Source organism: Methylomonas defluvii (assembly GCF_033949435.1).
Classification (GTDB): domain Bacteria; phylum Pseudomonadota; class Gammaproteobacteria; order Methylococcales; family Methylomonadaceae; genus Methylomonas; species Methylomonas defluvii.
Genome location: NZ_JAXARY010000027.1, coordinates 1 through 57671, shown reverse-complemented (window position 1 = coordinate 57671; position 57671 = coordinate 1). Strand labels below are relative to the sequence as shown.

At 53.0% G+C, this 57671-nt stretch carries 52 protein-coding genes, 3 tRNA genes and 1 pseudogene (1 of these 56 running past the window's edge); 31 read left to right on the top strand and 25 right to left on the bottom strand.

Features of this window, described 5'->3' with window-relative positions:
- Positions 1-927: the 5' portion of a sensor domain-containing diguanylate cyclase gene (locus QLH52_RS21590; RefSeq protein ID WP_319962916.1), read on the bottom strand. It extends 768 nt beyond the left edge of the window; the window shows 927 of its 1695 coding nt (coding positions 1-927); its start codon is at positions 925-927; its stop codon lies off the left edge, out of view.
- A gap of 851 nt (positions 928-1778) precedes the next feature.
- Between QLH52_RS21590 and QLH52_RS21585 the strand changes: the two genes are divergently transcribed.
- Complete coding sequence (locus QLH52_RS21585; protein WP_319962915.1) at positions 1779-2333, top strand: hypothetical protein; 555 nt, start codon at positions 1779-1781, stop codon at positions 2331-2333.
- An 11-nt stretch (positions 2334-2344) separates the two neighbouring features.
- Positions 2345-4120, top strand: a complete 1776-nt coding sequence (locus tag QLH52_RS21580; RefSeq protein ID WP_319962914.1) for a bifunctional metallophosphatase/5'-nucleotidase — start codon at positions 2345-2347, stop codon at positions 4118-4120.
- Positions 4121-4211: 91 nt separating this feature from the next.
- On the opposite strand, the gene QLH52_RS21575 is transcribed toward QLH52_RS21580, so the two are convergent.
- The 3 genes from QLH52_RS21575 to QLH52_RS21565 form a co-directional block, all read right to left on the bottom strand.
- Positions 4212-4955, bottom strand: coding sequence for a hypothetical protein (locus tag QLH52_RS21575; protein WP_319962913.1), 744 nt, complete (start codon positions 4953-4955; stop codon positions 4212-4214).
- Positions 4956-5035: 80 nt separating this feature from the next.
- Positions 5036-6649, bottom strand: coding sequence for an alkaline phosphatase family protein (locus QLH52_RS21570; RefSeq protein WP_319962912.1), 1614 nt, complete (start codon positions 6647-6649; stop codon positions 5036-5038).
- A gap of 128 nt (positions 6650-6777) precedes the next feature.
- The gene (locus tag QLH52_RS21565) at positions 6778-8418 is read right to left on the bottom strand and encodes a choice-of-anchor I family protein (protein WP_319962911.1); all 1641 of its coding nucleotides are present in this window, start codon (positions 8416-8418) and stop codon (positions 6778-6780) included.
- A gap of 189 nt (positions 8419-8607) precedes the next feature.
- Between QLH52_RS21565 and QLH52_RS21560 the strand changes: the two genes are divergently transcribed.
- The 13 genes from QLH52_RS21560 (at position 8608) to QLH52_RS21500 (ending at position 19449) form a co-directional block, all read left to right on the top strand.
- Entirely contained in the window at positions 8608-8967 is a 360-nt protein-coding gene (locus QLH52_RS21560) for an ArsR/SmtB family transcription factor (RefSeq protein ID WP_033157905.1), read from the top strand.
- Complete coding sequence (locus QLH52_RS21555) at positions 8964-9443, top strand: arsenate reductase ArsC (protein ID WP_101051724.1); 480 nt, start codon at positions 8964-8966, stop codon at positions 9441-9443. Before QLH52_RS21560 ends, QLH52_RS21555 begins: the two co-directional genes overlap by 4 nt.
- An 18-nt stretch (positions 9444-9461) precedes the next feature.
- Positions 9462-9818 carry an arsenite efflux transporter metallochaperone ArsD gene (gene arsD, locus QLH52_RS21550; protein ID WP_171696182.1) on the top strand — a complete coding sequence of 119 codons (357 nt, stop codon included), beginning with the start codon at positions 9462-9464 and terminating at the stop codon, positions 9816-9818.
- 17 nt (positions 9819-9835) lie between these two features.
- On the top strand, positions 9836-11647 hold the full coding sequence (gene arsA / locus QLH52_RS21545) for an arsenical pump-driving ATPase (RefSeq protein WP_319962910.1): 1812 nt from the start codon (positions 9836-9838) through the stop codon (positions 11645-11647).
- A gap of 138 nt (positions 11648-11785) precedes the next feature.
- Positions 11786-12232 (top strand): ArsI/CadI family heavy metal resistance metalloenzyme, encoded by a 447-nt coding sequence (locus QLH52_RS21540; RefSeq protein ID WP_319962909.1) that lies wholly within the window; start codon positions 11786-11788, stop codon positions 12230-12232.
- Positions 12233-12253: 21 nt separating this feature from the next.
- A complete protein-coding gene (gene arsB, locus QLH52_RS21535) occupies positions 12254-13306 on the top strand; it encodes an ACR3 family arsenite efflux transporter (protein WP_319962908.1) in 1053 nt (350 codons plus the stop codon).
- A 64-nt stretch (positions 13307-13370) separates the two neighbouring features.
- Positions 13371-13577 carry a hypothetical protein gene (locus tag QLH52_RS21530; protein ID WP_033157910.1) on the top strand — a complete coding sequence of 69 codons (207 nt, stop codon included), beginning with the start codon at positions 13371-13373 and terminating at the stop codon, positions 13575-13577.
- Between the two features lie 156 nt (positions 13578-13733).
- Positions 13734-13997, top strand: coding sequence for a hypothetical protein (locus tag QLH52_RS21525; RefSeq protein ID WP_033157911.1), 264 nt, complete (start codon positions 13734-13736; stop codon positions 13995-13997).
- A 331-nt stretch (positions 13998-14328) separates the two neighbouring features.
- Complete coding sequence (locus tag QLH52_RS21520; RefSeq protein ID WP_319962907.1) at positions 14329-16110, top strand: NAD(P)H-dependent oxidoreductase subunit E; 1782 nt, start codon at positions 14329-14331, stop codon at positions 16108-16110.
- A 1-nt stretch (position 16111) separates the two neighbouring features.
- Positions 16112-16951, top strand: coding sequence for a 2Fe-2S iron-sulfur cluster-binding protein (locus QLH52_RS21515; RefSeq protein WP_319962906.1), 840 nt, complete (start codon positions 16112-16114; stop codon positions 16949-16951).
- Complete coding sequence (locus QLH52_RS21510; protein WP_171696189.1) at positions 16941-17480, top strand: NADH-quinone oxidoreductase subunit B family protein; 540 nt, start codon at positions 16941-16943, stop codon at positions 17478-17480. The genes QLH52_RS21515 and QLH52_RS21510 overlap by 11 nt, the downstream gene beginning before the upstream one ends.
- Positions 17481-17491: 11 nt before the next feature.
- Positions 17492-19003, top strand: a complete 1512-nt coding sequence (locus tag QLH52_RS21505) for a Ni/Fe hydrogenase subunit alpha (protein ID WP_319962905.1) — start codon at positions 17492-17494, stop codon at positions 19001-19003.
- On the top strand, positions 19000-19449 hold the full coding sequence (locus QLH52_RS21500; protein WP_319962904.1) for a hydrogenase maturation protease: 450 nt from the start codon (positions 19000-19002) through the stop codon (positions 19447-19449). The genes QLH52_RS21505 and QLH52_RS21500 overlap by 4 nt, the downstream gene beginning before the upstream one ends.
- Positions 19450-19506: 57 nt before the next feature.
- Here QLH52_RS21500 and QLH52_RS21495 read toward each other — a convergent pair whose 3' ends face one another.
- The 3 genes from QLH52_RS21495 to QLH52_RS21485 form a co-directional block, all read right to left on the bottom strand.
- The gene (locus QLH52_RS21495; RefSeq protein ID WP_319962903.1) at positions 19507-20673 is read right to left on the bottom strand and encodes a hypothetical protein; all 1167 of its coding nucleotides are present in this window, start codon (positions 20671-20673) and stop codon (positions 19507-19509) included.
- Positions 20674-20784: 111 nt separating this feature from the next.
- Positions 20785-21693 carry a hypothetical protein gene (locus QLH52_RS21490; protein ID WP_319962902.1) on the bottom strand — a complete coding sequence of 303 codons (909 nt, stop codon included), beginning with the start codon at positions 21691-21693 and terminating at the stop codon, positions 20785-20787.
- 223 nt (positions 21694-21916) lie between these two features.
- On the bottom strand, positions 21917-23704 hold the full coding sequence (locus QLH52_RS21485; protein ID WP_319962901.1) for an alkaline phosphatase D family protein: 1788 nt from the start codon (positions 23702-23704) through the stop codon (positions 21917-21919).
- 350 nt (positions 23705-24054) lie between these two features.
- Between QLH52_RS21485 and QLH52_RS21480 the strand changes: the two genes are divergently transcribed.
- Positions 24055-24705: a hypothetical protein gene (locus tag QLH52_RS21480; RefSeq protein ID WP_319962900.1), complete on the top strand. Its 651-nt coding sequence runs from the start codon at positions 24055-24057 to the stop codon at positions 24703-24705.
- 314 nt (positions 24706-25019) lie between these two features.
- On the opposite strand, the gene eutC is transcribed toward QLH52_RS21480, so the two are convergent.
- Positions 25020-25796: an ethanolamine ammonia-lyase subunit EutC gene (gene eutC / locus QLH52_RS21475; RefSeq protein ID WP_319962899.1), complete on the bottom strand. Its 777-nt coding sequence runs from the start codon at positions 25794-25796 to the stop codon at positions 25020-25022.
- Positions 25797-25798: 2 nt separating this feature from the next.
- The gene (locus QLH52_RS21470; RefSeq protein ID WP_319962898.1) at positions 25799-27181 is read right to left on the bottom strand and encodes an ethanolamine ammonia-lyase subunit EutB; all 1383 of its coding nucleotides are present in this window, start codon (positions 27179-27181) and stop codon (positions 25799-25801) included.
- Between the two features lie 196 nt (positions 27182-27377).
- Between QLH52_RS21470 and QLH52_RS21465 the strand changes: the two genes are divergently transcribed.
- The 4 genes from QLH52_RS21465 to QLH52_RS21450 all read left to right on the top strand — a co-directional run bounded on the left by QLH52_RS21465 (position 27378) and on the right by QLH52_RS21450 (position 31003).
- Entirely contained in the window at positions 27378-28823 is a 1446-nt protein-coding gene (locus QLH52_RS21465; RefSeq protein WP_319962897.1) for a flavin monoamine oxidase family protein, read from the top strand.
- Between the two features lie 129 nt (positions 28824-28952).
- Complete coding sequence (locus tag QLH52_RS21460; RefSeq protein WP_319962896.1) at positions 28953-29582, top strand: DUF47 domain-containing protein; 630 nt, start codon at positions 28953-28955, stop codon at positions 29580-29582.
- 10 nt (positions 29583-29592) lie between these two features.
- Complete coding sequence (locus QLH52_RS21455; RefSeq protein ID WP_033157921.1) at positions 29593-30705, top strand: inorganic phosphate transporter; 1113 nt, start codon at positions 29593-29595, stop codon at positions 30703-30705.
- 169 nt (positions 30706-30874) lie between these two features.
- Positions 30875-31003, top strand: a complete 129-nt coding sequence (locus QLH52_RS21450) for a hypothetical protein (protein WP_256438968.1) — start codon at positions 30875-30877, stop codon at positions 31001-31003.
- 157 nt (positions 31004-31160) lie between these two features.
- On the opposite strand, the gene QLH52_RS21445 is transcribed toward QLH52_RS21450, so the two are convergent.
- From QLH52_RS21445 to QLH52_RS21380, 14 genes are all read right to left on the bottom strand, one after another.
- Complete coding sequence (locus QLH52_RS21445) at positions 31161-31745, bottom strand: DUF2799 domain-containing protein (protein ID WP_051670197.1); 585 nt, start codon at positions 31743-31745, stop codon at positions 31161-31163.
- Between the two features lie 619 nt (positions 31746-32364).
- A complete protein-coding gene (locus QLH52_RS21440) occupies positions 32365-32553 on the bottom strand; it encodes a hypothetical protein (protein ID WP_319962895.1) in 189 nt (62 codons plus the stop codon).
- A gap of 182 nt (positions 32554-32735) precedes the next feature.
- On the bottom strand, positions 32736-34667 hold the full coding sequence (locus tag QLH52_RS21435) for a class I SAM-dependent DNA methyltransferase (protein WP_319962894.1): 1932 nt from the start codon (positions 34665-34667) through the stop codon (positions 32736-32738).
- An 8-nt stretch (positions 34668-34675) separates the two neighbouring features.
- A complete protein-coding gene (locus QLH52_RS21430; RefSeq protein ID WP_319962893.1) occupies positions 34676-35062 on the bottom strand; it encodes a type II toxin-antitoxin system VapC family toxin in 387 nt (128 codons plus the stop codon).
- A complete protein-coding gene (locus tag QLH52_RS21425; protein WP_033157925.1) occupies positions 35063-35293 on the bottom strand; it encodes a hypothetical protein in 231 nt (76 codons plus the stop codon).
- A 24-nt stretch (positions 35294-35317) separates the two neighbouring features.
- On the bottom strand, positions 35318-36175 hold the full coding sequence (gene dinD, locus QLH52_RS21420; protein WP_319962892.1) for a DNA damage-inducible protein D: 858 nt from the start codon (positions 36173-36175) through the stop codon (positions 35318-35320).
- A complete protein-coding gene (locus tag QLH52_RS21415; RefSeq protein ID WP_319962891.1) occupies positions 36172-37323 on the bottom strand; it encodes a restriction endonuclease subunit S in 1152 nt (383 codons plus the stop codon). Before QLH52_RS21415 ends, dinD begins: the two co-directional genes overlap by 4 nt.
- A complete protein-coding gene (locus QLH52_RS21410) occupies positions 37320-39740 on the bottom strand; it encodes a DEAD/DEAH box helicase family protein (protein WP_319962890.1) in 2421 nt (806 codons plus the stop codon). Before QLH52_RS21410 ends, QLH52_RS21415 begins: the two co-directional genes overlap by 4 nt.
- 264 nt (positions 39741-40004) lie before the next feature.
- Positions 40005-40080 (bottom strand) — tRNA-Asn (locus QLH52_RS21405).
- Between the two features lie 23 nt (positions 40081-40103).
- Positions 40104-40180: transfer RNA gene (locus QLH52_RS21400), tRNA-Arg, on the bottom strand.
- 56 nt (positions 40181-40236) lie between these two features.
- Positions 40237-40327 (bottom strand) — tRNA-Ser (locus QLH52_RS21395).
- A 10-nt stretch (positions 40328-40337) separates the two neighbouring features.
- Complete coding sequence (gene csrA / locus QLH52_RS21390; protein ID WP_020482891.1) at positions 40338-40529, bottom strand: carbon storage regulator CsrA; 192 nt, start codon at positions 40527-40529, stop codon at positions 40338-40340.
- 161 nt (positions 40530-40690) lie between these two features.
- Positions 40691-40882 carry a hypothetical protein gene (locus tag QLH52_RS21385; RefSeq protein WP_033157950.1) on the bottom strand — a complete coding sequence of 64 codons (192 nt, stop codon included), beginning with the start codon at positions 40880-40882 and terminating at the stop codon, positions 40691-40693.
- Positions 40883-41159: 277 nt separating this feature from the next.
- Positions 41160-41309 (bottom strand): hypothetical protein, encoded by a 150-nt coding sequence (locus QLH52_RS21380; RefSeq protein WP_319962889.1) that lies wholly within the window; start codon positions 41307-41309, stop codon positions 41160-41162.
- Positions 41310-41741: 432 nt separating this feature from the next.
- On the opposite strand from QLH52_RS21380, the gene QLH52_RS21375 reads away from it, so the two are divergent.
- From QLH52_RS21375 to QLH52_RS21355, 5 genes are all read left to right on the top strand, one after another.
- Positions 41742-42083: a zinc ribbon domain-containing protein YjdM gene (locus tag QLH52_RS21375; RefSeq protein ID WP_319962888.1), complete on the top strand. Its 342-nt coding sequence runs from the start codon at positions 41742-41744 to the stop codon at positions 42081-42083.
- 602 nt (positions 42084-42685) lie between these two features.
- On the top strand, positions 42686-44161 hold the full coding sequence (locus QLH52_RS21370) for a NarK family nitrate/nitrite MFS transporter (protein WP_319962887.1): 1476 nt from the start codon (positions 42686-42688) through the stop codon (positions 44159-44161).
- A 78-nt stretch (positions 44162-44239) separates the two neighbouring features.
- Complete coding sequence (locus QLH52_RS21365; protein ID WP_319962886.1) at positions 44240-44539, top strand: hypothetical protein; 300 nt, start codon at positions 44240-44242, stop codon at positions 44537-44539.
- A gap of 28 nt (positions 44540-44567) precedes the next feature.
- Entirely contained in the window at positions 44568-46295 is a 1728-nt protein-coding gene (locus QLH52_RS21360) for a bifunctional protein-serine/threonine kinase/phosphatase (protein WP_319962885.1), read from the top strand.
- A 246-nt stretch (positions 46296-46541) separates the two neighbouring features.
- Positions 46542-47009, top strand: coding sequence for a hypothetical protein (locus tag QLH52_RS21355; RefSeq protein ID WP_205453599.1), 468 nt, complete (start codon positions 46542-46544; stop codon positions 47007-47009).
- Between the two features lie 469 nt (positions 47010-47478).
- Here the strand turns inward: QLH52_RS21355 and QLH52_RS21350 are convergent, their stop codons facing one another.
- A complete protein-coding gene (locus tag QLH52_RS21350) occupies positions 47479-49356 on the bottom strand; it encodes a proton-conducting transporter transmembrane domain-containing protein (RefSeq protein WP_319962884.1) in 1878 nt (625 codons plus the stop codon).
- Positions 49353-51926: a YbcC family protein gene (locus tag QLH52_RS21345; protein WP_319962883.1), complete on the bottom strand. Its 2574-nt coding sequence runs from the start codon at positions 51924-51926 to the stop codon at positions 49353-49355. Before QLH52_RS21345 ends, QLH52_RS21350 begins: the two co-directional genes overlap by 4 nt.
- A gap of 326 nt (positions 51927-52252) precedes the next feature.
- On the opposite strand from QLH52_RS21345, the gene QLH52_RS21340 reads away from it, so the two are divergent.
- From QLH52_RS21340 to QLH52_RS21315, 6 genes and pseudogenes are all read left to right on the top strand, one after another.
- Positions 52253-53899: a SulP family inorganic anion transporter gene (locus QLH52_RS21340; protein ID WP_319962882.1), complete on the top strand. Its 1647-nt coding sequence runs from the start codon at positions 52253-52255 to the stop codon at positions 53897-53899.
- A 150-nt stretch (positions 53900-54049) separates the two neighbouring features.
- Positions 54050-54763 carry a DUF2490 domain-containing protein gene (locus QLH52_RS21335; protein ID WP_319962881.1) on the top strand — a complete coding sequence of 238 codons (714 nt, stop codon included), beginning with the start codon at positions 54050-54052 and terminating at the stop codon, positions 54761-54763.
- Between the two features lie 50 nt (positions 54764-54813).
- Positions 54814-55032: pseudogene (locus tag QLH52_RS21330) on the top strand (cation-transporting P-type ATPase); the annotation flags it as partial.
- A gap of 28 nt (positions 55033-55060) precedes the next feature.
- On the top strand, positions 55061-55942 hold the full coding sequence (locus QLH52_RS21325; RefSeq protein ID WP_319962880.1) for an HAD-IC family P-type ATPase: 882 nt from the start codon (positions 55061-55063) through the stop codon (positions 55940-55942).
- A 26-nt stretch (positions 55943-55968) separates the two neighbouring features.
- Positions 55969-56274, top strand: a complete 306-nt coding sequence (locus QLH52_RS21320; protein WP_319962879.1) for a hypothetical protein — start codon at positions 55969-55971, stop codon at positions 56272-56274.
- A 138-nt stretch (positions 56275-56412) separates the two neighbouring features.
- Positions 56413-57114, top strand: coding sequence for a hypothetical protein (locus QLH52_RS21315; protein ID WP_319962878.1), 702 nt, complete (start codon positions 56413-56415; stop codon positions 57112-57114).
- The last annotated feature ends 557 nt before the right edge of the window (positions 57115-57671 follow it).

Here is a 57671-nt window from a genome sequence, read left to right as displayed (position 1 = left end):
TGCAATGCCGTCATCCGCCGATTGCGGCGCCAAACCCCAATTGCCTAACGAAGCGCTATCCAGGGGGCGAACCGTTTTGAACAGGAACATACCTTCTTCGTTAAAAATTGTCCCCCCCTCTTCTTGGCTAACATGAGGCCAAACACTGGGAAACTGATTACCAAAAACCTCGGCTGATTTGTCACGAGCAAACCCCCATTCTTTTTCCGGTGCATGGCCATTGCTGAGCCAATAACCGTCCTCATTCATCAGCATGACGACATGCAAAGCCTCCGCTAGCTCACTGCTACCGACAACCTTCAATTCATCGAGCATTTCTTGCGCGTCGTAATTGTAAATAATGATCCCTTTGCTGTTGCCATTATCGTCATAGACATGCCTGGCAAAACGCACCATGGGTTTGTATGGGACTTCAAGCTTGCCGTTTTCCATGTTCAGATCCAATGGCGAGACGTAGAGGCCTTTTTCGTCAAGCGCCATGGCTGCTTTGAAAAAGTAACGGTCCGCTTTATTTTGCAGCTCAGACTCAGGTGTAACGTAAGAAAGATTTTGCTGACGCGACACCCTGACAATTTCAATCCCGTCGTTGGCTATGAAACGAATTTTGTAATAGCGGCGGTAAGCCTTCGAAATCGCCAGAAAAGCGCGCGTCATGGCGGCGAGATTTTCCGGATTGGGGTTGTTTAAGTAATGTCTAACCACAGGTAATTGGGTCACGACATTTAAATCGGCAATCGGTTCGAACATGGCGCGCTTAATGATTTGCTCTGATACTGCCAAATATCCGCTTTCCCGAGCCCGAATCACATCCAGCCGGCGATCCTCGGTAAATCGATACGCGCTATACACCAATGCTGACAGCAGCGAGGCTAAACCCAAAAATAAGGAAATGCTGAGAATCAAAAATTTGGTACGAGGAATGTACATTCTAATCTCCCTGTACAGTTGAGCAACACGATGATCGCTAACGGTAAGGCCGTAAGACATCATTCGTAGACTTCAATAGCCACAGCCGCATTGAGCCGCATGGTGGCCTAGAGCATTCGGCGCATTACGCTATCGCTAATGCGCCCTACAAAACTGCACAAATATTAGCTGGATTTCAAACATCGCGGCGGGGTTTTGTCCCGTATGCCGCGCCGAGCACCGGAGGGTTTGAACGGATCAGCCCGTTAGGGGCGATGCAGGGATGCATCGCGTTTTACGCAGGGGCTGGGAAGCCCCTGCGGAAAACCCCGTTCGAACCCGAGGAGCGCAGGATCAAAGCGGCATCCGGGCCGCCTTTTCTTTGGATACTTTCTTTTGGCGGAGCAAAAGAAAGTATCTCGGTCGTCGGTCCGAGAACCGACTTCAAAACACTCGTCGCGATAGCGACACCAATCCTAATAACCCAGCTTCGATCCCGAGCAACCTGGAAGTTTTCTCCAACATTCATGCTCGGAACGACACGATTGGAATAATTTTGTTCAACAGCCAAGCTCTGTACTCAAACAGTCGAAAACCAGGCCGGACTAACGACATCCCGAAATACCTCATTCCGCGAATTTCATCGATTGCCTTCCAGCCACCCAAGCCAGAGTCAGCGCCCGAATAAAACCCGCAACACCCGTGTATTACATTTCACGAAATCTTCATTTAGCAATCACAAGTTCATCACAAAATTTCCTTAGGCTGTACTTGCTTTACCCATAGCGATGGAAATTTCTCAACCCCAAATGAACGAGCAGCCAGCGGCCTATAACAAAAACGCCCGCGCTGTCTTTATCGGAGCACTCTAAATGATCAAACAATCTGTTCTTGCCATGGCTTTGCTGTCGGCAATCTGCACGCAAGCCGAGGCGATTACCCTTAATGCCGACGGCGCTTGGCATGCGTTCGACGTAGACAATTCGGTGTCTAATTCCGGTGACTTGGAATGGATAGACCTGGATAACAGTGCTTTAAGCTTTGAATTCACCTTAACCGGCTCGGCGATTTTGCGCGTAGTGGACGCCGGCTTCGCTGGTGATAGATTCAAGATTTTTAACGCCACCAGCGTACTCGGCGAGACATCGACTGCCGTTAACAATTACCCCACTTCTGTATACAGCGATTTTGATTTGGCTTACGCCAACTCAGCCTACAGCCGCGGCGAATTTTTGCTGGGTGCCGGTAGTTATCAAATCAGCGGCCTGCTGATCCAATCCGCTCTGGATGATACCTCCACCGAGCTTAACGCCACCGTAGGCGCTGTCAGTCTGACCGCCGTGCCGCTGCCTGCCGCTGCCGGTTTATATGCCGCCGGGGCCGGCCTGCTGGGCTTGGTCTCTCGTCGCCGCAAATCCACTAAATAAGGGTTAAACCAATGAAATTAAACAAACTTGCCATCGGCATTGCCTTGGGTTTGGGCACACTGGGCGCGGCCAATGCCTTGACCACCATCCCCACCACCACGATTAAAATCGTCGCGTTCAACGACTTTCACGGCCAACTGGAATCGCCGGGTACCTTCCGGCAAACACCCACCAGCGCGGCAGCCACCAATATTCCGGTCGGCGGCGTGGACTGGATGGCCGGCTATATCAACGAATTGAAAAACCAAAACCCGAGCACTGTGGTGGTATCGGCAGGCGACATCATCGGCGCCACGCCGCTGGTTTCCGCGTTGTTTCACGACGAACCGACCATCGAAACCATGAATCGCCTGGGTCTGGAATTTAATGCGGTCGGCAATCACGAGTTCGACGAAGGCAAGAACGAACTGAAACGCATGCAAAACGGCGGCTGCCATCCGACCGATCCCAATTCCTGTCAAGGCGCATCCGTCGGCACGCCGGTGCCTTTTGAAGGCGCTGATTTCAAATTTCTGGCCGCCAACGTAGTCGAAACCGCCACCGGCAAAACCTTGTTTCCGCAATACGCGATCAAAGTGGTCGGCGGCGTGCGGGTCGGCTTTATCGGCATGACCTTAAAAGAAACCCCCACCATCGTCACCCCCACCGGCGTGGCCGGCCTGGAGTTCAAAGACGAAGCAGCAACCGTGAATGCCTTGATTCCGAAATTGCGGGCGCGCGGTGTGGAAGCGGTGGTGGTGTTGATTCACCAAGGCGGCACGATACCGGTCACCCAAAGCAAATCTACCATCAACAACTGCGATGGCGGTTTGGACGGTTCGCCGATTAAAACCATCGTCAACCAATTGGACGACGAAGTGGATTTGGTGATTTCCGGCCACACGCATCAAGCCTATAACTGCCAAATCGCCAACAAGGCCGGCCGCTTGATTTCGGTGACCAGCGCCAATTCGCAAGGCCGGGTATTAACCGACATCGACGTGGCCATCAATACCGCCAACGGTGAAGTCAGTAGCGTCAGCGCCGAAAACATCGTGGTTGATCGCAGCAACACCGCCATCACGCCCAACGCGGCGATTAAAACCATCGTCGATAATTACAAAGCCCTGTCTACTCCCATCGCTAATCGGGTGATCGGCAGCATCAGCGCGGCGATTACCCGAACCACCACCGCAGCCGGCGAATCGGCCTTGGGCGACGTGATTGCGGACGCGCAATTGCTGGCTACGCAAAACGTCGGTTTTGGCGAAGCCGTGGTGTCATTCATGAACCCCGGCGGCATCCGCGCCGATTTGACCTTCCCATCCAGCGCCGCTAACGAAGGCGACGGCAAGGTAACTTATGCGGAAGCCTTTACCGTGCAACCGTTCGGCAACACCTTGGTGACATTGACCTTGACCGGCGCGCAAATCCACACTTTGTTGGAGCAACAATTCACCGGTTGCACAGTCGGCTATCCAGCCGGCGCACCGGCTACCGGCCAAGCGTTCAACCGCATCATGCAAGTTTCCAACGGCTTCAGTTACGAGTGGAAGGAAAAAGGCACGGCTTGCGATAACGTCGATCCCGCCAGCATCAAAATCAACGGTGTAGTGGTAGACCCTGCCGCCAGCTACCGGGTTACCGTGAATAACTTCATGGCCGACGGCGGCGATCAATATTACGTGCTCACACAAGGCACTAACCGCCTGGGCGGCGCGTTGGATCTGGATGCATTGGAAAACTACTTTACCGTCAACGGCACTGTAGCTCCCGGCTTGCAAAATCGGATTTTGCCGGCTCCATAAGTTTTAGGGATTAGTTGTAAGCTCTGTAGTGGTACTCGGGCCCGCTGGTACGCGATACAGCGGGCTTTTTTTTGCCTGACGGATCTAGCGCTTAATGATGATGCTCATGCCCCATTTGCGCTTGCACCTTGATCACAAACGGGTCGGATTCCTTATCGCCCAAATCCGCAAAATCGATCACATCGTAGCCGTCGATGGGTGTAGGTTGCCAGGGCGCGGCGTTTAAAGAATAAGCCTGCAGCAGTTCGGTACGCTCTGAAAATTCGCCCTGTTGCCGTTCGATCAAGGCCGGTAACGCAAGGTCCAAACGCATCACCACATGCCATTCGGTATCCGCGACTTTGCCTTGATATTCGCGGGTCGGGATGCCGTCGGTCCATTCGATTTCTTCGGCAGTCAATTTTTCCAGCAGTTGGCTATCCAGCAGCAACGCCAATTTTTGCCAGGACGGCGTGATGTCCAGCATCCGCAAATCGCCGGCCTGAAATTCGATTGCCCTCCGGTCTTGGTGATACAGCTTGCGGTGAATCAGCTCCTGGCCGTCGCGTTGCCACAGTTCTCCCACGCCCAATTGCGGCCGTTCTATCGTGATCTGCCGGCTATCACGCCAGAAACGCCAACTCACTTCTGCCGGCAATGCCTGGTGTTCTTCGTGTTCGTGCGCTTCGCCCGCGCGGGTGGTAACAAACTCGGCGGCAACGGCGGGCAAGTTTGCCGAAGATAAATCGGTGATGTTAGCGGCATGCTTGGCCGGCGCATGACTGCAAGCCGCCAAAACGATCAACAAGCTGAGAGCCAGAAATTTGGATAAAAATTTGAAATGGGTGTTGAACATGAAATCTGCACATTACGGTATTCAAAAAAAATCAGGGACGGCTAGCGTCCCTGATTCGCTTTCGGGAAAAGGCTTCCGGACTATTTACGCATGCCTAGCGCATCCGCCATCACATGATAAATCACGTTTTGTTCCAGCGTACCGCGTACTAGATAAGCGCCAGGGCCGTCGGCATAGATAGCCACGTCTTCGCCGGCGTGGGTTTCCGCGCTCATCGGTACGGTGGCTTCCTGCATGTAGTTCGGATTGGCGGTATCGACCGCTGTCAAATCCGGACGCAGTTTACTACCCTCGTAGGCAGCAGCGACGGTACCTTCGTTGGCAGGATTAAATTCCTTGCGTTGCAAGCCACCGGTCCAGCCTGGGCCGTTAGCATAGGTCAGCGTGGTGTAAGGCAAACCTAAAGAATCTTTAGTAACAACGCCGTCTACAGCGGTTTTACCCAGGATAGGATTGCCGCGCGAGGGGTAACCGGCGATGGTGAACACATGGCTGTGATCAGCAGTGACCAGTATCAAGGTGTCTTCATCGCGGGTTAGTTGTTTGGCTTTTTTCACCGCGTCAGACAGCGCCACGGTATCGGTCAGCGCCCGGTAAGCATTACCAGCGTGGTGAGCGTGATCGATCCGGCCGGCTTCCACCATCAGGTAATAACCTTTGCGGTTTTTTTCCAGAATTTTGATGGCTTTTTCGGTCATCTCGGTCAGAGACGGTTCACCGGCGGCGTCTTGCGCGCGGTCGGCTTCATAGCGCATGTGCGAACGTTCGAACAAACCCAGTAAATGATCGGTGGACGCTGGATTTACCGCGTCGAACTGGGCTTTGTTCCAGACGTAGTCGGAATTATTGTATTGCGAAGTCCATTCCAAAGTCAGGTCGCGGCCATCGGCACGGCGGCCTTTTTGGGTTGGGTATTCAGGGTCGGCAACGTTATTAGGCATGAAATAGCTACGACCGCCGCCCAAAGCCACTTCCAGGCCGTCGCCGTAAGGAAATTCCAGCAACTGGCGAGCAATATCCTTCACGGTGGCGCCAGCAGGCAGGTTGCTGTCGGCTTCCCAATCGCGGTTGGAAATGTGGGCGTAATTCACGGCAGGCGTGGCGTGGGTAAAACGGGCGGTGGTGACGACACCGGTGGACATGCCGCGTTCCTCGGCGCGTTCCAGGATGGTTTTCACGCTTTTTGCGGCGGTGACTTCCGCGCTAGGTTCGGTACGGCTGATGCTTTGATCGACGGAAATAGCACCGTCGTTGGTTTTGACACCGGCCACCATCGCGGTAGCGGTAGGCGCGGAATCCGAGGTTTGTTGATTGGCGCTGGCAGTAACCGAAAACGCCAGATTATTAAATTTTTCAAAGCCCAAACGGTTGAACTCCCCATCGCGTCCGGCCATTTGGCCTTCCAAAATCCGCGCGGCGGTAACGGTGGATACGCCCATGCCGTCGCCCACAAACAAGATAACGTTTTTGGCTTTGCGCAGTTGTGCTACGTCGCGTTTATTGACCAACACCGCCGCTTCACCGGCCTTGAACCATTCAGCGCCGGATGTCGGTACTTGGCTGGTTTGCGCAGGTTTATGAGAATCGTGATGATCGCGGTCGGCATGGTCGTGGGCGACTGCGGCGACCGACAAGGTAAAACCGAAAGCGCCGACAGCGACTGCCGCCAGTTTTTTTGGATGTGTTTTTTTCATGTGTTGCCCCGAGAGCGGTTTATGGAGCGGCAACATTAGCGATTGAATATGACAAGCGCGTTACGGGATAAAACGGGAAAGCCAGCTTAGCCGATATAGCTCGGCCAAGCTGACTTCAAGTGCGGATATTAGTCTTTACGGCCGCGTTGCATCCCCATCAAGCCCGCCAGCGCTGAGCCGAACAGCCAAACCGCGCCCGGTACCGGCACGGCCGATACTTTGTACAGCGAAGTGGTTTCACTTACCTCGTTGGCCACCGCCAGGTAACTGCCCTGGGCATTGCTGAAGAAACTCAGACCCTCGGGACCGATGTCGCCGCCGGTAAACAACATGTCCAAAAATTTCGGACTGTTCAGGTCAGTCAAATCCCAGACCATCACCGCATTAGAACGCTCCAAACCCAGGAACAATAAATCCCGGCCATCCACTTTACCCACTACGGCACTTTCCGGCTCAGGACCTTTGTTGTCGCTACGGCCATCGTCCCACAAGGCCTCGTAAGCCGCATTACCGGGATTCGCCGCGATCAGCGCTTTGATGGTTTGTTCCAGTTTGTCACCGGAATCGAACACCATGGCACCATTGGCATCCAGAATCGAGAACGAGCGGGCGCCGAAGACTTGCAGTTGATCCAGGTCACCGTCGTTGTCCAAATCCCCGCTCCTGGAAACCGTTAGTCGATTCAGCTTGTCATTGTTCGTGGCCCAATCCGGTCCGTGCAAGGCTGTCATGGTGGCATTCAAGGCGGGATCGATAGTCGCTGCGCCCACCCGCACTTCTTCCGCACCGCCCGGCCAATCCTCGCGAGAGTCGCCTTCATTGGCGGTCACGTAATATTGATTGCCGTCTTTGCTAAAACTGGCGATGCCGTCGGGCATGTACATACCCATCACATTCCAGTTCTGGATATTGCCTTTCAAAGCCGCAGTGCCGGCACCGTCGCGATCCGAGACATCCAGACCGTTGCCGGCTAAATTGTGATCCTTCAAACCCAGGGCTTTAATGTCGGTGACTGTGGCGCTGGCGATGTCGATGACCGCAACCGAGTTGGCCTCTTGCAGCGTCGCAAAAGCTTTGCTGCCGTCTTGGCTAACCGCAATGTATTCCGGTTCCAGATCTTGCGCGACGCTGGCGTTCGGCCCGGTCAGACGCACGCCGCTGGCTTTCAAAGCCGCCGCCGCACCGTTGAAAGCAGTAAATCCGGCCGTTTGGACGGCAAAGCTGTTGGTGTTGATAATACTCACCGAGCCTTCCGGATCGCCGCTTGGCCCCACCAAATAGCTGCTGGGTTCGCCTTCATTCGCCACCAGCAAGCGGCTGCCGTCGGGCGTATATGTCACTGCGTCAGGGTTGGCACCGACGGTTACGCTGTGTTGCAATGTGTAGTCAGCCGCATTGTAAAAACGCACCAAACCCGGATCGGTTTTCGTCGGCGCCGTCAAAGCAATGGCCGCTTGGCCGTTTTTCACCGCCACGCTGTTGATTCCGCCGAACGCGCTCGTGGAAATGCTTTGCAGCAAATTGCCGTTCATATCCAACACGTCGATGCCGCCTTGGCCAATATTGGCCTGATTGGCATCGGTTCCCGCTACCCACAAGCGGTTGTTAACCGCATCGAAAGAGACGATTTCCGAGCCCATGGCACTGGAACCATTCGCTGCAGTGTGATTGAAGGTCCATTGATGCGACCATTGAAAATCCCCCGCAGCGCTGGCATTGGCAGAGGCCAGCACAGCAGCGACGGCGGCGGCGATTGAAGTGAGTTTCATAAAAATGCTCCTGAGGCACTATTCGTTTGGTGTTTGAAGAAAGGATGTGTAAGTACCAGCTCACCGACAGCGTCGGAACGGTAGTCTTGCGAATGGTAAATAGCCTTTATGACAGTAGCGTTACGCGACAGCCGCATCGCAAACGCCCGGAAAATTGACTTGTTTCCATATTTCAATTATTGTTGAAATATGGAAAATAAAACTGCTGTTATCGCACTGGCCGCATTGGCCCAAGAATCCCGTCTGGCAATTTACCGCGCGCTGGTGCAAGCCGGCCCGGCAGGTTTGGCCGCCGGAAAAATCAGTGAAGCCACCGGCATTGCCCCGTCTTCCCTATCGTTTCATTTGAAGGAATTGACTTACGCCAACCTGGTGAACTCGCGCAACGAAAGCCGCTTTGTGATTTATACGGCCAATTTTTCCGCGATGAACGATCTGTTGGCTTTCCTGACTGAGAACTGTTGCGACGGCCATCCCTGTCTATCGCTCTCTGCCTGTTCCACCAATAACGAATCTTTACCCTCAACCCCGACCGACACTCCATCATGAACGTATTGTTTTTGTGTACCGGCAACTCCTGCCGTTCCGTCCTTGGCGAAGCCACTTTCAATCATTTGGCTCCGGCCGGCTGGCGTGGCCTGAGCGCCGGCAGCAAACCCACCGGTAAAATTCATCCGCGTTCGCTGGCTTTGCTGGCCAGAGAAGGCATATCCACCGAGGGTTATTACAGCAAGTCCTGGAATGACCTGCCGGTGACGCCGGACATCGTGCTGAGTGTGTGCGGCAATGCCGCCAACGAAACCTGCCCCGCCTACCTGGGCCCGGTCATGCGCAGCCATTGGGGCGTTGAAGATCCGGCTCACGTCGAGGGTACCGACGAGGAAATCGACGCGGCCTTCATGGTCGCGTATCGGATTCTGCGCCATCGCATCGAGCAGTTTTTTGCTTTACCGTTGGAAGAGTTAAAAAACGATCCCGAGCGCCTGAAAGCCGAACTGGATCGCATCGGCACCTTGTTGCCTTAGTTGTTAAGGAGTTCTCCCATGACCAGTATTCAAATATTTGATCCTGCATTGTGTTGCAGCACCGGTGTTTGCGGTGTGGAAGTCGATCAGCAGTTAGTGGGTTTTGCCGCCGATGTCGATTGGGCCAAGCAAAACGGCGCCGCCATTGAGCGCTTCAATCTGGCGCAAACCCCGTTGGCGTTTGCCGAAAACCCGGTGGTTAAAGCGTTTCTGGAACGCTCCGGCGCCGATGCCTTGCCGTTGGTCTTGGTCGATGGCGAAGTCGCCTTAGCCGGTCGCTATCCGAATCGAACCGAATTGGCGCGTTGGGCAGCCATTAGCGTAGCGGAACAGCAAGCCCCGTCGGGCTGTTGTAGCGGCAGCAGCTGTTGTTAACTTCTGGTGATCGTGCCGTGAGCAGCGATTGCAAATTTCTCGATCAAGCGCCACGCTTTCTATTTTTTACCGGCAAAGGCGGTGTGGGCAAGACCTCCATCGCTTGCGCCTCGGCCGTAAAATTGGCGGATGCCGGCAGACGGGTGTTGTTGGTGAGCACCGATCCGGCCTCGAATGTCGGCCAGGTATTTGGTATCGCCATCGGTAATCAGATCACCGCGATTCCGGCCGTATCCGGCCTGGCGGCATTGGAAATCGATCCGCAAGCGGCGGCGCAAGCCTATCGCGACCGTATCGTCGGCCCGGTGCGGGGCGTGTTGCCGGACAGCATTGTCAAAGGTATAGAAGAACAGCTGTCCGGGGCCTGTACCACGGAAATTGCGGCGTTCGACGAATTTACCGCGCTATTAACCGACTCCGCTTTGACCGCCGGCTACGATCAAATCGTGTTCGACACCGCCCCGACCGGCCACACCATCCGCCTGTTGCAACTACCAGGTGCCTGGAGCGGCTTTTTGGAGCAAGGCAAAGGCGACGCCTCTTGCCTGGGCCCCTTGGCCGGTCTGGAAAAACAGCGTAGCCAATATAAAGCCGCCGTCGACGCCTTGGCCGATCCGCAACGCAGCCGTTTGATCCTGGTCGCCCGCGCCCAACCATCGACCTTGCGCGAAGTAGCCCGCACCCATGAAGAATTAGACGCCATCGGCTTAACGCAACAATATTTGGCCATCAATGGCATCTTGCCGGAAAGCGCCACCGCACAAGACCCGCTGGCGAATGCCATCTACCAACGCGAGCAACATGCTTTGGCCGACATGCCGGCAGCGTTAAATAGCCTACCGATGGACCGCATTGCATTAAAGCCCTTCAATCTGGTTGGACTGACGGCTCTCAGACAATTGCTTAGCAATGCCGCACCGCTAGCAATGCCTGACAGTGAAGTGATGCCAGCCCTACCCGCAGCCAATCTATCGACACTTGTGGACGAGATTGCCGCCGACGGTCATGGTCTGGTGATGCTGATGGGCAAAGGTGGCGTAGGCAAAACCACCCTGGCCGCCGGATTGGCGGTGGAACTGGCACGACGCGGTTTGCCGGTGCATCTGACCACCTCCGACCCAGCCGCCAATTTAACGGACACGCTAAACGGCGCTTTGCCGGACCTGACAGTCAGCAAAATCGATCCACATGCGGAAACCGAACGCTACCGTCAGCATGTGCTGTCCACAAAAGGCGCCAAATTGGACGAACAAGGTCGCGCCCTGCTGGAAGAAGACTTGCGCTCGCCATGTACCGAAGAAATCGCTGTGTTTCAGGCTTTTTCCCGCATCATCCGCGAAGCCGGGAAGAAATTCGTGGTGATGGATACCGCCCCTACCGGCCATACCTTACTGCTCTTGGACGCCACCGGCGCTTACCATCGCGAGGTGGCGCGGCAGATGGGCGATTCCAAAACGCATTTCACCACGCCGATGATGCAGTTGCAGGACCCGCGTCAAACCAAGGTGCTGATCGTCACTTTAGCGGAAACCACGCCGGTACTGGAAGCCGCTCATTTGCAAGACGATTTGCGCCGGGCCGGCATCCAACCTTGGGCCTGGGTGATTAATAACAGCGTGGCGGCGACCACCGTGCATTCGGCGCTGTTACGCCAACGCGCGGCCAATGAATTGGCGGAAATTGCCGAGGTAGCGGATCGACACGCCCAACGTTATGCGCTCGTGCCCTTGTTGCGGGAAGAACCGACGGGTGTGGAACGCTTGCTGGCATTAGCTGGCGGCCAAACGCCTTCTCCCTTAGTACCCACGGAGCATAAAGGAGAAGGTTGAGATGAGGGGATTAAAATCAGTTATTTACATTCCTCACCCTAGCCCTCTCCCTGAGGGAGAGGGAATTTTCAGAGGTCCCCACTAAACAATGCTAGCTAATCTCCAATCTCATTCACTATTTACCCCGGAGCAAACGCGATGAAACGCCTGCATATCCATCTCGCCGTCGATGATCTGGCGAAAAATATCGACTTTTATAGCGCGCTGTTTCAAAGCGCACCGAGCGTGCGCGAAGCCGATTACGCCAAGTGGCTACTGGACGATCCGCGCGTCAATTTCGCGATTTCCAGCCGCGGCCGCCAGCCGGGGTTGGATCATTTGGGCATACAAGTCGAATCCGGTGAGGAATTGGAAGCGGTCGAACAAAACCTGGCCGCCGCCGAGTTGCCGGTTGCGGCGCAAAAACAAGCCAACTGCTGCTATGCCCAGTCCGACAAATACTGGACCGTCGATCCGCAAGGCATCGCCTGGGAAGCCTTCCACTCCTTGCAAACCATTCCCTCATTTGGCGACGATCAAGTGTTGCAACTTGAACCCGCCAGCAGTTGCTGCAAACCGCCGGCAGTCGATAACGCTGCACCGTGAATCGCTGATTTGGAGATTTCAATGAACACCCCGCATTGCCCCAACGCCCGTTTATCCTTTCTCGACCGTTTTTTGACGCTATGGATTTTCATCGCCATGGCGATTGGGGTCGGCATCGGTTTTCTGTTCCCCACGGAAGTAACTGGCTTTAACACGGCGGTATCGGTCGGCACCACCAATATTCCCATCGCCATCGGCTTGATCGTGATGATGTATCCACCGCTGGCCAAAGTCCGTTACGAAGAACTCGGCGACGTATTCCGCAACTGGCGAATATTGGCGGTGTCCTTGCTGCAAAACTGGCTGCTCGGACCGCTGTTGATGTTTGTATTGGCTATCGTGTTTCTGCGCGATTATCCCGAATACATGGTGGGCCTGATCCTGATCGGCCTAGCGCGCTGTATCGCGATGGTCATCGTCTGGAACGAATTGGCCAACGGCGATAATGAATACGCGGCGGGCTTGGTGGCATTTAACAGCGTATTCCAGGTCTTGTTTTACAGCGTCTATGCCTGGTTGTTCATCACCGTGCTGCCGCCCCTGTTCGGCATGCAAGGTAGTCTGGTGGATATAACCATCGGCGAAATCGCCAAGAGCGTATTCATCTATCTGGGCATTCCGTTTATCGCCGGCTTTAGCACGCGCTTTCTATTGGTCAAAGCCAAAGGCAAGGATTGGTATCACCAGCATTTCGTCCCGAAAATCAGCCCACTGACCTTGATCGCCCTGCTGTTTACCATCGTGGTGATGTTCTCGTTAAAAGGCGATTTGATTGTGCAATTGCCGCTGGACGTGGTGCGGATTGCGATACCGCTGTTGATTTATTTTGTGGTGATGTTTTTACTCAGCTTTTGGCTGGGTAAAGCCATCGGCGCCGGTTACGGCAAAACCACCACACTGGCGTTTACCGCCGCCAGCAATAATTTTGAATTGGCGATTGCGGTGGCGGTGGCGGTGTTTGGTATTAATAGCGGCGCGGCGTTTGCCGCGGTGATTGGACCCTTGATCGAAGTGCCGGTGATGATAGCCCTAGTCAATGTGGCTTTCTTTTTCCGTAAACAGGGGATGATTTAAAAATAGCAAAACGTTTACCCAACGACTGCATTACCCCTCTTTAACCTTACAAAGGAACACCCTCATGGCTACTGATAAATCGAAAAACGATAGAAAGAAAATTGCGGTGGAAGAACCCACTTACGACCAACTGAAAAACTTTTCCCGCTTTAACGGCTTAAAAACCCGTACGGTGGTGGCGTGTATGGTGAATATCATGCTGCAAGATGAAGTGTTAAGCCGCCGTGTCGTCGAACAGTGCCTGGCTGCCGACTCGGAGGAAGCCAATTAGTGTCAGCCGGATCAAAATCGCCAACAATTTTAAGCGGCGTTGATTGAAGTCAAAGCTATCAGAACAAGCCTGTTTGATAATTCAGCCAGGCATGTTCAATCGCACATGCCAACGCGGTTTTTTTGGACTCATCAGCGATTAAGTCAGGTTATGACTATGGACAATGACATTTTAATCGATCAAGCCCGGCAGCTTTATGCGGCATTGCATGCCAGACAGATTGGGCTGTTGGCTCCCAACCTTACGGCATTGGATCGCCTGGAGCGTTTGATTTTCAGTGCCTATGGCCGTTACCAGCGCCGCTTGAACCGTTGCGCACTTTGTTACCAAACCCGCAAGCATGACTGTGAGCGGGAGCCCGGTAAAAAGCGTATTTCTTGCCAACGCCGCAACCCCTTCGCCGCTGTTGCCCGGTTTTAACCGGCAATATTTTGCTGTCCACGCCTGGCTTATTTGTTTAGTATTGCGCCATGGATGACGGCGAATTTGCACAGCTTCCGTGGCGGTATCGATAGGCATCGCGCGCTTGAGTTGTCTGCATTGACGCTTGGAGAGACCGGGCAGACACTTTCAGTTGGCAAGCGGAATGTATCGCCGCCGACAAGGCGTCTTGTGGAGGCGCCCCGCCAAATAACTGCCAGTGAACGATTTGAAAAATCTAGCGCCAAATTAAGAGTGGTGTGTAGATGGCCTATGATTTTTCAATTGCAATGGAACACGACGACTCAACCTAACTGCCCAGAACTCGACGATGAATAGTTTTATTCGATCCGTACTTGCAGAGGCGGACTATAAACCGGAAAGGCTCTTGCAGATGCTAAGAGCCGTGCAGGCGCAGTACCTGCATATTCCCCAGGCGGCTATCGAACAATTGGCCGCTGCTTTGCATATTCCCCGTACCCAGATTATTGCCGTCGCGGAATTCTATAGTTTCCTGCACCTGACGCCGCAAGGCCGTTACGACATTCATATCAGCGACTCGATTACCGACCGGATGCTGGGCAAGGAAAAATTGCTGAATTACCTGGCGGAAAAGTTGCACGTCAAAGTGGGTGAAGTCCGCGCGGACGGTCTGGTCAGTTTGAATAATACCTCCTGCACCGGCATGTGCGACCAAGGCCCGGCCGGTTTGGTTAACGGCTATGCGTTGACCCGTCTGGCCCCTGCCAGAATCGATGTCATCGCCAAACTGATCGAACAACAAGCCCCGTTAAGCGATTGGCCGCCGGAGTTCTTTGCGGTGGAAGAGCCGCTCCGCAAACCCGGCCTATTGCTCAACCAGCCATTCGAAAACGGCGCGGCGATAAGGGCGACCTTTGCCCGAGGCCTAACTGAAACCCTGGCGGAAGTGGACAGTTCCAATCTGCGCGGCCGCGGAGGTGCCGGCTTTAAAACCGCGTTGAAATGGCGGACCTGCGCTCAACAAACTGCCACGCCACACTACGTCATTTGTAACGCCGACGAGGGCGAACCCGGTACCTTTAAAGACCGGATGCTGCTCGATCTGTATGCCGACCAAGTCTTTGAAGGCATGACCTTGTGCGCGGCGATTATTGGTTCGGATCAGGGCTTGCTGTATCTGCGCGCCGAGTATTTATTCCTCTACGAGCAATTGCAGCGCGTGTTAAAGCGCCGCCGCGCCAGCGGATTACTGGGGCGCAATATTCTCGGTCACGACGGCTTTGATTTTGACATCGAAATCCGCATGGGCGCCGGTGCCTATATTTGCGGCGAGGCATCCGCGCAAATCGAGTCCTTGGAAGGCAAGCCCGGCATACCGCGGGTTAAGCCGCCCAACTCGGTAATCTGTGGCTATCAACGCAAACCCACCGTGGTAGACAACGTCGAAACGTTTTTCGCCGCCACCCACATCGCCATACAAGGCGGGTCATGGTTTGCGGAAGTCGGCACTGCGCAATCGACCGGCAGCAAACTGCTCAGCATCAGCGGCGACTGTGCGCGGCCAGGCATTTACGAATACCCGTTCGGCACATCAATTGAAGAGATTTTGCAAGACTGCGGTGCGGTCGACGTGCTGGGTGTGCAAGTCGGCGGGCCGTCCGGCACCTTTATTTCCAACCGGGAATTGCAACGGCGCATAGCCTTCGAGGACCTATCCACCGCCGGCTCGTTTATGGTGTTCAACAATAGCCGCAATATTTTCGACATCGTGCAAAACTTTACCGACTTCTTTGCCCATGAAAGCTGCGGCTTTTGCACGCCCTGTCGGGTCGGCACCACGCTGTTGAAAAATCAGCTGCGGAAAATTGTCGGAGGTAACGGCGCTGCGGTCGACCTGGAAGAACTCAACGAGATATGTCTGGTCGTCAAAAACAACAGCCATTGCGGTTTGGGGGATTCGGCCGCCAATCCGATTCTAAGTACCCTGGCCAGCTATCCGGAGCTGTATCTTAAGCAATTAAAGCAGAGCAGTTTTACACCGGGTTTTGACTTGGACGCCACCCTGGCCGTGGCCCGCCGTATGGCGCAGCGCGACGACGACGCGGCGCATTTATCGCAAGTGGAGAACTGACATGAGCGGCACTCTTTGCATCGACGGCATCGCCGTGCCGTTCAGCGACGGCCAAACCATTATCGAGGCGGCGCGCACTGCCGGCGTGTACATTCCTTATCTGTGCCACCGGCCAGGTTACGCCCCGTACGGCAGTTGCAAACTGTGTACGGTCAAAGTCAACGGCCGCACCAATACCGCCTGCACGCTGCCGGCCGCCGACGGCCAGACCGTCATCAGCAACAGCCCCGATCTGCAACACGACCGCCAGCGCATCACACAGATGCTGTTCGTGGAAGGCAACCATTTCTGTCCTTCTTGCGAAAAATCCGGCAACTGTCAGTTGCAAGCCGTCGCCTACCATCAAAATATGCTGGATAACCACTACCCGCATTTTTATGCCCAACGGGAACTGGATGCGTCGCACCCGGATATTTTGATCGACCACGACCGCTGTATTTTTTGCAATCTGTGCGTGCGCGCCAGCAAGGAAAAAGACGGCAAGGAGGTGTTCGGCATCGCCGGGCGCGGCATCCACAAACGCCTGGTCATCAACTCGCCTAGCGGCAAGCTGAAAGACAGCGATATTAGTGTCGATGACGAGGCCGCCCATGTCTGCCCGACCGGCGCGATTCTGGTCAAACGCAGCGCCTATCTGGCACCGATTGGCGAACGCATCTACGACGGGCATCCCATCAGCGAAGTCGCCTGCGAAAAAGCGGTTATCAAAGCCGGCGAGGCCAGCGGCTACCCAAGCTGCGACCCGACCAAGCTGGCGGAGTCAGCTCAGCAGAACGGTGGCCCGGATTCCCACTACGCGGCGACCATGCCGCCCGCTCCGGACATCAAACATGGCCGCTAAGATTAAAATCGCCACCACTTCGCTGGCCGGCTGCTTCGGTTGCCATATGTCGTTTCTGGATATAGACGAGCGCCTCTTGAAATTGGCTGACAGCGTCGAATTCGACCGTTCGCCGCTCACCGACATCGAGCACTGCGGCCCGTGCGACATCGGCCTGATCGAAGGCGGGGTTTGCAATTCCGAAAACGTGCATGTGCTGCGCGAGTTTCGCGCTAACTGCAAAATTCTGATCGCCGTCGGCGCTTGCGCCATCAACGGCGGCCTACCGGCGCTGCGCAACTTTTTCAAGCTGGAAGATTGCTTGTTGGAAGCCTACCAGGACGGCATCGGCGTGGACAATCCGCAGATACCCAGCGACCCAGAATTGCCTTTGCTACTGGACAAGGTGCGGCCGGTCCACGAGATCGTCAAGATCGATTATTTTATGCCCGGCTGTCCGCCGTCCGCCGATGTGTTTTGGCACTACCTCAGCGCATTGATCGAAGGCCGCGACCCGACTTTACCTTATGAGTTAGTCCATTACGACTAACGGAGGAACCCGTGTACGAATATCTTGAAACCGCCGATCCGGCCTTGGTCGAAGCCGGCAAGTTAAAACGGGTCGCTGTCGATCCGGTGTCCCGCGTCGAAGGCCACGGTAAAGTCACGCTACTGCTCGACGAAAACAATCAAGTCCAGCAAGCCCGCCTGCACATCGTCGAATTTCGCGGCTTCGAAAAATTCATCCAAGGCCGTCCTTACTGGGAACTACCGGTGATGGTGCAGCGCTTGTGCGGCATCTGCCCGGTCAGTCATCATCTGGCCGCCGCCAAGGCCATCGACCAGTTAGTCGGCGTCGATCCGGCCAATCTGCCGCCGGCTGCAGATAAATTACGGCGCTTGCTGCATTTCGGCCAGGTCTTGCAATCGCATGCCTTGCATTTTTTCCACCTGTCCAGCCCGGATTTGCTGTTCGGTTTCGAAAGCGAGATCGGCAAACGCAACATAGTCGCCGTGTTGGCGAATTATCCGGATATTGGCCTGCAAGGCGTAAAACTGCGCAAATACGGCCAGGAAGTGATCCGCATGGTCTGCGGCAAGCGCATCCACGGCACCGGCGCGATACCGGGCGGCATGAACAAAGCGCTGAGCAAAGATGAGCGCGATTATCTCAAACAAGACATCGGCCAAATCGTGAGTTGGGCGCAAGGCGCTTTGCAACTGGTCACAAAAGTCCACACCTCCAACCAGCCCTATTACGACGACTTCGCCACCATCCGCAGTAACTACCTGAGTTTGACCAAGCCCAACGGAGCGCTGGAGCTTTATCACGGCGGGATTCGCGTGAAAGACGAACAAGGTGGAACGCTGTTCGACCATTACGATTACTGCGATTACCCGGCACTGATTCGCGAGGAAGTCCGTTCCTGGACGTATATGAAATTCCCTTACCTCACTGCGCTGGGTAAAGCCGATGGTTGGTATCGGGTGGGGCCGTTGGCGCGCGTCAACAATTGCGATTTCATCGACACGCCACTGGCGGAAGCCGCGCGCGTCGAGTTCAAGCAACACGGCGGCGCAACCATGGTGCACAGCACCCTGGCCTTCCACTGGACGCGGATGATCGAATTACTGCATTGCGCGGAAAGCATCCAAACCTTATTGAACGATCCAGACTTGCTGAGTAACGACTTGGTCGCCAAAGGCGAAAAACGTTACGAAGGCATCGGCGTGATCGAAGCGCCGCGCGGCACCCTGTTTCATCATTATCAAATCGACGAAAACGACATTGTCACCAAAGCCAATCTGATCGTCTCCACCACCAGCAACAACACGGCGATGAACGAGTCGGTGCGGCAAGTCGCGGCGGAATATCTGTCCGGCCGCGAATTGACCGAACCCTTGCTGAATAATCTGGAAGTGGCAATCCGCGCCTACGACCCTTGCCTGTCCTGCGCCACGCATGCGGTCGGAAAAATGCCCTTGCAGTTGGAATTGGTCGACGCGGACGGCACGTTGGTGGACAAACTGGTGCGGCACAGCAGCGGCGAATTCATTCACGGTAGCGAATGACAAAACCCATCCTGGTGTTTGGTTACGGCAACCCCAGCCGTGGCGACGACGCCGTTGGTCCTTTGCTATTGGATTATCTGGCCGAGCATCTGGACCTGAGCACTATCGAACTACTCAGCGACTTTCAGTTACAAATCGAACATGCGCTGGATTTGCAAGATCGCGAACTCGTGATATTTGTCGATGCCGCGGAAAATTGCCCGGACAGCTTTACCTTTACCCCATTAACCCCAGCCCAAGACCACAGTTACTCCAGCCATGCGCTGAGCCCGGCCGCGCTGCTGTCGGTCTATGAAACCCTCGGCAAACAGCCGCTACCGCCCTGCTTTTTATTAAGCGTCCAAGCCGAAGCCTTCGAACTGGGCAGCGGGTTAAGCGAACGCTGCTCGGCCAACTTAGCGGAGGCCTGCCGGTTTATAGCGGCGTTTTTGAAACAAAGGCCGTAAGGCGTTTTCCAAATCCGGCGAAACGCCTTTCAGCCTTAAAGTTTGAAAGCTAAGCGGCTAGCGCGATGCCCGGAATTTTCGGCTTCCCAATAGCCCGAGTAGACCGCTGCCAAACAACCAGAACGCTGCAGGCAGCGGAACGGGGGCCGCTAAAGGCGTCATTTTGAAAGCACTACCACTTCCGGTAAACGTCAAACCGGTAACAAAACCCAGCGGATCGCTGGGATCGATCATGGCGGAAGTTTCGATGCCGGCTATGCGGAACTTGCCAACGCCGTTTTGAAAACCCAATTCGCCGAAATTAAACCAAACGCCCGCCAACAAGCGGATACCGCTGTCGACGTATTCACCGCTGGTCTCGTTCCAAATCAGCAGTTCGAATTTGCCATCGCCGTATTGGTTGGGAATCATCACATCGCCGAATAAGGTGTCGGCATTTAACGCTTCATAGGTGTAAGCCACCGCCACATCCGGGTCGTAAAACCCGCCTGGTTTTGGATTTCCGTTGCCATCCAAAACCGGCATGGGCGGTGTACTGAATGTAAATCCATCGTTGCTTGGTGTTGGTAAAACCGGTGCGGAAGGCAATGCAACCTGAGACGTTGGCGTGCTGACATTAAAGGTATCGATCAGGCCGCTAATACGAAAATCCAATAAACCGTTGGTGACTTTGTTGATGGAATAACCAAATTTAAGTGGCTGCGACTGGAATATGCTGTTTAAGTCTTCGGTTTGAAACGAAGCAATATTGAAGCGAGATGGATCGAATAATGCTGTAATGGAAAACTCGGTTCCAGTAACAGTTTGCTCGTTATTGCCAAGGTTAATCGCCTCGAAAGAGACTACGTCGTAATTTCCCGCACTCACATAGCCGTGATAACCGTTTACATCGATCTCGGTTTGAGTGATATTTTGATTGTCTTGAAATGCAGCCCCAATACCTTTATTGCTAACAAAAGAAAACTTATTTTGAATTGCCGTGGACAGATAAGTATTGTTCCAAAAACCACTTTCCCATTCGGTATAAGGCGGAGTGGCCGGATTAAAATGGCTACCATCCGGTTGATCGGGATTGAACAAAAACTGGCCCGAGAACGAATCGCCAATATTCGCCATATTGCCGTCGCTAAAAATAATATGGCCTTTATAGGAAATTTGCTGGGTGGCGTGAGCGTTAACCGAGGCAAGACACAACGAGAGTAAACCGAAGGTTTTTATTTTCATGATAATCTCCAGACTGACGTGGATTTATGAGTGTCAAAAAGCGGGTGGTTTGACCACTTTTCCACAGCCGTCCTGACTTGGCTTGAGTAAGTACGAGGCCAAACCGTCCAATTAAGCATTGAGAACCATCTCCATGATCTTTTCCGCCTGATTGTCCGGAAAACCCAACGCGATGATGTATTGCCGAAACACGGCTTTTTTGTTTCTACCTACTTTACCTTCCACCGACATCACGGTCGCAATCCCGGTTAGTAAAATGTTTCTTTGCTGATCGTTGAGATTGCCAGCGACCGCCTTGATATAAGCAATCAATAGCTTTCTTGATAATTTCCCTGCAGGCATATCCTCGGGGTTAAGCTTAGCGAGGTCGTTAACAGCAATCCCCAGCCGCTGCATAATAGCGAGTATGGCATGTAATTTATTAGCATCAAAATTCCGATCTATACGCGCAACATCGACTAACACCTCGCGCAATAACAGCACAAAACTACCATGCAAGACTTTATCAACTTTAGCGACGACACGTCGTTGCAGCTTGCCGGACAAAAAAGCTTCCAGGGCAACAATAACTACCAATCCAGCCAAGATAGCCAGGCCCCAAAGCCACTGGCCGCCAACAGTGTCATCCCACGGCACCTGCAGCGGCGGCATGGGGTTTGGCAGCACCCCAGATTTTTGCAATGATTGAATGGTAGTTTCGTCCAAAACCCAGTATTGGCTTGAATTTTTGGCATAGACGGCATAACCGACCACGTCTGTTTTAGTCGGAACAAGCAAACAGTGATCCTGTAAATGAATACCAAATAGATACCCATCGGAAGCCCATTCGGCCGGCATACCTGTTTTTTTAACCTGTTGATCCGAGGCTTTTAATTCACCCAAATCGTAAAAATGATCCTCAATACCAAAGCAAACGTGAACTCTTCTGGCTTCAGCCGGCGAACTAATCAATAACAACAAAAGAACACAGACCTTCAACAGCACTGGCGTGTTTGAGGAGTTTCTGATCAATTTATCCATGCTAAATTTCGAGTCTAATTACAAGGCTGAGCCCCAAATATATACAGACAAAACATTAAGACCATATCGCCGAGGCATCCGCGCCAGCAGTCAATCCACCACCGCATGTGCTTCGATACACTAGTCCCCAGCAAAACAGCTGATGTTCTGCGAAAAACCTCAATCCGCAGTTGCTGTTGCAGATAATGCGGCAACTGACAGACATCCCCTGCCGCCCACTTAACTAGGCTTTTTTGCGTTTGCCAAACGCCAGACCCAATAAAGAGCTACCAAACAACCAGGCCGCGCCGGGAACCGGTACGGGTTGTACAGAGCTTGGCGTGATTCTGAACTGGCTGACGATTTGTGGCGTGCGGTTGACGATGCCGCTCAAATCGTTGGCAATATCGCCGACGTTGTAGGCGGGAATGCCATAGGTGGTGACCAGCAGTTGTTGAGTGACCTGATCGATTTCAAACTCGGTCCAGCCAAAGGTGTGCGTGGCGACGTAATCGCCTTGCAGCAATTCGGCCTGGATTTTGCCGTCGGCGCTAGCCAGATTGGCATCCAAGCCCAGCGGGTCGTAACCCAGCGGCGTCAAAGCGCCATTGGTTACCGACTTGATGAAACTGTCCTTGGCGGCAATGCTGGGCAATGTGTCGTAGAAGGCTTTTTGTTGCGGCGTCAATAAACCTACCGCGGCCGCCAATTGCGCGACTGTTGGGCCAAACGGCGCGTCATAGGCTACGGAACCGGTGGTGATTTCGAAGGCGTTGGTGGCTTTTTGCTCACCGAACGGTGTGAGTTGATAAGTCAGGTTATTCACCAAAGTACCGTGAATGTCGGCCGACAGGAACACCACGTTATCGATTTTGTTGTCGTCGATAAACTTCAGGATTTCGGTACGTTCGGCGGCATAGCCTTCAAAGCGGTCGCCAGCACCAACCACCCCCAGGTTTTGCATTGGCTCAGTGACAGCGATAAATTTCCAGGTGACGTCATTTTGCTCATCTGACAGCAGATCGGCTTTCAGGTCGGCGATTTGCTGCTTGCCCAGCATGGTCCGGCTCGGGTCGAACGAGTTGGCCAAAAAGCCGCCAACCGAAGCTTGGCTTAAAGGATTCGCATCGGCTAGTTCTTTGTCGCGAAACGAGCGCGCATCCAACACCATCAAGGCCGCGTCATTGCCGAAGGTTTGGTTGCGGTACAACTTGACTTCGCCGGCCGTGCGAATGTCGCCGGTGGCGCCGTAAGTCTCGTTGCGCAGCGGATTGTATTCCTGAAAAGCCTGGATACCATTGTTGTACAAGGTACTGTCATTGATCCGAGTGCCGGCCGGATCGGCATTGAAACGCGCGTCGGTGGCGACATCGGCGCCGCCGGCGAAGTCGTTGGTCACTTCGTGGTCGTCTATCGTGGCAAACACGGCGGTCGATTGGCGCAGATCGGCCAAGCCGTTCATGCCGCCCTTGGCGCTATACACTTCCGCGTGCTTGTTGCGGTAGTCGGCCAGGGATTGCGCTTGTTGTTGGCCGCCGTTGACGTTGGAGGCCACGTCGCCGTAAATGGTATCGCCCATCGCCACAAAAAAATCCAGGTTTCGCTGGCTGGCGTTTTTCACGGCCGGATACGGTAGTAATTCACCGCGCCAATCGCCGGATACACCAAAGCGCAGACCAGTGGTGTTACCCAATGCCGCAGCGGTTTTAAATTGGCCGCGGGCTATCGCACCAACGCTATCGATAGCACGATAGTAATAGGTAGTATCCGCGGACAAACCCGAGACATCCCATTTGACCGGCGCCAGCGGGTCATTCACGGTCTTAAAGCTGGAACCGACATTCTGCGTAAAAGCGCTATCGGTCGCGTACTGGAAATATAAATCACCGGCGGTATTGGACCTTCCCCACAGTACGGCGGAAGTTTGGCTGACGTCGCCCGCGGCCACGCCGTTGGGCAATGCCGCTTGCGCTTTACCGCCCAGAGCGACCAGCGTCGCGACGGCGGTTAATCGAACTACTTTGAATTTCATGAGGGTCTCCAAGGCTTTAAGACAAAAAACGTGAACGAGTCGGCAACGCCGGAGTCTAAAACCGCTCGGTGACAATTTGATGAATGGTGTGACGGCTCGATAACCTGGGGTGTTATCGATAACGGTAAACGAACTCGTGAAGGACGAATCAACGGTAAATCTGCCCGAACCGCTTACCAAAACAATCGTGGATTTTTAGAGACTCCCATAAACCATTCGGGTTTCAACTATACTTACGACACAACGCCGAGAACGCAATACCCGGCGTGAGGCCCGCCCGTTTGCCTACCGGGACAGCGGAAAGCGGGGCGCTTGCAATTGCCAAGAATCAAACTCTAGAGGGTACAACCATGCTGGTGGACGAAGGCGAAAAAATCAAGGTTCTAGTCAGAGAGTTCTTTAAAAAAGGCCATAAATCCAGTAACAAGCTTTACGACGTCGATCTTGCCGGTTCTGCCGTTTTGGCGAATATGAGCGCTAAAGGCATGACCCGATGGCTGGAAGCCGACGAGTCTGCCAAACACAGGCTGAATGGCGCCACGTCACACTTGGAGTTGGCCGAGAAATTGGTGAAGATGACTATTGCGGACCGCTCGGGCAACTGCGGAGAGATGGCAGCCTTGAGCGCTTACTACACTAAGAAAATCTACAATATCAAGCGCGACTTACTCTATATCGGCATCGTTTACGGCAAAGGCGACCACGCTTTTTGTTTGGTTTCGCAGGAAGCGATCCCGGATACAGCACGTAAGTATGCGTCTACAGCCGATTTCACCAGCCGCAAGATCGCGCAATCCTGGCTAATCATCGACCCTTGGCTAAATACCGTTTGTTACGCATCCGACTATCTGACCAAAAGCGGCGAGAAGCTCGATCAATGGGCGACGGACGGCAAGCGCGTGTCCTGGCATGGTGGCTCTCAAGGCCCCGGTTGGTACGTGCCAAACGGCGAATACAAAACCGAGTTCGGCAAAGCGCCGGTGTTTTTGGACCCTTTCTAGCCGCCCGTTCCAACTGCAATAGCGGCCAATTGCATTGCGACGAAAGCACAGGTTCAGCGAGCTATGACAGCCCAATCGGCCAATCATCTCTCCGGCCATCATTGATCAAGTCTCGTCAAGTCGCAGGCTTGCGCCGAAATCAACACATCGTGGAACTGCATCACCGGTCCTAAATCGGCTTAATTCGGCGGCATGCGACATGAAAGCGGCCATGAAATCTTCCGCCGATTCGAACAGAAAATGGCACATCGTGTCGACTGTCAGGATGCGGGAGCAGTTGCCGAGCCACATTTGCCTTGGCGTAATCAACTGGTTCAGAGTTTGTTTAACAACTCCGCGCTGCCAATCTCGGTAAGCCACTGCGCCGGCATATCGTCTTTCAACGCTACCCCCGAAAAACCCAGTTGCAGCGCCTGCTTGCTCAAATAAACCAGTTTGGCAGCCGCGGCGCTGTAGCTCAGGCCGGCGGGCGGGCGAATGTTGGAGATGCAGTTGCGTTCGGCGTCGGTGTTGCCGACTTGCGGGGCGTAGGTCAGGTAAATCCCCAGGCTGTCAGCGGCGCTTAGACCGGGCCGCTCGCCGACGATGATGACAGCCAGGCGCGCGTTCAATAATCCACCGATTTCGTCGGCCAAGGCCACCCGGCCATTGGGCACCAAACACACCGGCCCCAACCGCAGCTTGGCGGCCCGGTAAGCAGCAACGATGGCGCTGAGCAAGGGCAAGCCGTGCGTATCCAGGGCGGCGGACGACAAGCCATTGCTGACAATTAAGGCGACGTCGATTGAGGGTCGGCTGCGAGCCATCAGGTGTTCCCGGCTGGCCAGTGCCAGGCAACGCCCCCAATCGGGACGTTGCAGGTACTGGGCGCGGCTGGCGACCGGCGTGGCAAGTACCAGCGGCTCCAAATCCAAGCTTTCCAAGCCTTCGGCAAATGTCACCACATCCCAAACTTGATGCACAGCATCCCGCGCGGCCGCGTGGGCCAATTGAAATTCCAATAGCGCTGCCGTCGGCAGACTACAACCGGCGCGGCCTTGGGCAATTCTGGCCTGGGTAAATTGCCGTAAGCTAATCCACGGATCGTTCATCGTTAAGCCCGCGGCAAGCCATGAAAGTTGGCCAGCAATGGTGTGGCGTTACGCGCCGCGGCCAAGCGGTTTTGACCGTCGAAAATACCCATCCGCTCCAACCAAGCCTCGAACTCCGGCGCCGGCCGCAAGCCCAATACTTGTCGTAGATACAACGCATCGTGAAACGAAGTACTTTGATACGCCAGCATTACGTCGTCGGCACCGGGTATGCCCATTATAAAGTTGCAGCCGGCCACTCCCAGCAGCGTCAGCAGGGTATCCATATCGTTCTGATCGGCCTCGGCATGGTTGGTGTAACAAATATCGCAGCCCATCGGCACACCCAGCAACTTGCCGCAAAAATGATCCTCCAGACCGGCGCGGATGATTTGCTTGCCATCGTATAAATATTCCGGACCGATGAAGCCGACCACGGTGTTGACCAGCAACGGATCGAACGCCCTGGCGACCGCATAAGCCCGCGCCTCGCAGGTTTGCGCATCGATACCGTGATGCGCATTGGCGGATAAGGCGCTGCCCTGCCCGGTTTCGAAATACATCAACTGCTGGCCTGCACTCGCACGACCCAAGTTTTCCGCCATAGCCTTCGCTTCGCGCAGCATTGCCAGATCGATACCGAAACTGCAATTGGCCGCTTCGGTGCCGGCGATGGATTGAAACAGCAAATCCACCGGCGCACCGCGCCGCATCAATTCCATGCTGGTGGTCACGTGGGACAGTACGCAAGACTGGGTTGGAATTTGATACTGAGCAATGATCTCGTCCAGCAAATTCAACAAGCTGTGGACGTTATGCAGATTGTCGGTGGCGGGATTGATGCCAATCACCGCATCGCCGCTGCCGTAAAGTAAACCATCCAGAATACTTGCCGCAATGCCGCGCGGATCGTCGGTCGGATGATTGGGTTGCAGGCGCGTGGACAAGCGGCCCGGCAAGCCGATCGTGCTGCGAAAGCGGGTAACCACGCGGCAACGGCGCGCCACGGCAATCAAATCCTGGTTACGCATGATTTTGCTGACCGCGGCCACCATTTCCGGCGTCAATCCTGCGGAGATGGCCGCCACATCGTTCTGCTCGGTTAACAGCCAATCGCGAAACTCGCCCACACTTAAACTCGCAATCGGCGCAAACGCTTGCGGATCATGGCGCTCCAGAATCAAGCGCGAGATTTCATCCAGTTCCGGCGCAATTAAAGGCTCTTCGATAAACCGCCTTAAGGGTACGTCGGCCAAAACTCGCTGAGCAACAGCCCGCTCCACTTCGGAATCCGCCGCCAAACCGGCCAACTCATCCGCTGCCCGGCGCGGCGTAGCCTTGGCCAGCAAGGTACGCAAATCGCGAAAATGAAAGCTTTTGCCGTGTGCGGTTGCGGAATATTTCATCAGTCGGGCAGCTTACGATGGGGTAAAACGCGAGAATACGACAAGTTTGTGACTATTATGTGACATAGCCGGTGGCGGACCTTTAGTTACCATCAAGTCATTTGCCTGCAATATTTGGCTCGTACCGTAGCGAGAATTCGCTGCCAATTCCAACGGCAAACGGCTGGCAACCCATAAACACGCAGAGGCGACGCAGATGACCACCCTATCCCTCAAGCAACTCAACCGTTCCATCTGTTTCATTGCTTTGGCCCTGTCGCTAAGCCTGCGCTCCGCTACCTTAGCCGCCGAACCACTTAGCGCTGATGTGTTGATCGTCGGCGCAGGCCTGTCGGGTTTAAGTGCGGCCTATCATTTAAAGAAGGCCGGCAAAACTACCGTGATTTTGGAAATGAGTCCGCGTGTTGGCGGCCGTATCCGCACCGCTACTTACCCGGACGGCACGCATGCCGAAGTGGGTTTGGAAGAGTTTTGGGAAAATAACCCGGCTATCGAGATTTTCCGGGATTTGCATGTGCCGATGGAAACGGCTTACAGCAGTTTTTCCAGTTTTTATTACCAGGGCAAGCTGTATCCGTTTACGCAAAATACCAATCAGGAGTTTCTGGCATCGGTGTTGGATAGCGACGAATTGCAAGCCTATCAACGCTGGGACGCCAAAATGGCCGAGCTTTACCGGCAATTGGCTTTACGGCCCTTGCCTGAGACTATGCTGGCTCTGCAAGATATTTCCTTCGCCGACTGGATCGAAAGCACCAGCGGCCTGTCGCTCAAGGCCCAAGAGTTGGTGCGCATCGAAACCGAACCGGAATACGCCACCTCCTGGCGAAAAATCAGCGCGCTGGACGGCATTGCCGAATGGCATTATTTTTCCGGCGACGGTCTGGCGCCACGCCATGTAGTAGGCGGCAATCAACGCGCCGTGCGGGCGCTGGCCGATTTTATCGGCAGGGACCGCATCCTGCTCAACCAGCAAGTTACTCATATCACGGCCACCGATAAAAATGTGGAAGTGCTTACGTCCGACCAAAGCAGTCTGCGGCAAAAGCTATTCCGCGCCAAATACGTGATCACTGCCATTCCATTATTCCGGCTCAACGACATTCAGTTCAATCCGCCGTTGAGCGCCGAGCGAAAACAGGCTATCCAAACCCAATCGGCCGGCGCCTACTTTACCGCGCACGTCACGGTGGATAAGGCTGCCAGCAGCTTCTGGACCCGCGACGGCGACAGCATATTGCCGATTATGACCGACAGTCCTTTGGGGGTAATTTATGAGGGCGGATCAAAATCCGGCGCCGATGCGTTGTTGAATTTATTGGTTAGCGGTGCGGACGCAGAACGGTTTAACTCGCGGATGAGCGATCCGGATCAGATTCGCGAAGCGTTGCTGGCGACGTTTGACAAACAGTGGCCGGGCTTCCGGGAGTCGGTCAAACGGATGAATTTTTACCGTTACCATCCGCGCGCGATAGCATCATGGCCGGTCGGCCGGTCACGCTTCGATAGCCTGTCTGAGTCGTTAAGAAAACCGCAGGGCCGCGTCTATTTTGCCGGAGACTTTACCGAGGACAGCCACTCCAACGGCGCCAGCCAATCGGCAATACGCGCGGTTAAGGACATTTTGCAAAAACGCGATTAACCCGCGTTTGGCAGTTTAGCGCCGGATGACATCCGCTACGCATGCGGTCGGCAAATTGCCGACAGTTTCTGCACATGCCGCCACGCTGTTATACAATATGCAACAAAACCGTCACAATTAAGGTACACCATGTTCTCTCTACAAACCATCTTTGGCAAAGGCGATAAATTTTATGGATTGCTTGAAGCTAGTGCGGAATCGGCACACGCCTCGGCCAAAGCCTTGATAGAACTACTAAGCACACCCACCACCCAACAGTCATTAGAAAAATTTAAACACGCGCGGCGCCGGGAAAAGAATTTATTCGGCCAAATCAGCGAAGAATTAGTCAATACCTTCGTGACCGTCCTGGACCGCGAGGATATAGAAGCCCTAAACGGCGCGCTGTATAAGATTCCGAAAGTCGTCGAAAAATTTGCCGAGCGTTATACGCTGGCATCGGAGCGGATCGGCGATGTCGATTTCAACAGCCGTGCTGTCATGCTGGAACAAGCCTGCCAAGTTTTGGAACAAATGGTTGGTCAACTGCGCAAAGGCATGGATTTGGACGAAGTCAAAAGACTCAACGATCAACTGCAAACGATTGAAGCGGAAGCCGACGAACAGATACTTGAGCTGTATCGCGACGTCTACGCCAACGAAACCGATCCGATCCGTTATCTGGTAAAAACCAATTTGTTCGAAATCCTGGAAAAAGCCATTGACCGCTGTCGCGATGCCGGCAACGTGGTTTACCACATCGTATTAAAAAATTCTTAGTGGCTCCGTCATGCTGACATTGCTTTTGCTGGTCATTCTGGCGGCGCTGATATTCGAGTTCGTCAACGGTTTCCACGACACGGCCAACTCGATTGCCACGGTAGTCGCCACCAAAGTATTAACCCCCACCCAGGCGGTGATCCTGGCTGCCGTGACCAATCTGGTCGGCGCCTTATCCGGCACCGCGGTAGCCAAAACCATTTCCTCAGGACTGGTCGATACCGGCATGGTGACGATTACCTCCGAAGTGTTGATTTGCGCACTGACCGGGGCGATTATCTGGAATCTGATCACCTGGGCCTTGGGCTTGCCCTCTTCTTCCAGCCACGCCTTGATCGGCGGCTTATGCGGCGCGGCCCTGGCGGCGGGGCACAATAATCCCGATGTGTTGATATGGTCGAAAACCGCCTTGGTGTGGACCGAAAACAAAGGCCTACTCTGGAAAGTGGTGATCCCGATGATAAGCTCGCCGATTGCCGGCTTTACCTTGGGCATTTTGATCATGGGTTTGTTGATGGCGATCATCAGCGGCATGAATTCCGCCGGCGGTGTCATGGCGCAAATCTCCCGGCCGAGATGGATCAATGCGCTGTTCGGAAAAGCACAATTGCTATCGGCCGGTTATATGGGCTTTGCCCACGGCAGTAACGATGCACAAAAAACCATGGGCATCATTGCGCTGGCCATTTTTGCGGCCAATAACGCCGGCACGCTCGATCAGCTGCCCAGTTGGGCGGAGTTCCTGCGTCCGGACGGCGGCGAAAAAGACATCGACACCTGGATCGTGTTCAGTTGCGCCTTGATCATGGCGCTCGGCACGTCGGTGGGCGGCTGGCGGATTATCAAGACCCTTGGCCACAAAATGGTCAAACTGCACCCAATCAACGGCTTCGCGGCGGAAACCAGCTCCGCCACCATTCTATTGGCCGCCGCACATTTCGGCATGCCGGTTTCCACCACGCATAGTATCTCTACAGCAATCATGGGTGTCGGTTTTGCCAAAAATCCCTATACCCTGAAACTTTCCGTGATCGAACGGATTGTTTGGGCCTGGGTTCTGACGATTCCCGCCGCCGGCGGCATAGCCTGGGGCATGGTGAGTTTATTGCCGCTGTTGCAGTAAGCCGCTAATTTGACTATCAGCTTCATCATTGACTATGCAAATTCCCAGGGTAATCTGTCTGACGAGGGAAACTAATGTTGTAAAAACCTTATTCTTGTAGCCCGTCCAAAAAATCATTAGTCACCCCACTGAAGTAACAAGGCTTTTTCCTAAACGAAAGGTGGCTGAAATGATGAGAGAAATACTGGAAGTCGTAATGCTGTTGGGCTTGATGGGTGGCCTGTTTTTCGTTAAACACGAGTTTGAGAAAGACAAGCAGGAAAGACTGAACGACGGCAAACCCGAACCGAGAGAATGAGTTAAAGACAAAGACGCTGCCAGGCAACTTAAAGGCAGAGTTAATTCAAAAAATTATCAGTGCCTAGCTTGCCTAACAGATACCGCGTTTTGCTAACGAATTATCTGTGCTTAATCCGGATACTTGCAACGAATCGTCCCGAATCCCAAGAAGCCACTCAGCGATAAGACTGAGACTCATGGCGGAACTCGTTGAGTTGCCGTTCGTGATAGTAAAGATCATCCCGAGCCCGATCTCGGTTACGCCGCAGTTGACTTATATCGTTACGAATTCTGGCCCGGTCTTTGTCGTTTAACTTGTTATCCCCCAAGCTGATTTCTTTGCTGGAAAGTTCGTTATCTATCCTATCCAGTTCGGCGCGTTCTCTATGTACAGCGTAAGCCGCTGCGTGGTAACGGCTGAATACACCATCAATCGATGGCGGGCAAACATGGCGGTAATCATGGCCTTGCAATCCCACTTCAAAAGCGTTATCGATACGACAGTATTCTCTTATACCCTGTTCGCGGCCAGCAAAATACTGCGAATCATTCACCGCCACACCGTATTCGGAGCATGCCTTTCGGTGTTCGCTCAGCCGCTCACTCGCCTCTCCAGAGCGACCGTCTTGAACCCCTAAACCAAACCAATCGCCCCGCTTGCAGTCTTGTTGGCTAAGCGTTGCGCAGCCGGTAAAAAACACAACACATAAATACCCCGTTAAGCGCTTCACCATGATTTTGTCTTCCCAATAAAGATTCACCGCACCGCCAGAACAGCCGCAATGGCTTGAAGCCCCAGGTATCCTGAAACTGAACTGGAATCGCTGGAAATTATAGTCAACATTGAAAATTAGACGAACAGATGCGGGCCCACGGTAAAATCGATTCAGGCCAAAATGCCAATGACTACTACCGGGAAAGTTGGGATGACTAGGCCAGTCAAACCATTAACTGAAAGCCCTAAAGACCACGATTCAAGAACTGCAACACGCCATGGCCTCTACAGAATGCGGCAGAGGCTGTTCAGCGCGCTATTTAGAGATTACTTCCAACGGCGGTTGAATGTCCGACCATAAATAGATAAGCGTAATCGATAAAGCGTGATCATTACGACGCCGGATTCATCGCGATGGCAACCGAATCCAGGGTGCGTAAGATCTTCAAAAAAGACATGGTAACGTTTAAGTTGCAGCTCTGCCGTCATCGTATTTCTGAACCTATTGCTGTGAAGACGCAGCCACTATAGGCCTAAAAATAAAGGATTATTTGATCTACAACAATCATTAGCGTAATCCTATACCTACGCGCCAGCCAATCCAAAACCGGGCGCTTTACTTCTGGCGTGAGCATGGCCGATGACCGTAGAGCTTTGAGATCGTTCTAATGAGAAGCCCAGTGCTGGCGAATAGTGTCCGCATGTGCCATCAAATCATTAAACGCTTGAACACAATCTCGATGGTAAGGATGTCTTTTGTTATTCAACGGGTGGCTCAGGTCTTCAATCAATTCGTTAACCACTTGTTCAATCTCCAAAAGCTCCATCGGCTTCTTGTTGAAAAATTCGCTCATTTTCCTGACTCATATTTTTATTTATTTGAAGCTTTAGCTTACAAATACCTTATGACATCAATGTGACAAAAAGCGAGTTCAACAGCATTTACAAAAATTCCTAGCACTTGAGCAAAATGCACAAGTCCTTCGTTCGATGTTACAAACCTAGGTTATTACCATACACTCGGAACGACACAGCGTTAGATCATGGCTGTCAAATTCGCCATAGCCCGCGCGACTATCTCGCCTTGATGATTGATGTTGTCGATAATCTGCTGCACGGTGCGGGTATCAGTAACGACTTTGGCATGCGGATTCACAGCTTTCAGGTCGAAAACGGCGGCGTCGATGTCGCTGGCTTTGGCCTGGGCTTCGCGGATGGCTTTTTCCTTGGTTTTAATCGCATCTTCAGCGGCGGCGATTTTGTCCTTGCCGGCTTTGTCGCGTTTCAATGCCTTCAACGTTTCCCGTAACGGCAATAGTTCTTCTGTTAGCCGGTTAGCTTCGTCGATAAAGGGCTGCATGTCTGCGCGGGCTTTGGCGCGGCGGGCGGCGAAATCGACCGTCCAGGAAAAATCGCTGTCGGCTTCCGGCGTGCCGTGTTTCGCCAGCAAACGGGCAAACGACGGGAAGAGCTTGTCTTTATTTTCTTCCACCGCCAGCCAGTCGGCCGTCAGTGTGGACGGCAATTCGGCATCGCTCAATAGACCGCCGTGTCGATCAAAACCGAAATGCGCCAACGTCATCGGCGACTTTTTACCGACTTTGACTTGCGACAAATCGTAATACCAAATGCGCTCGGTTTTGCTGCCTTTGCGGAAAAACAGCAGGTTGGTTTTAACGCCCGCGCCGGCCGTCGAAAACACCCCACCCGGCAAACTAACGATGCACCACAAATCGCATTCATCCACCAATTTACGTTTGGTTTCCACGAAGGCGCTTTCGTTGGTGCGAAACAGCAAACCCTCGTCCAGCACGATACCGCAGCGTCCGCCCGGCTTACCGTCCAGCGGCGCTTTCAATTCGTCCAGGATATGCTGCACAAACAACACTTGCGTGGAGCCGGTTTCAAAATCGTAGTTTTTCTGCGCGTCCGAGCCTTCCTTGCCGCCAAACGGCGGATTGGTCAGGATCACATCAAACGTCGCCGGCGCTTGCTCGAATAAACCGTCGTAGGTTTGCTTGCCGGTCAGCGTGTTGCCGTGCCAGAGATTGGGCTGGTCTATGCCGTGCAAAATCAGATTGGCTAAGGCGATGGGGAATACCAGATTTTCCTTTTCCCGACCGAAAAACGTATCGTGCTTCAGCGTTTCCAACACCGTCGAGGCCGGCGACTGCCCCAGTTGATGGGCGATATGCTCGTAAGCCACCGCCAAAAAGCCGCCGGTGCCGCAACACGGGTCATACACCGTTTCGCCCGGCTGCGGATCGAGCACATTCACCATCGCCCGAATCACTTCGCGCGGCGTGAAGAACTGGCCGCCGTCCGAGTTCTTTTCGCCCATTTTCAGCAGCAAATCTTCATAGACTTGCGACAGGGTAAAGAAATGGGTGTCGTCGATATGATCGATGTGGATTTCATGCACCTTGTCGAAAATGTCGCACAGATTGGTTTCGCTATCCACGCGCACCTTTTCCACCGCCGTCATGATGCGGCCAATCACGCGCTGCTTGGGGCTGGCGCTGGCATTAGGCAGTTGAGTACGCGGATCGACATCCAGCCGATGCAGATGCGGCAGCAATTGGTTATTGATGAAATCGAACAGACTGCCTTCACCGGCTTCGAACAAGGCTTGCCGCTTCCAACCAAACCGATAACCTTCCGGCGTTTTCGGCGCATCCGGCTTCTCGGAATACGGCGCCGCCCAATCCTGCCAGCGATACGGCGCCCGCAAAGCCGGCGAATAGTCGTTGCCCAAGGCTTCGGCTTGTTCCAGGGCTTTTTGCTCCTGAGCATCGAGAATGCGCAAAAACAGAATCCAAGTTAGTTCCGGCACGTACTGCAAGGCGCTGGCGCAGTTGGAACGGCGCATCACGTCGCAAATGGCTTTGACGAAAGACGACAGGGATTGGGTGGAGGCGATGGCTTTGGGGGCTTTGGCGCGGCGTGCCGATTTAACTTTTTCAAGCATGTTTTTTCTCACCACAACGTCGCGACGGGATACTGGCTAATCAGACCATCGGCAGTCAAAATGACCAAATCATGTGCCATCGCTTGGCATATCAACATGCGATCAAAAGGATCGCGGTGTAAGGTTGGCAAACGACTTAATTGGAAAACGGCCTTTTCATCCAGCGGCAAATAATCGATCAAATGGTCGCGGCATTGTTGGCGAACAAACGCTTCGGGTGCCAGGGGTAGTGGCAACTTTCCCAACTGATGCTTGACCAACACTTCCCAAATCGACACGCTACTTAACAACACCGTGTTATCAGGATCTTGAAACACGGTCTTGGCCTTTTCGCTCAATGCCGCGTCATCGCTGGCCAACCAGAGAAAAGCACAGGTATCCAATAAAACTTTCACTTAGCGCCCTTCAAATTCATCCAGCAAATCCGCTGGTAACGGTGCAAAAAAACTATCCGGCACTTTAAAACTGGCTTTAGCCAGGCCTATGGGACGTCGTTGTCCGGTAGCGGCAGGCTGCGATGCTTCTCGCTCCAAACCCAGGCGAAAGTAATGCACCAAATCGTAAATCTCGCCCAGCTTATCGCTGGGAATTTGTTTGATTTCTTCAATCAGCTGTTGTTGCAACATAATTTCTATCCTCATAGATTCAAATTACTCATTAGTATCGTCGGACTTGATCAGTTTCTTCCGCGCCGATTCAATTTGTTTAATACTTTTTCCCGGCGTAGGTAGTGATTCCGGCATTGTCCCGCCCAAATCCTTAATGGTCTGACGGACTTTTTTACCAACTTCCAAGTGCGTTTGGTTGGCCTGCCGTTTACCTTTGACTTGGTCGCGTTTCAGTTTTTCTTCGGTTTGGGTGGCGCGAAACAAGTTTGCGGCCAATTCGGTGCTACCCATGTGATCCAGAATTTTCTGGCTTTTTTTCAAACCTTTACGAGCGTGAATATCCTTGGCCGCCAACCCACCATACAAGCCGCGGTAGCCATGATCCTGAAAAATGGCGTAATCCAGCGATGTTTCCACCCCGGCATCCTTGGCCGCGGCGGCCAGATGTTTGTTATGTAAAGCCAGCTCATTACGAATGGCCAAACGTTTTTCATCTTCGGAAAGCCGGGCGAACTGTTCGTCATCCGCCAATTCCTGCCGCCGAGTCTGCATGGCAAAATAAGTTTGGCCATTGGCAATCACCGGCTTGCTGGGGTCGCCGTTTTGCACCACCAGATAGCAGGCATAGCGTGATAAGCGTACATCCGCTACTTCCCGTTTTGCGCCAGAGCCGATTTCGACCATTGTGAGGACATCCTCAATATGGTCGGCAACGTCTTGCCCGCTATTCCTACAAGCTTCCTTGGCGCGTTCTAAAACCGGCAAGAAATGACGATATTGTGAATATTCCAACACAACAGCCAGTTGACGAGCATGCCAATACTCATTACCGTCGTCATCCAAGTGACGAATGCTCTCGAAGGTTGCGTGGTGCTGTTCGGCGATATGTTTGGTGGTCACGACGATCTCCTTTCGTGATTAAAATCGAAGGCCTTAGCCAGCAACCGTTCCGGGATTTTATTCAAGTCGTCGAGCTGTTGTTTAATGGCCGCCTTGACCGGTTGCAATTGTTTCAGCGCAGCGGATATTCGGACTTGCTCGGAATACGGTGGCAGTTGAATGAAGCCTTCTGCAAGGCGATTAAACAACATCCGTTCGCGTACTGCACCGCGCGCCAGCGAATTGATGCACTGCACACCGTAAGGCGAACGTAGCCAGTAATAAAACCAGCGGGAGTCGACTATTCCCGGCTTGCCCTGCAACGCCACATAATCCGGGCTGGTGATACCGGGCTGATCGTCGTCATCGACAAAGGCAATCGAGCCGATCAGGATACGCATTGGATTGTAAAACACGGTGCCGGAGAAAACCGGTTTATAACGTTGCGGTTGTTTGCCCGGCGGCTCCTTGGCCGGTGCCAAGCCGTCACGGGTTGCACCCAATACCGGGTAATCGGCCCAACGTTCACCAATGCCTTTTTTCACTTCATCCAGAACATCACCTAACGGGCATTCGCTAACCTTGGAATGCACGATGCTTTGGCGAATATAGGCATTGGCAAGTTTGACAATTTCTTGCTGTCGGATTTCTAAAGCCTGCCGCGCGGTTTCGACTTCAGCGAGTTGGGTTTTGAGCTTGTTGGCGATTTGACGCTGTATTTCTCGAGAAACAGGGACTGGAATCTCTATCTTTGCTACAGCAGAAGCGCTGACAGAAGGCAATGCTTGAGCATTTGCAATACTTCCCATATCAAATAAACACATGAAATAGAACAAATAATCAGGATCGATGCCTAGTGGAATCAATCCCATTACGTTGTTATCCATTGCTGATTCAACAGCAAGACGTGTACGTTTATTAGTTAGCAGCGCTCCACCGACCTTTGGAAATATGATCGTTCCAGCAGGATACTTTTTAGCACCCAAGGCTTTTAACATATCCTCATTTACTGAATTTGCGGCCGAACTTAACCAATTATCGACAGAGCTTTGGAAGTCGCTGACTTTGACAAATGGAATTGGGAGATTAGTTTGTCCTTGGAATGCTTCATTGAAGCCTGAACCCGCAACGATATGGGCGACATCAGCCAATGTTTTGATTTCACTCATACCCCAAACAACCTTCCCTTAGCCTGCAAAATCACCTTCACCGGTTTTCCCAATTTTTTCAACGCCTCCAAACCACCCGCCTGCTGAATGTCCGGCACGTCCCACAGCGTCGGTGTTTCCAATGCTTCGGTGCCGCCCAGCGCAAATTGCTGACCGAAGCCGCGCAACACGATGGCGCTGTCGCTTGGCATGGCGTCGAACCAGGCTTGATTGCTGTCGATATACGCCTCGCCGCGTTGCGGTTGCTTCAAGGCTTGGGCGCGGTAGCCGTGGTGGGCGAAGATGTCGTAATAATCAAAATCCTGCATGTCTTCCAGTTCGCGCAGTACTTCCGGCGAGTAATGGTCCCCCAGCAGATGGTCGATCAATTGCCGACGTTTTTTGGCTTCTATCCACAATTGGCGAAACTGATTGAGATCGTGTGCCTCGCTGACCACACGCTGCAGGATTTCCCGACGGTATTCGTCGCTGGGGATTTGCACGTCGCGGCCATCGCGGCGGGTCAGAATATAACGGCCTTGCGGGGTAACGCTGACGTATTGGCCTCTAATCTCCGCTACCGAGGGTTGATTCCCTTGTCCTCCATCGCCATCATCACCGCCGTCATCCTCGTCATCTTCATCATCGCCGCCCGGCTTTTGCTTTTTGCCCGAGCTGTTCGCGGTGATGAAATCGGTGCCGAATAAGTCGGTGACGCCGGTGTAGTCGTAGAGCCAAAATTTGTATTTTTGGGTGTCTTCGTCGATGCGGGTGCCGCGTCCGACCATTTGGTAAAACAAGATGCTGGATTCCAGGTAGCGGAAGAACACCACGGCATTGAGGCGTTCGATGTCGACGCCGGTTGCCAGCAGATCGACCGTGCAGGCGATGAAAGCGCGTTCGCCGGAGCCGCGCATGGGCTGGATCAGGTCGCGGCCGCCTTTGTTGGTGCATTTAAAGGCGTACAGGTCTTTCGGGGTTTTGCCGTGCTGTTTGCACCATCGGCTGTACAGGTTGTTCATCTGTTGCACGACGCGATCAGCATGAATGTCGCGGGTGCAGAAAATAATCACTTTTTGTTCGGGGCCGCCGTGGCGGCAGAGCTGCTCGAACAAGTCTGCGCACATCGCAGGAGTGCGCAGCTCGATAAAGATTTCGTCGTCGAAGTCTTTGGCGGTGTAGAGGTCTTTTTTTAAATCCGTCTCGCAAATGGGTTTGCCGGTGCGAAGGTCGGTGGGTTTGAGGTCGAGTATTTGTTGCTTGGTATAGCTGATGTTGTCGATACTGGCCTGGCGTTTGACGATTTCGCAGGCGGCGAGGTAGCCGTCTTCTTGCGCTTGGATCAAGGTGTATTCGTAGACCGGTTCGCCGAAGTATTTGAGATTGTTGGCGGTGATAGCGGCATCGTCGGCGGTTTGCTGTTTGGATTCGCGTAACTGGCGCGGCGTGGCGGTCAAGCCGATTTGCACTGCGTTAGGATTACGCAGCAAGACTTCCGACCAACGGCCCCAGGCGGAGCGATGGCATTCGTCAATGATGATGACGCTGAAGGCGTCGGGCGGATAGTGGTCGGTTAAAAAACTGCTGGCGCCGGATTCTTCGTCATCCAAACCCAAGGTTTGATAGGTGGCGATATGCACGCGGGCGTTTTTGGCGGCGTTTTGTCCGCTGGCGGTTTCGACGATGCGGGCGCTATCGCCAAAGGCCGCTTTCAGTTTGTTATAGCCTTGAGTACGCAGTTCGTCGCGGTCGCACAAAAATAATGCGGGTTTGGTCAGGCGTTGGGCTTGTTGCAGGCGCCACAGCAAGTTGGCGGCAATCACCGTTTTACCGGCGCCGGTGGCCAGTGCCAGCAAAACACGACACGGCTTTTGTGCCCGTTCGCAATGCAGGATCTTCTCGAACACGGCGCGAATCGCGGCATCCTGGTAATAGCGGCTCTTGGGATAGGCTTTGCTGTCGGCGGTGAATAACAGCGCCGCTTCCGGTTTATGCAGGTCGATGCCAGTGTCGTTGAGGTAGCGCTGGGTTAGCGCGGTGTGCGTTGGAAAGTGTTCTTTGAACACATGCGGCCCGGTTTGCAAGCCGGTAGTTTTATCAAACTCACCATAACGATGGCCGTTGGTGGCAAATACGTATTGCACATGAAAGCGACTACATTCCGCGTAGGCCTTGGCTTGCTGCATGCCTTGCAGCGGGTCGGCCTCTTCCTTTTTGGCTTCCAGCACACCGACGGGGAGCGGTTTGGTGGCATCGGGCGTTTGTACGCAAAGTAGATAATCAGTGCGACCGCCGCCGGGGCGTCTGCGGCCTTTGTGGCCGATGGCTTCCACCGGTGCAGGTGTTTCCAATTTTAGCTTGCCGGCGTCGTCGTAGCCTTTATCGCGCAGAACGGGATCGATCAACCAATAACGGGTTTCAGCTTCGTTGTAGCTCATTTTTGGTGACTTTCCCTATCTTAGAATTAATTGGAAACGGCGTCCGATGGGTAATAGTCTATCAAACCCATTAAAAAATCCTTGCCCTGGATTTTATCAGTAGGTCGATTTCAAGTTGAATGGGTTGCTGATCTGATTCCAAACCGAATTTGGATATTCGAATCAGATAGACAGAACTGGATGAAGCTAGACGTCCCTCGGATCAGCGGAGGTCCGGAGCGGGCAAAAAAAAGCCCCACATTTACATGTGAGGCCTTAATTATTTGGCTCCCCCGGACGGGCTCGAACCGCCGACCTAGTGATTAACAGTCACCCGCTCTACCGACTGAGCTACAGGGGATTAATTTCGGTAATTTACTCAAATGGCGCGCCCGGAGAGATTCGAACTCCCGACCGCACGGTTCGTAGCCGTGTACTCTATCCAGCTGAGCTACGGGCGCTTATCTGAGCCGCTTATTATCTTATTTTTGTTACTCTTTGTCAAACTTTAATTTAGTGGCGGAGAGAGAGGGATTCGAACCCTCGATGCGCTTTTGGCACATACTCCCTTAGCAGGGGAGCGCCTTCGGCCTCTCGGCCATCTCTCCTATAACTTATTCAGCCTTCCGTACTCCCTGCTTCAGACTGCTCTTTCTTAATTCTCTCGTAGATTTCTTCCCTATGAACAGATATATCTTTTGGTGCGTTTACGCCAATTCTAACTTGATTTCCTTTTACCCCGAGAACTGTAACAGTCACATCGTCACCAATCATCAAGGTCTCTCCTACTCTACGAGTCAAGATAAGCATACTATCTCCCTACACTATTAATGCGCTTTGTTACTGCAACATACTCGAACCGACGATTATATCCGTTTTTGAGAAAAAATAAAGATATATTTGCTAGCCATAAAGAAAAGCATACGAACAGCTAGGACGTCAGAATAAACAAATCCGTGCGTTTTTCTGAACTATCCCTTAGACAACCACTCATGGCGCATTGCATCCAGACTCTGCATCAACTCATCTAATGCTTTAACCGATTCCTTGTGCAAAGGATGAGCATGATTGTGAACCGGGTGCTTGGTGTCGTTCATTAGTTCATCAATGAAACGCTCTGCTTCCATAATATCTTGTGGAAGCGAATCTGATTTTTCGGCCATCTGAAATAACAAACAGGTTTATGGTAATTGGCGCATAAAAAAGCCCACGATTAAGTGGGCTTCGTCCGGTGTTATTTTTATGTTTTTTGGACGCCTGTTATCTGTGATAGCAGGTTAATAGCTTGCGCTTTTATTATTGTTGTACCGTTACACGGTCGCATTCCCTCCCCCAATAGATACGAAGCTTTTCGGCTCGTATTGACCTAAGTCAAGGTGGGCGCATTCTAGTGTACTTAAATCGCTTTGTCCAGAAAAAGTGCGACGATTTGTCGCAACCTTAAAACACCGACATATCAAGGCTTTCGGCAATGGGCCAAGCAGATGCGTTTTTACCGTTATCATTCTCCGCGCCGCCAGCTCCTGGCTGGTCGACCATTCGCGTTTCGATGAGCTCTGGTTCCGCAAAAAAAAGCAACATAGCTTGCATCCGGCTTCCCAACACTAAATCGACGCGAGATACCAATTATCCCTAAAGCCGGGTTATGATTTGTCGTCGAATCCCGGTATTAAGCAAAGTACATATTCGACTACACAAAGCCCGCGGGTTCCAATACCGGACTGAACGTCTGGATACTCGTCGCTTTAGCTTAATCCCCAGGATTCGTCATTCCAGAAAATGGCAGCCGCTAGACCGAGCAGCGAACTCGTTACAGTCGCTTGCTTTATAAATCAACCTTTCAGCCGGGTGCCGGAAAGGTTGATAGCCAAACCTAAAATAGCTCGAAAATAGTGATCACTGCCTGTCGATGTTCTTATTCCCGGCTGGCATGATGGAGTTTATGGTTTAAAGGATGCGGCTAATCTGGATTTTTTATATTAAACCTGCTGTCTCGCAGCTAATCAAAACAACGGAACAACCATGAACGATTTACCTAACTGTCCAAAATGCGGCTCTGAATACACTTATAACGACGGCACCATGAATATTTGCCCGGACTGCGCCCACGAATGGTCAGCCGATGCCGCCGGTGACAGCGAAGAGGAGACGAAAGTAGTCAAGGACGCCAACGGCAACCTGCTGCAAGACGGCGATACCGTCACCGTGATTAAAGACCTGAAAGTGAAAGGCTCTTCACTCATTGTCAAAGTCGGCACCCGAGTTAAAAACATCCGCCTGGTGGACGGCGACCACGACATCGACTGCAAAATCGACGGCATCGGCGCGATGAAGTTGAAATCGGAATTTGTGAAAAAAGTCTGATCCCACCTAATAGTCGCAAAACGTGTGCTGCTCATTCACCCGGCCCTAAATACCGTTCGCCTCAACGCCGTTGAAGATAGGGAGTTTACCAAAGGCCGCACCAACCTCGGCCTCGACGAGCTCGGCCCAAACGGAATATCCGTGGTAAAAAGGGCCGGATTACCAAGCTGATTGAACCCCTGCCACCCGCGACTCGCAGACACCCGCCGAAGCGGCCTGAACCCGCTTCGGCATTTTAATATCCGGAGCCCCCCTCAACAATTAGGGACTTCGAAACTGCTTCGCCGGCTCATTCCGCATTCCAGACAACAGCCGGATTGAATACTTTCACATAATGGGTGCTATCATATAGCCCGTGCAACGCTGCACCTTCTGCTCCCTTCAACAACGACGTTGAAAATAGGCTGATCAACTTCAGCCAAGCTGTTTATTCGTCTGTTGTGCCTTGCCTTCGCTCGTTTCAGGACACCCACACTTCATGAGTAAATAAGCCCTTTTCAAGGGGAGCAATAGCTTGTACATACAAGCTACTTGATACGAATTTCCGACGCTCGATCCGGCCAGCGGAATTCATTTTATCCTCCACTTTTCAAAGGTAAGTTATGTCCTCGAGCAAACTCAATCTTTTTAGCTTTACCGGCAAAATGCAGATTTTGCACATGAGCTGGCTGGCGTTTTTCATCAGCTTTGTGGTCTGGTTCAACCATGCACCGCTGATGTTGGCGATTGCCGAGAGCCTTAAACTCAGCCAAGCCGAAATTAAAACCATCCTGATATTAAACGTGGCATTGACCATCCCTTCGCGGATTGCCATCGGTATTTTGGTGGATAAATTTGGCCCCAAACGCACCTACTCTACGTTATTGGCGATCAGCAGCATTCCCTGTTTCATGTTTGCCGCTGCCGACGACTTTCAGCAACTGGCGCTGGCGAGATTTTTGATGGGTTTCGTCGGTGCCGGCTTTGTCATCGGAATCCGAATGGTCGGCGAATGGTTCCCAGCCAGACAACTGGGTGTTGCCGAAGGCATCTACGGCGGCTGGGGCAATTTCGGCTCAGCTGCTGCGGCCATCGCCTTACCGTCATTGGCCTTGGCATTCGGCGGCGAAAACGGTTGGCGTTATGCGATTGCCTGCACCGGCATCGTGGCTTTGCTCTATTCAGTGATTTATTTTTTCAGCGTCAGCGATACGCCCAAAGGTTCGACGTATTTCAAACCCAAGAAAGCCGGCGCCATGGAAGTCACCAGCATCTGGGATCTGTTCTTCTACATCCTGATGACCATTCCCTTGTATGCAGCGTTAAGCTTGCTGACCTGGAAACTGTCGCCAACCGGCATGCAACTGTTATCCGGTGACACTACCATAGGCCTTTACATCGGGATTTGGCTATTGTTTCTCTACAACTTGTACAAAATCGTGCACGTTAATCAGGAACATCTCACCCAACCCATTGAACCGATACACCAATACAAGTTTAAGCAAGTCGCCATTCTGGATCTCGCATACCTGGTGACCTTCGGCTCCGAACTCGCCGTCGTGTCGATGCTGCCGCTGTTTTTCCACGAAACCTTCAAACAGACCGGCATTACCCCGGTGCAAGCGGGCTTATTGGCATCCAGCTTCGCGTTCATGAACCTGGTCGCGCGGCCTGGCGGTGGCTGGCTGAGCGATAAGTACGGGCGAAAATTGTCGCTGAGCGTTTGTGTAATCGGTTGTGCGCTGGGCTATGCCGCTATGTCGCAAATCAATTCGGCATGGCCCATTGCCCTGGCGTTTGCCGTGACCTTTTTATGTTCCTTTTTCGTCCAAGCCGGATGCGGCGCCGTCTACGCGATGGTGCCCTTGATCAAGCGCCGTATGACCGGGCAAATTGCCGGCATGGTCGGCGCTTACGGCAATGTGGGCGGCGTTACCTTTCTAACAGTCTTGTCTTTTGTCACACCGGAAGCCTTTTTTCTGACCATCGCCGGTACGGCTGTCGTGGTTGCGCTGGCGGTGCAATTTATCGAGGAACCCGCCGGCCACATGGCAGAAGTGATGGAAGACGGCAGCGTGGCCATGATCGAAGTGGTTTAACCGGCAAAGCATTCCGGCGTCATCCGCCGAAGTATCGTTTCAGTAATTTTTAATATTGAGTTATTTAGAGGAATACCCATGATCGAAGCATTATTAGCCATCCTAGCCTTGACTTTAATCGTTTGCTGGCGTTGCGCTTGCCAGGCATCCGCTAGAGAACGCCACGCAACGCAACAACTCCCCCAATCCAAAAGCCACCCTTTTTTGCCTGAAGATGCCGTTCTGAGGCGGCATGTCATTTCCCTGGTCCACCACGAAATCGAAGCCACCCTACCCCCGCGCCCCAGCGACTCGGTGTTACTACGCCATCACCAAGCCTTGCTGATGACTAAACTGGAACAGCGCCTGGCGGAATTGCGCCATTACCGCACCTGCTAAGCCGCGCAACATCCGTTATCCGCAGACTATGGGCAAAACCTTATCAGTCAAGCTCGGTTCGCACAGCGACAAAGGTGTGAAACCCGAAAACGAAGATTGCTGGGGGGCTGTCGTCCCCAAGGAACCGCAACTCACCCTAAAAGGCATCGTAGCGGGCATTGCGGACGGCATGAGCGGCAGTGAAGCCGGCAAGGAAGCCAGCCATTGCTGCATTACCGCGTTTTTGGAAGATTATTACAGCACGCCGGATTCCTGGTCGGTGGCCAAGGCCGGCCAAAAAATCCTCTCTGCCACCAACTCCTGGCTGCACAGCCAGGGACAAATCCGCTATGCCTCGGTTAAAGGTATGGTGAGCACGCTCAGTGTGCTGGTACTTAAATCCAACACCGCCCATATTCTGCACGTCGGTGATTCGCGGATTTATTTATGGCGACAACATGACTTGGAGCAACTGACCCGCGACCACAGGCTTTGGGTGTCCAACGACAAAAGCTATCTGAATCGGGCGATGGGTATCGAGCCGCATTTGGAGGTCGATTACAAATCGCTGACCGTCGAAAAAAACGACTTGTTCATAATGACTTCGGACGGGCTCCACGATTTTATTAGCGAGCACCACCTAAAAGCCCTGCTCGCGCAGGATTCCGATCTGCAAGCCCTTGCCGAAATCTTGGTAAAAACCGCCTTGGCTAACGGCAGCGACGATAATGTAACCTGCCAGCTTGTTCGTATCGACGACTTGCCGCAGCTGCGCGAAGACGAAATATTGCGGCACCATGGGCACTTGCCCTTCCCGCCGCCGCTGTCACCCGGCATGCTGCTGGATGGCTACCGGATCGAAGCGGAATTGCATGCCAGCAAACGCACGCAAATTTACCAAGCCTTCGATACGCTGCATAACCGCCGGGTGATTTTGAAAACACCATCGGTGCTATATAACGACGACACCCATTATATCGAGCATTTTTTGCACGAAGAATGGGCCGGCAAACGCCTCAACCATCCCAACGTCTTGACGGTGCTCGAATCCGACCGTGCTAAAAGCTGTCTTTACTATGTAACCGAATTTATCGAGGGGCAAACCTTAAGAGAATGGATCACTCAGAACCCCAAGCCGGAGATCAAGCGGGTACGCGCCCTGATCGAACAAATCGCCAAAGGGCTACGCGCCTTTCATCGCATGGAAATGCTGCATCAGGATTTGAAGCCGGAAAATATCATGATTGACAACAGCGGCACGGTGAAGATCATCGATTTCGGTTCGGTGAAAATCGCCGGCATCGCCGAGATCACCCCGCTTGACCGGCATCAGACCGAGAATATTCTCGGCACACTGAACTACACCGCGCCGGAGTATCACCTGGGGCAAACCGGCACGGTAAAGTCGGATTTGTTCTCCTTGGGCGTCATCTGTTACGAAATGCTCAACGGCAGCCTGCCATTCGCCAACATGCCGGAAAAACCCAATCGCCACAATCTCGAGCGCCTGGTTTACATTCCCAGCATCCGCCGCAACGAAATGGTGCCGATCTGGATAGACGGCGCCCTGAAAAAGGCCACGACCGTTTCGCCACGATCCCGCTACGACGAATTGTCCGAATTCCTGCACGATCTTTCCACCCCCAACCCGCAATTCCTGAAAGCGGAAGACAAGATTCCGCTTATAGAACGCAACCCACTGTTGTTCTGGAAAAGCACAACAGCGCTGTTCTTTCTGATCAGCGTGGTTTTACTGTTCTTGTTGAGCCGGAAATAGCGGCCTGCATAAAAAGAATGAACGGCTGGCAATTGGCGTGCATGTCGTAGTCTGTTCCTGCTGGCATTCAAAATGTAGATACTGTTAGCTTGCGTAATCGCACATTTCAAAGCCATCGTCCTCCATGCGCATCGCCAATCGGAGCGGGCTTGACATAAAACCCCTACCTGATAAAGTCAGTGGCACATCAATAGGCAGGCAAAATTGCCTGATAATCAATAGTTAGCGTTCATCCATAAGACATTCATGGCATTCGTTTCAGAATCACTGGCATCGACTGTCAGCAGCTTCGTATCAGAGCACGAGCACGCTCGAGCCTTGATCACCGAGAAAGGAGAGCGAAATACGAGATGGGTCGATGCTCAGTCAAATTCGGTGTTGTATCTGCTATCGAAAGAGGACGTCGCACACGGTATCGCTTCCTTTGAATGGCTCTTTTTTGTCGACTCGGTTGCGCTGAGCTTACGGACATCAGGTCACGTTGGCCCTAGCTCAGCATCTTGGCAACTTCAGCGTGTTTCATCTACTCAGGCGATCCCAGAGTACCAAAGAACAAGGCTGCTTCATCTGATAAAGGACGCATCAAGGGCCTACATGAAGTGGTATGACAGACAGTTCTGGGAAGCTGAAGTTTGGCTTGATAGCAACCTGTCAATTGACAGCAAAAGCACCAAGTGGCTGGATATGAACGGAATGGGTGACGATAATCGCTAACCCGGCTCTCAAACTCGCTCCCTCTGGTCGCCCGCGCCGGTTAGCTCTAGGTTAGCGCGCAGTGGGTCTTTCCAAGTCAGTCAGTAGCCTCGATGAAATCGAGGGTTCGAAGGCCACCACCCTTAAAATTTGCCTATGTTAGTCTGATGATGGATGGCCGACACCCTCGATTCCGCTAACGCTGCATCAAGGCTACACAAAACCTACCCCGGACTTGCAATCTCAGAGGCTATCCATTCCACTGCGATCACTAAAGCCGAAGCCCGGTAGGGTACGCACCGCGTACCTTTTGGCTGCCAAAAAAGCCATTAAATGGTACGCAGTGCATACCCTACATCTGATATGCAATTAGCATTTGATCGAGCGTTATAGGCTCCGAACCGGACAGACAGAAAGGAAGGAAGCCCAACAGCCCAGTTCTGACCACTCTCGTCGGTCCACCTTCGTAAATGTTGAGAACCAACAAACCTCAAACCGCCCCTCTTAGCTCCACCGGCCGCCCCATGCAAAGCCTTAAATACACTCTGGCGATGGCGATACCGTTGATCACAAAGGACACGGTAATCGGCGCGGCAAACCAGGGATGTTGGCTGCTGGCATGCGACAAGAGTAAATCCTCGCCTAAAAATGCCGGCGTGATGGGAAAGCCCACCAGACCTAAGAAACTCAAAAATAGCATCAGCGACCAACCGGGACGGGTTTCGGCAAAGGCGCGAAATACAAAAGGTTCGTCGGCGAAATGGTAATGTCTCAGCAAAACGCTAAGCGTCACAATACCCAAAGCCCAGGAGGGAATGATGCCGCTGAAGAACAAGGCTACGTCGTACCAAGCGGCAGGCACCATCAGCCACACGGCCACACCCGCCAAGATGCTGCTCAAGGCCACACTGTGCCAAACCTGAAACGGGCTGCGTTTGTTACTGAATGCGCTTAAAGACACGACCGCCATCGCCAGGGAGATCGGCATGGACAAATAGATTCTGGCCACGCTGCTGACGCCGGAAGCGGCGATGCCAATGATCGCCAACAGCGCGAGGCCCGCCAAAATTTTGATCCACAGACTCACCCCGTTCAATTGCCGGCCCAGGTTTTTCAGCGGTTCCCACAAAATCTTCTTCACCAACAATTCCAACTGCCCTTCCTGCAAGGCAAAGACATACAAGGTATTTTGCAATACGTCAGGCAAGGAATCGCGAATCGACGCCGGCAAAAACGTCAGTTGTTCATTGTTTTTGATATAAAAATCGCTATCGACATTGCCTTCCACCCGCAGTAAATGCGCCACAATGGATGGCGATACCAACAACTGATAGCAGCGCAAAAACGCATTGCCCATAAAGTGCAGCAACACCAAATCTTCCAAACCCAATGCCAATTCGACGAACATAATCCCGACTTGCGCGATGGAAGCATAAGCCACTTGGCCTTTGATATTGGACTGGGTTTTCTCCGCCAAGGTGGCGACAAACACCGTCAGAACGCCGGTGCTGAGCACAATCAAACGCGGCAGGTAGTGATAACTCCAGATCGGCATGGTCCGCAATAACAAAAACACACCCAGATGAATCGATAGCGCCCCGTAGAATATGGCGCTGGACGGCGTCGGCCCTTCCATGGCCCGTGGCAGCCAGAAACTGAATGGAAACTGCGCCGATTTGCCGGAAGCAGCCAAAATAATCAGCCAGGATAAAATGGCCAAGGAGGCATAGCCGGCGGGCGGAATATTGTTGGGATCGAACATAGTCAGCAACTGGCTAAAATGCTGACTTTCATGAAACAGCAAATGGCTCATCCAGGTACCGACCAACAAACCAACATCGCAAAAACGATAAATGGTGTAGGCGCGTAAGGCATTGCGCACGGGCTGCGGGCGATGGCGGTAAAAGGCAATCAGCAAGAATGAGGAGATGCCGACGATCTCCCAACCCGCAAACAGCATATCGATACTGCCGGACAGCACGATCAGATTCAAGCCAAACGCAAACCCAAAAATAGCCTGAAAGAAGCGCTTATATCCCGCTTCCCGGTGCAAATATACCCGGCAATATTTGACAATGGCCGAAAACACCGCCCACACCACAAATAAATACACGGCGCCGACTCGATCCAGAAAAAACAGCAAAGGGAATTGGTAATCGTCGTGTTGATACAACACCAGCCATTGATATTCAAAGTTGGCAAAGCCATGGGCGGCCCATGCAGCCAGTAAACCTAGCACAGCCACCCCTTTGATTCGGGTCATCCACAGACTAATCGCGGCAATTCGATGTTCGTTGTCCGGGCTGAAAAAAATCAGCAAAAATCCAAGCAATGGCAATAACACACACGCCAATAATAAAGCACTCACGCCAGTCTCCTTGCCAATTGGTGAACCGGAATCGTCCGGGTTTGTCCGACAATAATTTTTTCCGAGTGGCTGGCAACCGGCAACGGCCTGCCGGCGGCTGGTTCGGCCACTTTCCAGCCATCGCTGCTGTACAAATACAGGGCGCGGCTCACCGGATCGCAAGCCACAAAACGTATCCACTCGTTGTCCAGCCATTCCCGCCAGCCGCCCAACATAGCAATGGCCTGATCGGCAATCGCGGTCGTTTGCTCCACCACCATTAACAAGCGCGCCGGCTCGTGCACCTCGACCATTTGCGACGGCAAGCCTGTACGCAAATCCCCCTCAACACCATTAGCCACACCCAACAGACCGATCACGTTATGCGGCAGCTTGGTGCCGGCACCGTAGACGGAATTGTCGATACGCGAAAACAGATACTCCAGATTGATGCCGCCGCACACCGGAATCACCGCTGACAACACTTTCACTAAGATCGAACCATCGCTATCACTGTTAGGATCGTAGGATTGCAAAAACGCCCTTCTATCCAAGAATAGATGCCGGGTCAAGTCGCGCCGCCCCACCACACAATACAGATTATTGGAATGATTGAGTTCCGGGCGCGGCTCGAAAATCGACGAGGCCCGCGCCACCACATGACTATGCGCTTCCGCGTTGTTATGCGATTTCGGCCCCAATTCAAACCAGCGGCAGCGTTCGCGCGCGTTGCGCTGCAAGGCATGCTGCATACTGTGTTGGAAACTGTGAAACTCGTAGCGCGCGGCCTTATCCAGCTGTTGCTGATCGAAGTAAGTGATCTCATCGCGACTGGTATTGTGCAAAGCAGGGACAAAATGCGTACTGGCGGGAATATCGATACCGCGCTCCCGCAAAATATCGCGAACCTGCGGATGATTAGCCATCCAGGCAAAAGCCCGCGCATTCGGCGCACCGGGCTTACCGGAGCAAGCACCGCAATCGTAAGCGGCGAAATGCGGATTGTTGACGCTACTGGAGCCGTGTGCGACCACCACAATCAAGGGCGCGAACTGTTTAGTCAGGCCAATATTGCGCAACAAACCGCCCACCCTATCCGCCATTTCCATCAACGAAAACCCCAGCAAGTAGCCGTCTGCGTTGGGCTCATCGCTCTCCCGCAGTAAGTGTAAATGGCTATGGGCTTCAACTTCGCTCAAGCTTTGAATGCCCGGCAACTGACCACCGGGGCGCAACACGCTCCAGCCCAGTCGTAAGGCGTAGGCCAAGCCCAAGGTTTGCGTATACAACCAGCCGCGCAACATGGAATGCGCGCCAAAATGCAGGGTCGACAGCGATTCGCCCTTCTCCGGTTTATCGGACTGCGGTGTATCTGTCGATTCCAAAATCAGATGTTTGGGTTTGATCACCACCGGACATTGCGCCACCGGATACACATCATCCAAACCTTGGTAGAGAAAATCGATACCAAAAAATCCCGGTGCACCGAAGGTTTCGATACCCGGATCCATTTCTTCCAGATAGCGCCGCAGCGAGCATTCTCTGTCATCAATGCAAAATAGCGCCTGCACTTTGGGGGCATGCTCCGCTGACGGGTTAATGGGCGCTTGCTCGCGCAAGGCTATGAGTAATTCAGAATGCAGCGACCACTCCATTGCCTCGTGCCATACTCGCATTTTCAGTGGCACCTGTGGCTGGGTGGCATCGCGCTCCAGTAACGGAATAGCGTGTAAATTCGGTAGCTGGGCGATCTGTAAAAACCGATGTCCGTGCTTTTTATCGATAAACGCCAACTCGCAAGCCAATTCCACCGCTAACAATTCTTTCAGCGAAATAGCCCGTGGTGCCAACAACACATTCGGCTGGGTTTCGATAATCCGCACCATCCCCGACCAACCGGGATGCGCCAGCAATACTTCCAACAGATATTGGCCGTATAAGGTTTCGTCACCGACGATTTTGCTTAAACAATTCAAAATCACCTGGTCCGGCCCGGCGTCCAGCATTTGCCGCACCACCGGCTGATGAAACGGATACAGAGGTAACAGGCTGTTTTGCACCAAACGTAACACGCAATCCCAGAAGCGCTCGTTTGGCTTGGGCATGGCCCAACGGCTTATGCCCTGATCAAGAAAGTTACTTAACAATCTGAACATCACCGGATGCACCATCCCGTTCAAGTCGATTTCCAGATGATTGAGCCAAGCAGTGCGGATACCGTGGTTAGCCAACGACTGCGGCGGGTAATGGCTATGATCATCCGGCTCAAACAAAGACGACCGCAAAGACTGCTCTTGATAGACGCTGCAATTGGCCTGAGCAATCGCCCATTCCAGCGCTTGACCGCTGATCCGGCCTTCGTCATAGCGTTTCAGATAATCGGCCAAAGGCAAATAGCTTTTCGCGCCATATACCTGAGCCGCCACCGCCACCCCTTCGTGAAACGGATAGTCCTGCACGGCATGCAAGGTGTTGTGGTGAATAAAATCCTTAATAGGCCCCTGGCTGGGCAGCCAATGGGCGATGTGGTCGATAGTCGCATTGAGATCGAAAGCAGCTTTGTGAACATTGTGATGGGCAGAAGCAGACATCTGTAACTTAAACCTCGCTAATCAAACAGAAGTTGAGGCGAACAGCCTCTTATGCTTAACACAGCATAGTGCGTGCCAAATCCCTAAACACCGGCACACCAACGCTTCCAGACTATTACTTAAACCCCAAGCTAAGCCCCATCGGTGCAAATAAACCACCCAATTGGTTGAAGCTGACGAATCAACCAGGCCAATCAATCAAATCGACAACCATTTTCCGGGCAAGCACGTCCACAACCCTTGATATATCTGCACTGACGCAGTTCATGCAAAACTGGCATGTTTCTCGCTGCACTTTGGTTTTCCTAGGCTACTTGAGAAAGACCATGACCACATCCTCTTCGGCCACCTTGCCTAAATCCGGGCTCCCCGGTTTAATCGAAAACTGGCGTAGCGATCTGCTATCCGGGTTTTTAGTATTTTTGATTGCCCTGCCTTTGTGCCTGGGTATCGCCATGGCGTCGGGCTTTCCGCCGATGTCCGGCATCATCACCGCGATTATCGGCGGCGTGGTGGTTTCCCGAATCAATGGCTCGTATGTCACGATCAACGGTCCGGCGGCCGGTTTGATCGTGGTGATCGTTGATGCCGTACAATCATTGGGACAAGGCGATGCGATGGCCGGTTATCGTTACACTCTCGCCGCTATCGTTATCGCCAGCGTGTTGCAAGTGCTGCTGGGCGTGTTTAAGGCCGGCAAGCTCAGTGCCTTTTTCCCCTCATCCGTGGTGCACGGCATGCTGGCCGCCATCGGCATCATCATCATGGCTAAGCAGATTCATACCTTGCTGGGGGTTAAACCGGAAGCGAAAAGCCTGTTGGGGACCATCGCCGAAATCCCGCACTCGCTGATGGACATGAATCCGGAAGTGTCGTTGATCGGCTTGCTCGGCTTGTTGCTGTTGATACTTTGGTCAGTGATCAAACATCCCACTTTAAAAATGATCCCCGCCCCGCTGCTGGTGGTATTACTCGGCTTGGCCTTGGGTCAGTATTTTGATTTGGACCATATCCACCAATACCTGTTTTTGCCGGATGCCGCGATTCTGCCGCACCATGAATTCAGTGTCGGCCCGTCATTTTTGGTAGCGGTACCGGAACATTTTCTGGCCGGGTTTTATCTGCCCGACTTTTCCAAAATCGCCACCGGCGAATTTTGGCTGGCGGTATTAACCATCTGGCTGGTGGGCAGTTTGGAAAGCCTGTTAAGCGCCTCGGCCGTGGACAAACTGGACCCGTATAAGCGCAGCTCCAACCTGAATCGCGATTTAACCGCAGTCGGTATCGGCAACGTGATTGCCGGCATGTGCGGCGGTTTACCGATGATCGCCGAGATTGTCCGTAGCTCCGCCAACATCAATAACGGCGCAAAAACCGGCTGGGCCAACTTCTTTCATGGTTTATTTCTGCTGATCTTCGTGGCGCTGTTTCCCAAACTGATTCACGAAATCCCGTTGTCGGCTCTGGCCGCACTGTTAGTGTTCACCGGTTTTCGCTTGGCCTCACCCAAAGAATTTGCGAAAACCCTGGCCGTCGGTGTGGATAATTTTGCCGTCTTCGTCATCACGATTCTCGGTGTGTTGGCGACCGACTTGCTGGTTGGCGTGGCGATCGGCATCGCCGTGGAACTGGCAATACATGTCAGCCGTGGCCTCAAGCTACGCAACGCCTTTTCGATGGCTTTTCATGTGCGTCAAACCGATGCCGATACCCATCATATTGCGGTATCCGGCGCGGCTGTGTTTTCCAACTTCATCACCTTGAAAAGCTTGCTGGCCGATTTTCCGCAACGGAAAACGGTATTTTTTGATTTGACCGAAGCCAATTTAATCGACCATACGGTCATGGAATTCATCCACCATTTTGCCGAAGATTACAACCAAGCTGGCGGCCGTTGCCAAATTGTCGGCTTGGACGATCACGAAAGCTACTCCGACCATCATCTCGCGGCGCGCCGCAAAATTGCACTCTGACCCGGCTCAGGCGCACGCGACGGCAACAGCAGTCGCGTGACGCCCCAGCCGTCCTCAGCACCACACCTTAACAACCCCGCCAAAAGCCCGTTCCTCTCCCGATAACACCGGGAGATACAGACGCTTTTGCCTAAATTTTGGAGAATCGTCATGCACACACTATCGCGAACATTATGGTATTCCTGCTGCGTATGCTCGCTACTGGTTACTTCGACCGCTGTAAACGCTACTGAATTGCTTGAAGACTCCGGCGCCTGGTTACAAGCCGTGGCCGAAGGCAGCATGGGCTTTATCGATCCCAGCCTGAAAAACGCCCGGGTTTGGCTGGAAGGCCAATCGCGCTTCGATGGCGATTGGGGTCATTGGTATCAAGGCATGGTGCGTACAGCGGCCGGTTATGCCCTAAGCGACCGAGCCACACTCTGGGCCGGTTACACTTGGCTACCGACTCAAAACATCGGTAAATCTTATGTCTCCCAACAGGATATTTGGCCGGCATTTCGGTATGTATTGCCCACGGAGATCGGCACTTTTACCTTCCGCACGATGTGGGAAACCAACTTTTTAAACGGTAGCCAATTACGCGAACGTCCCCGGCAAATGATCAAATTCATGCATCCCCTCGAGTTCGAGCCGCGCTTGAGCTTGATTGCTTGGGACGAAGCCTTTTACCGGGTCAATTCCACCACCTTCGGCGGCAAGTCCGGGTTTGATCAAAACCGCGCGTTTGCCGGTTTCGGCTGGAGCTTCAACAAAAATGTTAGAACCGAATTGGGTTACATGAACCAATATCTCGATAACGCCAATCACAGTGCGGCCACGATGCGGCATTTGGGCATGGCGTCGGTGTTTGTTAATTTTTAAGCAGCGGACGTTAAACACAAGGTCCGCTCAACCGATTATCGAGGTCGCAGATGCCCAGCAAAGTCGCCCCCAAACAAACAAAACCGTTTTGGCATAATCCGATTTCGGAATTGTTCCAGCAGTTGCAAGCCGATGAACACGGTCTGACCCAGCAGGAAGCCGCATCGCGTCTGAAACACTACGGCGATAACCGTTTACAAAATCACAAGCCTCCCAGCACCGTCAGCTTATTTTTCGGGCAATTCAAAAGTTCGATTATTCTGATCCTGCTGTTTGCCACCGGCCGATCTGGCCGGGATGAGCGAAACAGCCTTGATCAATCAAGTGGCCCAAGTCAATTTATTCGCCGAAATCGAACCCAACCAGAAAGAACGCATCATTGTCGCTTTGAAAAAAGCCGGCTTCGTGGTCGGTTATATGGGCGACGGCATCAACGATGTCTCGGCACTGCATGCGGCGGATGTGGGCATTTCCGTGGACAGCGCCGCCGACGTCGCCAAGCAAACCGCGCAAATCGTGTTGCTGGAAAAAAATCTGCGGGTATTGCTGGCGGGGATTCGCGAAGGCCGCGTGACTTTTGCCAATACCCTTAAGTATGTATTCATGGCCACCAGCGCCAACTTCGGCAATATGTTCAGCATGGCCGGCGCTTCGCTGTTTTTACCGTTCCTGCCACTACTTCCCAAGCAAATTTTGCTGACCAATCTGCTGACCGATTTTCCGGAAATGACCATCGCTTCCGACAACGTCGATCCGGAAATGCTCGGCAAACCGCACCGCTGGGATATAGGCTTTATCCGTAAATTCATGATTACCTTCGGCATTATCAGCTCGGTGTTCGATTACCTGACCTTCGGCGTGTTGTTGTGGCTGCAAGTGCCGGTCGAGCAATTCCGCACCGGCTGGTTTTGCGAATCGGTGATTTCCGCTGCGCTGATCGTGTTCGTGGTGCGCAGCCAAAACAGCTTATTCAGCAATCGCCCGGGCAAGTATTTGATGATCACCACCGCCACCATCGTCGCACTGACATCGGCATTGCCTTATACGCCTTTGGCGCCGTTCATAGGCTTTCAACCGCTGCCGGCGGCGATTATCGGTTGGCTGAGTTTGATCGTATTGCTTTACATCCTGACCGCGGAATTGGCGAAACGGATTTTCTATCGCCACGTAAACCTATAGCCACCATAGTGCTTAAAAAATATTCAATGAAACACCCTCTCAATAACGACCTTTCCCACCACATTTTGCCCAATTCGGCCACGATGGTAGGTGTTTGCATTATGGTCATCAGCATCGTCAAAAGTCAGCCTTCAGGCATGGTCGGTTACGTGATCGACAAGGCGTTGGCGGTAGACAGTTTGTTATTCACCATCAGCGCGCTGTTATCGTTTTTGTCGATTCGGCTGGAGCGCTCAACCATCGGTTTGGAGCGCTGGGCGGAAGTGCTTTTTATCATTGGTCTGGTGTCGATGACTGTCATTGCCCTCATTTTTTCTTTCGAAATTGTATGATTGATTTTCGCTTTCCCTGCGAATGCGGCAGACTCGCTTCGAAGGGAAATTTAACTTAACCCTAATGTGGAATTAACATTCAATTCATCGCCAAATAGTAATTTAGACCGCTCTAATTAATCTAAAGGCATTTGGAATATGAAAACGATAAAAAGCTTGCCAATACAGCTATTGGCAATTCTCTCGGTCTTATCTGCAATCCCTAGGGTTGAGGCTGCAACGACTATTCAAATCGGCCCAAGCGGAAAAACCTTTGCCTCGTCTATGGTTCAGTGTGCGGTAAATCCAGCCACCGGCCTGCAAGCGGCAACCGTTCAAACCGGCCTCTTCAACCCAAGGTCAAAAGATAAGGCAACGATTACTCTCAATGGCGGAATTGTGACCAAAGTTACCGCGTCGCAACCCGATGTCGCGGTCTGGCTTGTTGATGGTAATAACTCTGTTGTGGTCGCCCTGTCTAGTAGAACAGCTGATACCTACGCCTTCACCGTACAACCGGGCTTCTGCGATCTACCCGATACGTCAGCTAACACTTTCAGCGCTGACGGCGTTCTCGAATACGCTGCCAGTAGAAAATCTTATACCACCGTCACCCCAGGCTGTGCCTTAAACCCGGCTAGCGGTAATACCCAGTACTTCGTCAACCTGTTCGATAATGGCAGCTACCTATTAAACGTATCTATCAATGGCACGCCGTTAACCCAATTGAACGGAACCACCCGAAAATCAGTACCCGTGTTTCTGGGGGCGGGTTTGAACGTAATCTCGGCAGCCAATGGCACCGTTTCCACCGACTACTACATTAGAGACGGCGGCAACGGCACTTGCACCTTACCGTAAATCAGAATAAGCGCCATGCCCTGTAAATGTCCCGGCAGTAACAGCATGGCGTCACTATTAACCCGGTCCTATTTATCACCGATATTCCGTTCGGGCTGAGCCGGTCGAAGCCTGATTTGGCGCACCCTTCGATAAACTCAGGATAAAAGGTATTTAAGGGCCGGGTTAATAACATTGGACGGTGGCGCTTGCTATAGCGACGAGCGTTGCTTGACTCGTCGATATACCTAACAGCAAGTCATTTAAGGGTTTCCGTGCCAAGCTGGGTTTCATTATCATTCAACCCAGCTTACGTCCACAAACGCAGATTCAGCTTGTTATTCATTAAAGGTCATTTGGACGTTTGACCAACCGCCTTCTTCTGCGGGTCAATCCCAACGCTTCAAACCTGCAAATAGTGTCACTCATTAATGGTGTAACACATGCCTTCAAGACCCGCTAAGGATTTCGCCAAAAATAACTTCCCTGTATTGATACTGTCCCTAACTGGATTTGTAATGGAGAATACAACGACTTGAACCGTGGAAGATGAAAAAGTGACTGGCTACGAACCCGCG

Excerpts from the sequence above, each read along its gene's own strand:
- QLH52_RS21585 (WP_319962915.1), top strand. The coding sequence starts at position 1,779 with ATGATCAAACAATCTGTTCTTGCCATGGCTTTGCTGTCGGCAATCTGC.
- QLH52_RS21580 (WP_319962914.1), top strand. The coding sequence starts at position 2,345 with ATGAAATTAAACAAACTTGCCATCGGCATTGCCTTGGGTTTGGGCACA.
- QLH52_RS21575 (WP_319962913.1), bottom strand. The coding sequence starts at position 4,955 with ATGTTCAACACCCATTTCAAATTTTTATCCAAATTTCTGGCTCTCAGC.
- QLH52_RS21570 (WP_319962912.1), bottom strand. The coding sequence starts at position 6,649 with ATGAAAAAAACACATCCAAAAAAACTGGCGGCAGTCGCTGTCGGCGCT.
- QLH52_RS21565 (WP_319962911.1), bottom strand. The coding sequence starts at position 8,418 with ATGAAACTCACTTCAATCGCCGCCGCCGTCGCTGCTGTGCTGGCCTCT.
- QLH52_RS21560 (WP_033157905.1), top strand. The coding sequence starts at position 8,608 with ATGGAAAATAAAACTGCTGTTATCGCACTGGCCGCATTGGCCCAAGAA.
- QLH52_RS21555 (WP_101051724.1), top strand. The coding sequence starts at position 8,964 with ATGAACGTATTGTTTTTGTGTACCGGCAACTCCTGCCGTTCCGTCCTT.
- arsD (WP_171696182.1), top strand. The coding sequence starts at position 9,462 with ATGACCAGTATTCAAATATTTGATCCTGCATTGTGTTGCAGCACCGGT.
- QLH52_RS21540 (WP_319962909.1), top strand. The coding sequence starts at position 11,786 with ATGAAACGCCTGCATATCCATCTCGCCGTCGATGATCTGGCGAAAAAT.
- arsB (WP_319962908.1), top strand. The coding sequence starts at position 12,254 with ATGAACACCCCGCATTGCCCCAACGCCCGTTTATCCTTTCTCGACCGT.
- QLH52_RS21530 (WP_033157910.1), top strand. The coding sequence starts at position 13,371 with ATGGCTACTGATAAATCGAAAAACGATAGAAAGAAAATTGCGGTGGAA.
- QLH52_RS21525 (WP_033157911.1), top strand. The coding sequence starts at position 13,734 with ATGGACAATGACATTTTAATCGATCAAGCCCGGCAGCTTTATGCGGCA.
- QLH52_RS21520 (WP_319962907.1), top strand. The coding sequence starts at position 14,329 with ATGAATAGTTTTATTCGATCCGTACTTGCAGAGGCGGACTATAAACCG.
- QLH52_RS21515 (WP_319962906.1), top strand. The coding sequence starts at position 16,112 with ATGAGCGGCACTCTTTGCATCGACGGCATCGCCGTGCCGTTCAGCGAC.
- QLH52_RS21510 (WP_171696189.1), top strand. The coding sequence starts at position 16,941 with ATGGCCGCTAAGATTAAAATCGCCACCACTTCGCTGGCCGGCTGCTTC.
- QLH52_RS21500 (WP_319962904.1), top strand. The coding sequence starts at position 19,000 with ATGACAAAACCCATCCTGGTGTTTGGTTACGGCAACCCCAGCCGTGGC.
- QLH52_RS21495 (WP_319962903.1), bottom strand. The coding sequence starts at position 20,673 with ATGAAAATAAAAACCTTCGGTTTACTCTCGTTGTGTCTTGCCTCGGTT.
- QLH52_RS21490 (WP_319962902.1), bottom strand. The coding sequence starts at position 21,693 with ATGGATAAATTGATCAGAAACTCCTCAAACACGCCAGTGCTGTTGAAG.
- QLH52_RS21485 (WP_319962901.1), bottom strand. The coding sequence starts at position 23,704 with ATGAAATTCAAAGTAGTTCGATTAACCGCCGTCGCGACGCTGGTCGCT.
- QLH52_RS21480 (WP_319962900.1), top strand. The coding sequence starts at position 24,055 with ATGCTGGTGGACGAAGGCGAAAAAATCAAGGTTCTAGTCAGAGAGTTC.
- eutC (WP_319962899.1), bottom strand. The coding sequence starts at position 25,796 with ATGAACGATCCGTGGATTAGCTTACGGCAATTTACCCAGGCCAGAATT.
- QLH52_RS21470 (WP_319962898.1), bottom strand. The coding sequence starts at position 27,181 with ATGAAATATTCCGCAACCGCACACGGCAAAAGCTTTCATTTTCGCGAT.
- QLH52_RS21465 (WP_319962897.1), top strand. The coding sequence starts at position 27,378 with ATGACCACCCTATCCCTCAAGCAACTCAACCGTTCCATCTGTTTCATT.
- QLH52_RS21460 (WP_319962896.1), top strand. The coding sequence starts at position 28,953 with ATGTTCTCTCTACAAACCATCTTTGGCAAAGGCGATAAATTTTATGGA.
- QLH52_RS21455 (WP_033157921.1), top strand. The coding sequence starts at position 29,593 with ATGCTGACATTGCTTTTGCTGGTCATTCTGGCGGCGCTGATATTCGAG.
- QLH52_RS21450 (WP_256438968.1), top strand. The coding sequence starts at position 30,875 with ATGATGAGAGAAATACTGGAAGTCGTAATGCTGTTGGGCTTGATGGGT.
- QLH52_RS21440 (WP_319962895.1), bottom strand. The coding sequence starts at position 32,553 with ATGAGCGAATTTTTCAACAAGAAGCCGATGGAGCTTTTGGAGATTGAA.
- QLH52_RS21435 (WP_319962894.1), bottom strand. The coding sequence starts at position 34,667 with ATGCTTGAAAAAGTTAAATCGGCACGCCGCGCCAAAGCCCCCAAAGCC.
- QLH52_RS21425 (WP_033157925.1), bottom strand. The coding sequence starts at position 35,293 with ATGTTGCAACAACAGCTGATTGAAGAAATCAAACAAATTCCCAGCGAT.
- QLH52_RS21415 (WP_319962891.1), bottom strand. The coding sequence starts at position 37,323 with ATGAGTGAAATCAAAACATTGGCTGATGTCGCCCATATCGTTGCGGGT.
- QLH52_RS21410 (WP_319962890.1), bottom strand. The coding sequence starts at position 39,740 with ATGAGCTACAACGAAGCTGAAACCCGTTATTGGTTGATCGATCCCGTT.
- csrA (WP_020482891.1), bottom strand. The coding sequence starts at position 40,529 with ATGCTTATCTTGACTCGTAGAGTAGGAGAGACCTTGATGATTGGTGAC.
- QLH52_RS21385 (WP_033157950.1), bottom strand. The coding sequence starts at position 40,882 with ATGGCCGAAAAATCAGATTCGCTTCCACAAGATATTATGGAAGCAGAG.
- QLH52_RS21380 (WP_319962889.1), bottom strand. The coding sequence starts at position 41,309 with ATGCAAGCTATGTTGCTTTTTTTTGCGGAACCAGAGCTCATCGAAACG.
- QLH52_RS21375 (WP_319962888.1), top strand. The coding sequence starts at position 41,742 with ATGAACGATTTACCTAACTGTCCAAAATGCGGCTCTGAATACACTTAT.
- QLH52_RS21370 (WP_319962887.1), top strand. The coding sequence starts at position 42,686 with ATGTCCTCGAGCAAACTCAATCTTTTTAGCTTTACCGGCAAAATGCAG.
- QLH52_RS21365 (WP_319962886.1), top strand. The coding sequence starts at position 44,240 with ATGATCGAAGCATTATTAGCCATCCTAGCCTTGACTTTAATCGTTTGC.
- QLH52_RS21360 (WP_319962885.1), top strand. The coding sequence starts at position 44,568 with ATGGGCAAAACCTTATCAGTCAAGCTCGGTTCGCACAGCGACAAAGGT.
- QLH52_RS21355 (WP_205453599.1), top strand. The coding sequence starts at position 46,542 with ATGGCATTCGTTTCAGAATCACTGGCATCGACTGTCAGCAGCTTCGTA.
- QLH52_RS21345 (WP_319962883.1), bottom strand. The coding sequence starts at position 51,926 with ATGTCTGCTTCTGCCCATCACAATGTTCACAAAGCTGCTTTCGATCTC.
- QLH52_RS21340 (WP_319962882.1), top strand. The coding sequence starts at position 52,253 with ATGACCACATCCTCTTCGGCCACCTTGCCTAAATCCGGGCTCCCCGGT.
- QLH52_RS21335 (WP_319962881.1), top strand. The coding sequence starts at position 54,050 with ATGCACACACTATCGCGAACATTATGGTATTCCTGCTGCGTATGCTCG.
- QLH52_RS21325 (WP_319962880.1), top strand. The coding sequence starts at position 55,061 with ATGAGCGAAACAGCCTTGATCAATCAAGTGGCCCAAGTCAATTTATTC.
- QLH52_RS21320 (WP_319962879.1), top strand. The coding sequence starts at position 55,969 with ATGAAACACCCTCTCAATAACGACCTTTCCCACCACATTTTGCCCAAT.
- QLH52_RS21315 (WP_319962878.1), top strand. The coding sequence starts at position 56,413 with ATGAAAACGATAAAAAGCTTGCCAATACAGCTATTGGCAATTCTCTCG.